34 protein-coding genes and 3 tRNA genes are annotated in these 53,511 nt (G+C 31.9%); 15 read left to right on the top strand and 22 right to left on the bottom strand.

What is annotated here, in order from left to right; all coding sequences use genetic code 11:
- Positions 1 to 756 precede the first annotated feature (756 nt).
- Positions 757 to 1,434, bottom strand: a complete 678-nt coding sequence (gene pyrF / locus HSX44_RS00610) for an orotidine-5'-phosphate decarboxylase (RefSeq protein ID WP_275601857.1) — start codon at positions 1,432 to 1,434, stop codon at positions 757 to 759.
- Between the two features lie 1,175 nt (positions 1,435 to 2,609).
- Here pyrF and HSX44_RS00615 point away from each other — a divergent pair.
- Positions 2,610 to 2,810: a hypothetical protein gene (locus HSX44_RS00615; protein ID WP_275601858.1), complete on the top strand. Its 201-nt coding sequence runs from the start codon at positions 2,610 to 2,612 to the stop codon at positions 2,808 to 2,810.
- 1,065 nt (positions 2,811 to 3,875) lie between these two features.
- Here HSX44_RS00615 and HSX44_RS00620 read toward each other — a convergent pair.
- Complete coding sequence (locus tag HSX44_RS00620) at positions 3,876 to 4,043, bottom strand: hypothetical protein (protein WP_275601859.1); 168 nt, start codon at positions 4,041 to 4,043, stop codon at positions 3,876 to 3,878.
- A gap of 188 nt (positions 4,044 to 4,231) precedes the next feature.
- Positions 4,232 to 6,772 carry a valine--tRNA ligase gene (locus tag HSX44_RS00625; protein WP_275601860.1) on the bottom strand — a complete coding sequence of 847 codons (2,541 nt, stop codon included), beginning with the start codon at positions 6,770 to 6,772 and terminating at the stop codon, positions 4,232 to 4,234.
- A 146-nt stretch (positions 6,773 to 6,918) separates the two neighbouring features.
- Here HSX44_RS00625 and HSX44_RS00630 point away from each other — a divergent pair, with 146 nt between their 5' ends.
- The 3 genes from HSX44_RS00630 (at position 6,919) to pheT (ending at position 12,531) form a co-directional block, all read left to right on the top strand.
- Positions 6,919 to 7,452 carry a hypothetical protein gene (locus HSX44_RS00630; RefSeq protein ID WP_275601861.1) on the top strand — a complete coding sequence of 178 codons (534 nt, stop codon included), beginning with the start codon at positions 6,919 to 6,921 and terminating at the stop codon, positions 7,450 to 7,452.
- A 1,452-nt stretch (positions 7,453 to 8,904) separates the two neighbouring features.
- Positions 8,905 to 10,017 carry a D-alanyl-D-alanine carboxypeptidase family protein gene (locus HSX44_RS00635; protein ID WP_275601862.1) on the top strand — a complete coding sequence of 371 codons (1,113 nt, stop codon included), beginning with the start codon at positions 8,905 to 8,907 and terminating at the stop codon, positions 10,015 to 10,017.
- A gap of 198 nt (positions 10,018 to 10,215) precedes the next feature.
- Positions 10,216 to 12,531, top strand: a complete 2,316-nt coding sequence (gene pheT / locus HSX44_RS00640) for a phenylalanine--tRNA ligase subunit beta (RefSeq protein WP_275601863.1) — start codon at positions 10,216 to 10,218, stop codon at positions 12,529 to 12,531.
- Between the two features lie 1,510 nt (positions 12,532 to 14,041).
- Here pheT and dcd read toward each other — a convergent pair.
- From dcd to HSX44_RS00655, 3 genes are all read right to left on the bottom strand, one after another.
- On the bottom strand, positions 14,042 to 14,599 hold the full coding sequence (gene dcd, locus HSX44_RS00645) for a dCTP deaminase (RefSeq protein ID WP_014869015.1): 558 nt from the start codon (positions 14,597 to 14,599) through the stop codon (positions 14,042 to 14,044).
- Positions 14,600 to 14,906: 307 nt separating this feature from the next.
- Positions 14,907 to 15,506, bottom strand: coding sequence for an RDD family protein (locus tag HSX44_RS00650; protein ID WP_275601864.1), 600 nt, complete (start codon positions 15,504 to 15,506; stop codon positions 14,907 to 14,909).
- 23 nt (positions 15,507 to 15,529) lie between these two features.
- Positions 15,530 to 15,612 (bottom strand) — tRNA-Leu (locus HSX44_RS00655).
- 121 nt (positions 15,613 to 15,733) lie between these two features.
- On the opposite strand from HSX44_RS00655, the gene HSX44_RS00660 reads away from it, so the two are divergent.
- Both HSX44_RS00660 and HSX44_RS00665 read left to right on the top strand, forming a co-directional pair.
- Positions 15,734 to 17,185, top strand: coding sequence for a replicative DNA helicase (locus HSX44_RS00660; RefSeq protein ID WP_275601865.1), 1,452 nt, complete (start codon positions 15,734 to 15,736; stop codon positions 17,183 to 17,185).
- Positions 17,186 to 17,452: 267 nt separating this feature from the next.
- Positions 17,453 to 17,590, top strand: coding sequence for a hypothetical protein (locus HSX44_RS00665; RefSeq protein ID WP_155981143.1), 138 nt, complete (start codon positions 17,453 to 17,455; stop codon positions 17,588 to 17,590).
- A 309-nt stretch (positions 17,591 to 17,899) separates the two neighbouring features.
- On the opposite strand, the gene metG is transcribed toward HSX44_RS00665, so the two are convergent.
- The gene (metG, locus tag HSX44_RS00670; RefSeq protein WP_275601866.1) at positions 17,900 to 19,450 is read right to left on the bottom strand and encodes a methionine--tRNA ligase; all 1,551 of its coding nucleotides are present in this window, start codon (positions 19,448 to 19,450) and stop codon (positions 17,900 to 17,902) included.
- 53 nt (positions 19,451 to 19,503) lie between these two features.
- The gene (gene ubiG / locus HSX44_RS00675; protein ID WP_275601867.1) at positions 19,504 to 20,670 is read right to left on the bottom strand and encodes a bifunctional 2-polyprenyl-6-hydroxyphenol methylase/3-demethylubiquinol 3-O-methyltransferase UbiG; all 1,167 of its coding nucleotides are present in this window, start codon (positions 20,668 to 20,670) and stop codon (positions 19,504 to 19,506) included.
- Positions 20,671 to 20,836: 166 nt separating this feature from the next.
- Between ubiG and dnaG the strand changes: the two genes are divergently transcribed.
- On the top strand, positions 20,837 to 22,624 hold the full coding sequence (gene dnaG / locus HSX44_RS00680; protein WP_275601868.1) for a DNA primase: 1,788 nt from the start codon (positions 20,837 to 20,839) through the stop codon (positions 22,622 to 22,624).
- Positions 22,625 to 24,397: 1,773 nt separating this feature from the next.
- The gene (locus HSX44_RS00685; RefSeq protein ID WP_275601869.1) at positions 24,398 to 24,556 is read left to right on the top strand and encodes a hypothetical protein; all 159 of its coding nucleotides are present in this window, start codon (positions 24,398 to 24,400) and stop codon (positions 24,554 to 24,556) included.
- A gap of 456 nt (positions 24,557 to 25,012) precedes the next feature.
- On the opposite strand, the gene HSX44_RS00690 is transcribed toward HSX44_RS00685, so the two are convergent.
- Together HSX44_RS00690 and ygfZ are read right to left on the bottom strand one after the other, a co-directional pair.
- The gene (locus HSX44_RS00690; RefSeq protein WP_275601870.1) at positions 25,013 to 26,371 is read right to left on the bottom strand and encodes a DNA recombination protein RmuC; all 1,359 of its coding nucleotides are present in this window, start codon (positions 26,369 to 26,371) and stop codon (positions 25,013 to 25,015) included.
- Positions 26,372 to 27,547: 1,176 nt separating this feature from the next.
- A complete protein-coding gene (gene ygfZ, locus HSX44_RS00695; RefSeq protein WP_275601871.1) occupies positions 27,548 to 28,345 on the bottom strand; it encodes a CAF17-like 4Fe-4S cluster assembly/insertion protein YgfZ in 798 nt (265 codons plus the stop codon).
- A gap of 154 nt (positions 28,346 to 28,499) precedes the next feature.
- Here ygfZ and HSX44_RS00700 point away from each other — a divergent pair, with 154 nt between their 5' ends.
- Together HSX44_RS00700 and groL are read left to right on the top strand one after the other, a co-directional pair.
- Positions 28,500 to 28,781 (top strand): co-chaperone GroES, encoded by a 282-nt coding sequence (locus HSX44_RS00700; protein ID WP_275602397.1) that lies wholly within the window; start codon positions 28,500 to 28,502, stop codon positions 28,779 to 28,781.
- A gap of 101 nt (positions 28,782 to 28,882) precedes the next feature.
- Complete coding sequence (groL, locus tag HSX44_RS00705) at positions 28,883 to 30,535, top strand: chaperonin GroEL (RefSeq protein ID WP_275601872.1); 1,653 nt, start codon at positions 28,883 to 28,885, stop codon at positions 30,533 to 30,535.
- A gap of 743 nt (positions 30,536 to 31,278) precedes the next feature.
- On the opposite strand, the gene HSX44_RS03965 is transcribed toward groL, so the two are convergent.
- From HSX44_RS03965 to HSX44_RS00725, 4 genes are all read right to left on the bottom strand, one after another.
- Positions 31,279 to 31,809 (bottom strand): hypothetical protein, encoded by a 531-nt coding sequence (locus tag HSX44_RS03965; RefSeq protein ID WP_410543444.1) that lies wholly within the window; start codon positions 31,807 to 31,809, stop codon positions 31,279 to 31,281.
- Positions 31,810 to 31,827: 18 nt separating this feature from the next.
- Positions 31,828 to 31,902: transfer RNA gene (locus tag HSX44_RS00715), tRNA-Gln, on the bottom strand.
- Between the two features lie 8 nt (positions 31,903 to 31,910).
- Entirely contained in the window at positions 31,911 to 32,228 is a 318-nt protein-coding gene (cutA, locus tag HSX44_RS00720) for a divalent-cation tolerance protein CutA (protein ID WP_275601874.1), read from the bottom strand.
- A 302-nt stretch (positions 32,229 to 32,530) separates the two neighbouring features.
- The gene (locus HSX44_RS00725) at positions 32,531 to 33,838 is read right to left on the bottom strand and encodes an actin-bundling T4SS effector WalE1 family protein (RefSeq protein ID WP_275601875.1); all 1,308 of its coding nucleotides are present in this window, start codon (positions 33,836 to 33,838) and stop codon (positions 32,531 to 32,533) included.
- A gap of 200 nt (positions 33,839 to 34,038) precedes the next feature.
- Between HSX44_RS00725 and HSX44_RS00730 the strand changes: the two genes are divergently transcribed.
- The 4 genes from HSX44_RS00730 (at position 34,039) to HSX44_RS00745 (ending at position 37,664) form a co-directional block, all read left to right on the top strand.
- A complete protein-coding gene (locus HSX44_RS00730; protein ID WP_275601876.1) occupies positions 34,039 to 34,194 on the top strand; it encodes a hypothetical protein in 156 nt (51 codons plus the stop codon).
- 78 nt (positions 34,195 to 34,272) lie between these two features.
- Positions 34,273 to 35,307 (top strand): FtsH protease activity modulator HflK, encoded by a 1,035-nt coding sequence (gene hflK, locus HSX44_RS00735; protein ID WP_275601877.1) that lies wholly within the window; start codon positions 34,273 to 34,275, stop codon positions 35,305 to 35,307.
- 2 nt (positions 35,308 to 35,309) lie between these two features.
- Positions 35,310 to 36,182, top strand: coding sequence for a protease modulator HflC (gene hflC / locus HSX44_RS00740; RefSeq protein ID WP_275601878.1), 873 nt, complete (start codon positions 35,310 to 35,312; stop codon positions 36,180 to 36,182).
- Positions 36,183 to 36,185: 3 nt separating this feature from the next.
- The gene (locus HSX44_RS00745; RefSeq protein WP_275601880.1) at positions 36,186 to 37,664 is read left to right on the top strand and encodes a DegQ family serine endoprotease; all 1,479 of its coding nucleotides are present in this window, start codon (positions 36,186 to 36,188) and stop codon (positions 37,662 to 37,664) included.
- A 1,792-nt stretch (positions 37,665 to 39,456) separates the two neighbouring features.
- Here HSX44_RS00745 and HSX44_RS00750 read toward each other — a convergent pair.
- From HSX44_RS00750 to HSX44_RS00775, 6 genes are all read right to left on the bottom strand, one after another.
- Positions 39,457 to 39,633 (bottom strand): hypothetical protein, encoded by a 177-nt coding sequence (locus tag HSX44_RS00750; RefSeq protein ID WP_275601881.1) that lies wholly within the window; start codon positions 39,631 to 39,633, stop codon positions 39,457 to 39,459.
- A 74-nt stretch (positions 39,634 to 39,707) separates the two neighbouring features.
- Positions 39,708 to 41,933 carry a hypothetical protein gene (locus tag HSX44_RS00755; RefSeq protein ID WP_275601882.1) on the bottom strand — a complete coding sequence of 742 codons (2,226 nt, stop codon included), beginning with the start codon at positions 41,931 to 41,933 and terminating at the stop codon, positions 39,708 to 39,710.
- A gap of 41 nt (positions 41,934 to 41,974) precedes the next feature.
- A complete protein-coding gene (locus tag HSX44_RS00760; RefSeq protein ID WP_275601883.1) occupies positions 41,975 to 42,169 on the bottom strand; it encodes a hypothetical protein in 195 nt (64 codons plus the stop codon).
- A gap of 1,979 nt (positions 42,170 to 44,148) precedes the next feature.
- On the bottom strand, positions 44,149 to 44,928 hold the full coding sequence (locus HSX44_RS00765; RefSeq protein ID WP_275601884.1) for an exodeoxyribonuclease III: 780 nt from the start codon (positions 44,926 to 44,928) through the stop codon (positions 44,149 to 44,151).
- Positions 44,928 to 45,635, bottom strand: a complete 708-nt coding sequence (locus HSX44_RS00770) for a uroporphyrinogen-III synthase (RefSeq protein ID WP_338063362.1) — start codon at positions 45,633 to 45,635, stop codon at positions 44,928 to 44,930. The genes HSX44_RS00765 and HSX44_RS00770 overlap by 1 nt, the downstream gene beginning before the upstream one ends.
- Before the next feature lie 1,157 nt (positions 45,636 to 46,792).
- Positions 46,793 to 46,877, bottom strand: a tRNA-Leu gene (locus HSX44_RS00775).
- Positions 46,878 to 46,939: 62 nt separating this feature from the next.
- Between HSX44_RS00775 and tldD the strand changes: the two genes are divergently transcribed.
- Positions 46,940 to 48,367, top strand: coding sequence for a metalloprotease TldD (tldD, locus tag HSX44_RS00780; protein WP_275601886.1), 1,428 nt, complete (start codon positions 46,940 to 46,942; stop codon positions 48,365 to 48,367).
- On the opposite strand, the gene HSX44_RS00785 is transcribed toward tldD, so the two are convergent.
- Positions 48,362 to 49,267 carry a hypothetical protein gene (locus HSX44_RS00785; RefSeq protein ID WP_275601887.1) on the bottom strand — a complete coding sequence of 302 codons (906 nt, stop codon included), beginning with the start codon at positions 49,265 to 49,267 and terminating at the stop codon, positions 48,362 to 48,364. The genes tldD and HSX44_RS00785 overlap by 6 nt on opposite strands.
- Before the next feature lie 80 nt (positions 49,268 to 49,347).
- Positions 49,348 to 51,921: a DNA polymerase I gene (gene polA, locus HSX44_RS00790; RefSeq protein WP_275601888.1), complete on the bottom strand. Its 2,574-nt coding sequence runs from the start codon at positions 51,919 to 51,921 to the stop codon at positions 49,348 to 49,350.
- Positions 51,922 to 53,511: the final 1,590 nt, after the last annotated feature.

Raw genomic sequence — 53,511 nt, forward strand, 5'->3', positions numbered from 1 at the left:
AGAAGTAAAGCATTTCTGAAGATGTGCTACAGAAGTTTTTAATTCTTTGTTTAAGCTTGTAACCTTCAACTGTTTGATAGCTGTAGTGTTCACAACCTCTCCATTGATGCGTTTAATGGTAAAAAACTTTATATAAGGTTTATTATTCATGTAAGGGTCTCTTAGTATTTTATCCCCCCCTTTATTCAGTGTAGGTAGCATGTTGGTAGATTGATATGTTGGTACTTTTATAAGATATCTTTAGCTTCAAGCAATAAGCTTAGGTCAAAAATGTTGGCTTATGAGATTTTAGTAGTTTAATGTTTTTTAATTTATTTCTGTTTATCGAAAGTGATTTATTTTTTGGAATGATATTCATCTAAGGAGTAATACAAACATTATTTATTTACCTTTATTGAGAATTTTGTTTGATAAACTACTTTCCACTTTCTTGTAGATATAATTAGGAAGATACTTATTACTTATGCTAAAATCTATACTATTTGCTTGTATAATTGTTCAATTATTGTAGAATCAATGCACCCTTTGCTCTTAATTTCTTTAAGTCTGCGAGATCATTTATCATTTTAAGTTACTCTTATGATACAAGCTAATTCATTAACGGAGTGAGTAACATCAGTGAGTGGCTACTCTTTAAGCAGCACTACACATGTATAATACTTAACTAAGTTCAAGGAGAAAAAACATAAAAACAATAACATTGTACAATACCTGTTTGTTCGTATTAAGCACTTTTTTAAATTTTTTCAGCCTCAATCAAGTCAATGATTTTAGTATTAATTCTATACTATTTGTAGGACTGCCACTCTTTGTGATGGGCCTACCAATTACAATATAATCAGCTCCTGAATCTATCGCTTCTTTTGGTGTTGCTGTTCTTTTTTGGTCATCATGGTTGGGATCTATGCGAATTCCTGGAGTAATAATTTTAAAGCCTTTGCCGCACTCTTTACGCACTTCCTGAGCTTCCATTGCAGAGCAGACTATTCCATGTAGACCAATTTTTTTTGCAAGCTTTGCCAATAAAATTACCTGTGATTTTGTCCTTCTTGCTATTCCAAGCTTGCTTAGATCTTTGTTACTCATGCTAGTTAATACGGTTACCCCAATCAGTTCTATTTTTGTGTCTTTCACTACGTTTAGAGCTTCCTTTAGCATTTTTGTTCCACCGCTGACATGTAATGTCAATATTTCAACACCTAAAGCTTTTATTGCTTCAACCGTTTTAGTTACAGTGTTTGGAATGTCATATAATTTCAGATCTAAAAAAATTGGTACATTACATTTCGCAACTTTTTTCACTCCAGAAGGACCATGGGCAGCGAAAAACTCTAATCCAAGTTTTATCATACCAACTTTATCGCGTAGAACATTAATCAAATATATAGCTTCATTTAAATCTTGCGTGTCTAGCGCACACACTATTGGATTCATTACATGTCTTTTTAGATAATTCTTTTGTAATTTATAAGATAATTATTGTATTTTGCAACTCTTTTACCTTAGGAAAATCATAAAACCTACAAGGTACTAGCTAGATCTAATTGAAGTTCTATATATAGTTTAATCTGCGATACTATGTAAATCATTTTAGTAGATCCAACCGGATAAACACCTTCTACTATATATTTCAGATCTTTTACATATTAAGCTTTATTTAGCAAATATTGAACAACTTCTTTTAACAAGACCTTATTTCTTGAATTACTTGTATAATATTATCTTTTTAGCATTACGTCTAGCCTTTCAACTTTTTCTTTTACTGATTCCTCTACTTGCTTAGCATATATTCTATTATCTGTTGCGCAAAACGCATCTCTTTTTTTTAATAAATTTTCTCACGTTGGCTTCTTTCAGAAAATTTATCTAAAAATGAATCTTCTGAATCTTTTTCCTTACTGCTGTAACATTTCTTTCTTCCATAGGTCTTAATAGACTGACTTTTGAGGAAATTATTTGCATCATTTGATTCTTTAAATTTCTTTTCTGTCTTTTTAGATAGATTAAAATTTTCTTAATTGAGTTTTACAACTTTACGTTGTAGTCATCTAATTCTTCTTTCTTACTAATTCTTTATTTTTTTAGTTCTTTATACTCTTAATATTGCTTATTTTACTTTTCAGTTCTGCTATGTATGCATTTTTTAGCTATTGCTACTTTCTGCTTCTTGTAACTGTTGCATAGATGCTGGATTTTATAATTCAGTAATTTTTTTATTTATCTACAGTGTAACCCTTTTATTTCTTGTTTATAAGAAGCCATTCATTATCTTTTCTATTCGTCTACCACACTCTATATAATTTTCAGCTATACAATTCGTTTTTACTTTCTAATTTTTATTTTAAAGATTCTTTTTCTTGAGAAAGATTATTCTTTTCAGCTTCAGTTGAATTGCTTTTTCATCTAATCTTCTTGCTCTCTTGATTAAATCTTACTTCTCTTGTGCTGATCAATGTAATTGAGTATTTAATTTCTTCACTTGTTCATTTATAGATTTTTTATCTTCTTTCTTTAAAGAATCATTTTATTTTCTAATTCCTTGCTTTTGTTGAGTGAATTTACTTCTCTCAACTTATATTTTCTTACTGTTATTAATTATTTTATATGAAGTGCAAGTATCATCAAGAATCAGAGGGAGAGGCACATTAGAAGCAAGCGCTAAGGATGAAGTTAATGTAAGAGGGGCTAAAAATAACTATAAGGTAAGAAGATGTATTGGCTTTTTGAAACAAGTTACTCATTACTCTTTGCTTGGAGAGAAAAATATTTATTGTATGTGTAATACTGCACTATACCGTTTTCAGTTGTAAGCCTCTTTTACTTCACGTATAGAGTATTACGGTATTCAGGTTACAATGTTTGTTGTCACCTTTCCTGAAGGCAATGAGATAGAATTTATTAATATTTCTAATTAGGACTTTTTTTTGATCTTGTTACCCTAAATTTTTCTTTATTCTCCTTTTTTGTTCCTTTTTGGAGGCTTTTACTTCATTTTATAACTTAGATACATTTCGGGAGATTTTCCAGAGAGTCTTCCTAGTTTTTGTGATGTGGATGATATGTAAGTGATCTAGTTTTAGTAATTGTTTATCAGCAAGCTTGTTTTTATCTATCCCTTTAAACTTTAGTAAAGTATTTACTATTTATCTCCAAGAAGATAAGGATGGTTTGACTCTTTTTACATTCCAGATTAATCAGATTCTTATCTGTAGATGTTTAACTTTATTATTTTCCAAAGCAGAGTTGTTTTTCTATCATTTCTAATATTCGTTACTCAAAATTTTNCTGCTGTTTACCAACTCGTTGGTATTGTTTTATAACTTTCTTATCTCTTTTTTCTTTTTGATGTAAATTATGTTTTAAATTGTTAATTTCATTACTAAGCTTTTTTCTCTTGTGATAGTTTTTCTTTCTTTTCAGATAATCTCTCTGCCTTTCATGTTTTATCACTTAAAACTTCTTGTGCTTTTTAAGTCCTCTTCTAAAGAGGAAATTTTATTCTCTTTTTCTCGGCAGCACTTTAACTTTCTAATTTTTACGCTTTTTTTCTTTTAATTAAACTTCCTTTTCTGATGTATCATCAACTTAGAGTAGAAACTATCGCGCTCATATTCTGATCTGCTTAATTTATCTCTCATCTTATGTAATTCCATATACATTTGTTTTCGTAAATTATTTTTTCCTCTTTTAATCTTCCATTTTTATCAAGTAACTCTTGCTGCTCAAGAGAAAAAATATATTTTTTTTATACTTTAACTGATCTTTTTCTTTCTTTTCTAACTCTGTATTTTCACTGTATAACTCTTTTTTATCAGAGCATCTATTAGTTTATAATTTAATCTTTTAATTTCGCCTTCTAAATTCTGCTTCTTTTGTTACAATCTATTTAATTGATTAATTTTCTCTATCTGTTCGTTTATAACTTCCTTAGCTTCTTTTCCTAAAGTTATTTTGCTACCAACCTCTACTGCTCTCTCAATCTTCATTTTCTTATTGTTGCCAACTATCTTATGTGGAAGTGAAAGTACTAAAATGGAAAGCATAGGTAAACCCAAGGCAACAAGAAAGATTATGTTAAAGGATGTAATCGATGTTAAAGTAGTAAAAACCCTGATGTAGGATATGGCGTGTTAGCCTATTATATAAATTTTCCATTGTCGTCTCCTTACACATACAAGACTAATTATAGTAGAATGAGCATGAAAGAAGTCGAGATCACTTTATATAAGAATCAATATAAATTTGCTTTTACGATAAATCTTCTATTTTCAGTTTCAAGTCCTAGTTGTATATCCTCATTCCACTGTATCACTTCAGCATTGCATACTGTTTGCAAATCGTTCTGTGCAGATCGGTTCAACTTATCCTCCTGTAAGTTAGTTTTTATCATTAATTTCTTTATCGGATGCTTTACTGATACATTGTTATCTGCTTTTATTTCTCTCACGAGGTTTAATATCTGTATGAAATTATTTCCCATTTTTTCAGAATGTTTATCATAAATAAGTTCTTTTTTGTTTGGCCAATTGCTTTGGGTATGTACGGAATTATAGCTGTACAACTGGTAGTGTATTTCTTCCGTGATGTATGGCAAAAAAGGTGCAAATAACCGCAAAATAATATTTAATGCATACGCTAAACTTTGTTTCGCGCTTAAGCTTTCCTTATTGCTAACCATATCGCCGTATGCACGTTTTTTCACCAGCTCTAAGTAATTATCACAAAAATCCTCCCAGAAAAATTTCTCTACTGCATTTAAAGCTTCGCAGTACTTGAACTGTAATAGGTTATTTGTTGCTTTTTCTATAGTTTTATATAGCTTAGACAATACCCACTTATCCATTACCTCACTGACGGAGTTTATATTCATAGCTTGATGCTTCTCCATGAATATGGAAACAAATTTACTTGCATTCCAAAGTTTTGTAACGAGGCGCTTACCGATTCTAAATATATTCTCAGAGTAGACTGTATCAGTTCCAAGTCTTGAATTTGCTGCCCAGTAACGTACTACATCAGCTCCATAGGTATCAAGTATTATATGAGGAGTGATAACATTACCTTTTGATTTGCTCATCTTTTTCTTATCATCAGCTAAACACCAGCCGCTGATCATAATATTTTTCCACGGCAGTGAATTTGCATGATAGTGTGCTTTCAAAATTGTATAAAATGCCCAAGTTCTTATTATTTCATGACTTTGACTGTGCAGATCTGCAGGAAATATCTTGTCGTATCGATGACCTGGCAAGTGAAACTCATTGTTTACTGCCAATGCATTTAACTGGGGAGTAATTGCACTTGTGGACCAGGTATCCATGACATCTTGATCTGAAAAAACCTCTTCTTTGCTATACCCTTTTGGCAAATCTTTGAGTGGATCCATTGGTAAGTCCTTTACTTCAGCTAAAATAATTTTACCTTCTTCGCCTTTACGTTTTGAATACCACACTGGGAATGGCACACCAAAATAACGCTGTCTTGAAATACACCAATCCCAATTCAATCCTTCTATCCACACTTCCATGCGTTTACGCATAGTGTTTGGATACCAATTGCATTCTTTTACTTTATCCAATATTTGAGCTTTTTGATCTAAAATCTTGATGAACCATTGATAGGTAGGCAATATCTCAAGCGGTGCACCAGATCTTTCTGCACACTTTACAGAATGAGATATATTAGTGCTTTCTGTCAAAAGTCCCTTTTCAGTTAGAATCTCAATTATTCTCTTTCTTGCTCCTTTGACATTTAGTCCATTCACTTTATTGTAGATTTCAGTATCGTACGTGATATCCTCCTTTGTCATCCAAGTAGTCCTTTCCTCTATTATTCTAGTACCTTGATATTGGGATATATTATTATGATACACTGAACCTAAATTTACTCTTCCATCCTGATCAATGATGATTTTCATCGGTAAGTTGTACTTCTGTTGCCAGTATATATCAAGTTCATCACCAAATGTACAGCACATAACAAGTCCGGTACCTTTGTCTATTTTTACCTTATCATCAGCTATTATTGGAATTTTTGCTCCTGTTATTGGTGTTATAGCTATTTTTCCAATTAAATGAGTGTAGCGTATATCCTCTGGGTGGCAGAAAACTGCAACGCATGCTAGAAGTAGCTCAGGCCGTGTTGTTGTAATCTTAATTTGCTCATTTTTCTCAGTGAAAAAAACTATTGTATTTAAGGATGACTCGAAGACTTTATTTTCTATTTCTGCTTGTGCAATTGCTGTTTTATCAACCGGATCCCAAATAATGGGTTGCATTTTTCTATATACATACCCTTTATTGTATAGATCAATAAACGACATTTGGGAAAGTGCTACAGTTTCTTTGCTGATCGTGTGATATTCTAAACTCCAGTCATAACTAATGCCCACTGATTTAAATAATTCTTTGAATTCTTGCTTTGACTTTTCAATAACTTCGCAGCACATCTCTATAAATTTTTCTCTACCAACTTCTTTTGCACTAGTCTTATAGGTTTGTTCTACCAATCTTTCAGTAGGAAGTCCATTATTGTCAAACCCAATTGGATAAAATACATCTTTTCCAAGCATACGCTGAAACCTTGAAATAAAGTCTGTATGACAATAACTGAATATATGTCCGATATGCAATTTCCCTGATATCGTTGGTGGGGGTGTATCTATAGTAAAAGTGTTATCCTTTTCACCGTTCCATTGATAAATTTGGCTTACTTCCCATAATGTATTGCATTTGGCTTCAATTTCTTTAAAACTGTATTTTTCTTCTAGCATAAATATTTTTTAGTCTTAAGCTATAAGTTAACATAGTTATGGCAGTTTTACGCTAAAATTTTGCAAGTATCTTGTGATAAGTATTACTTGACATTAACTTTTGAAGTTATTATACTGTTTTAAGTATTATTTAATTGAGGTTTATTATGCCATTAGAACAGGAAATACAGAGAGTATTAGAGGGGAAAGATATTAAAGAGAGGCAAACTACTCAAGTAGCACAAATAGTTCTAGCAGATAAAGCGATAAAAACAGCTGTTAGAAGTGAACTAAAACAAGACCAAAACCTAAAAGGTGAAGCTAGAAATGAACTATTAGGTAGAACAAAACAAAAGGTAAATGATCTTAAGCAGCTAGAAGCAAGCTTAGAAGTTCAAAAGGATACAGTTCAGCAGTCAAAGAAGAATACAGAATTAGAAGCTAAAAGTAAATTCATTAAGCAATCAAAAGCTTCGATGTATGCCGCTTCTGTTTGCTCTGGTCTCGTTGCTGGATTAGCAGTGTTTACTGCTCTTGAACGTACAGTTAGATTAGATATGTGGGTAGTGGTTAGTATAGTAGTAGCATCTACATTAGCGGTTAGTGGTGTGACATATTTCGTACTTGAACCTAGTACTCAGGCGAGTGAAACACAATCACAAAAAATAAATAAAGAGGGCTATTATAAAGTGTTATCTTAATATAGTTTTGTTAAGTTAAGCTCGAGATTATATAGTTTCTTACTTCTAAAAATGGTTTTTACTGTATTTTTGGCTCTGTAAACAACAATAAAGATGTTCTTATTTGTTTTCTCAATGGTATATTGAGCCTTGCTAGTGTTGATTAGATAAAAGATGTTACTTTTCTCAGTTCTACTCAAGATTCTATTANNNNTAGTTTAATGTTTTCTGTACTGATTCTAGTGTAATCTAGCTATAATAATTAAGGTGTAAGTTACTAAAACTACAAGGCTTTGAAAAACATGCTTAGTGCTATGTTGCGAAAGCTTATCTAAGTTAAGCTCATAATAGTGAGCAATATCAAGATCTTAAGATGGTTATTTATGCTATTGTCGGACTTGTCTTATTTTCTAATAAGAGCTGGCTTGTAAAACTAATACACATGTTGCCTTTGGTGAGATTTACTTACTATGATTAAATGGTCACTTTTTAAGTATAGTTGAAAATAACTTTGTTTTTTAAGCACATCAATGAAATTAGCGAGAAGGAGATTCCTAAAAAATAATAAGAGGTGGTGCAATTATTGGTAAAATTTATGTGTTAAATTAATACTATTGGAATAGAGAAAACATTTTGCTTATAGTCAAACTAAGAATTGATCAAGAATTTAATGAAAATTAAACTTAGTAAAGAAGAAGATAGGGAAAAAGTAGAGAAGAAGAAAAGATTGGCTACAGAAACAATGCTGAACTAATAGTATTGATGTCAACACTGTTGTTAAGTTTTACTGATCTTTCTATCAGTGGAATCAAAAAGTCGAAGGATTGAGTTGAATGGCATAGTGTGTTTGCTTTTAATTTTTATATTCCTTCATTTGTTTAACATGATCTATATTGTTAGTTATATAATATATTTAATTTTTTATATAGTGTTTTTTTTGAAGAGTTTTGCCGTCTTCTAACCGGAATTTCTTATCATTTTTCTATATGTTACTAGTAGTAGCTAACATCAGATTCCGCAATTACATGACTTATTACAGTAAAACTATGCCAATAAATGCTCTATTATATGCCATGCATGTGTGTAGTACGCAAAAGTATTATACTATTTATTATCTTATATCACTGTACTGCCAAAGTTGTATTGTCACATGAGTTTCTATCCACATGAATTATGGTGCTGTCTTAAATATTTATTTCATTACTTATTTTGTTAGCCTAACACCTCTTCTGATTGCTCAACTAAACCAGAACGTTTGTTTGTATCTCTTTCTATTTCAACTTTGTCTTTATAACATGTAGACCATCTGTGATAGGAGCACTTTTATTTATCTTTGATTCATAGTTTTTGTTGCATTTTAAAATGTTTGAGCCTATGATATTACACTACAGCATATTCCAGCAATATGTATTCAATTTTATTGAAATGTCTGCATAATTGTACTATTAATTAGTACACTATAAGCTTGAGTTTATGAACTTATTAGGTAAATTAGCAATTTTGCTGTTAGTCTTTTCATTTCCTTTTTCTTCATATTCATATCAATTTAGAACTAAAGCAAAACAAGCAGTGATTTTGGATTTAGCATCAGATTTGTTTATTTTTGAGCATAACTCTGATGAAAAAATGGCACCATCTTCAATGAGCAAATTAATGACTTTATATATAGCTTTTGCTTATTTGAAAGCCGGGATAATGAATATGGAAGATAAATTTCAAGTAAGTAGGAAGGCGTGGGAAAGGAAAGGCTCTTCTATGTTTTTAAGAGAAGGTCAGTTTGTTACAGTAAAAGAATTACTCGAAGGAATCGTAATAGTTTCAGGTAATGATGCTTGTATAACACTAGCTGAAGGCATTTCTGGATCAGAGGAGAATTTTGTGATTGAAATGAATGAGGTCGCACAAAAACTTGGTTTAAATAATAGTCACTTTGTCAACTCAAGTGGGTGGCCGGATGAAGCTCATTTTATGAGCGCAAGAGACTTAGTAGTGTTAGCAAAGAGAATTTTCATTGATTTTCCTGAGTATTATGATTTGTTTTCTGAACAATATCTAATGTACAATGATGTTTTGCAAAGAAATAAAAATCTTTTACTTTTTCATGGAATCGGGGTTGATGGGTTAAAAACTGGTTATACGAGTGCTGGTGCGTATGGAATTGTAGCATCTGCAAAACAAAATGATAGGAGAGTTTTTGTTGTCGTGAATGGGTTGAGTACTGGAAAGGAGAGGATAGAAGAAGCAAAAAGACTGATTCAATATTCTTTAGACCATTTTTATACTAAAAAAATATTCACTAAAGATGATGTAGTTGAGGAAGTAAATGTCCTGTATGGAAAAGATAGAAAAGTACCTATCACGGTTGCAAGAGACGTTATCATAACCTATAGTCGTAATTTGCATGACAAAATTAAAGTGCGCATTGAGTATAAAGATATGATACCTGCACCAATTAGAAAAGGGCAAGAAGTAGGTAAGATTTTCATAAAAATACCAGGTATCGAGCAGCAAACTATACCGCTTTATACAGTAAATGATGTACAAGAATTAAACTATATAGAAAAATTTTTTAGGATTTTATTTTAAAGCTTAAATAGTTCATTATACTGAAAGTGAGGTATGAAAATGTATAAGGCGTAAAATTTTTCCTATATAATATATGAACTACTTTTTTATTGAAAAGGTGAGAAAGACATAAGTTGTCAGAAAAAAGAATTGAGAAATCATAAGTTTTAAAACCACTTGATTTTATATTAAAATAGCTTTTTTGTTTCTTTTTACATAATGAAATTTACGTTGTCTTGGTTACTGGAATATTTAAAAACCAGTGCTGGTTTAGAAGAAATTGTTAATAAGTTAACCTGTATAGGGTTGGAAGTAGAAGATGTGATTAATAGTGCCAAGTTAGCTGAGTTTGCTATTGAAAAAGTGTCAGAAGTCGTGCCTCATATAGATACTAATAAATTAAAGTTATGTGAAATAGATGATAACAGTAAAGTTCTGCAGGTAGTTTGCAGAAGAAAAAATGTGAGAGAAGGTATGAGAACTATGCTCACACCTTTTAGTAGTCCATTGCCAGAAGATGATTTTATGGACGGATCTACAAAAATACGAGGGATGTCAGAGGTTTCTGATGATTATAAAGTAGGAGATAAATTTTTCGATTGCAACCCTGTTATTGATATAAATGTTACTCCAAATCGTGGAGATTGTCTAAGTGTTTATGGAATAGCACGTGATTTGGCAGCAACTGGAATAGGAACATTAAGGGCTTTAACTCACTTTGATGTCATTCCAGGACATGGGGATGAAATCCAAGATAAACCTCAGTTTCTAACTACTTTAATGAAAGGGAATTCTTCTATATATGTTAAGGTCACTGATGGGGAGAGCTTTATTAGTGGAATACATATTGTCAATGTAAAAAATAGAGAGAGCCCAAAATGGCTGAAAGATAGGTTGCAATCGATAGGGATGCATTCTGTTTCTACAATAGTTGATATTACTAATTATGTCATGATGTCTTTTGGTCGCCCAATACACGTATATGATGCAAAAAAGATAGAGGGAGAACTCGTGGTACGCAAAGCAAACAGTGAAGAGAAATTTACTGGTTTAAATGGTAAAGAATATTTATTAAATAAAGACATAAGTGTTATTGCTGATAGTAAAAATATTCATGCAATTGCTGGGATTATAGGTGGTAAATGCAGCGAATGTACTCTTGAAACTACTGATATCTTCTTAGAATCTGCTTGGTTTGATCCTATTTCTATCGCTAAATCTTCAAGGCAGTTGGGCATCTCTACAGACTCAAGTTACAGATTTGCACGTTCAGTTGATCATAAATTTGATGGACTAAGCTTTGCAATTCAGATGGTTTTAGATTTATGTGGTGGAGAGATGTCAAGTGTGGTATCTGCTGGTAGATTAGATAAGGTTGATACTAAAGTAAACTTTGATTATCGAGATGTAAATAAGTTTGGAGGTGTATCTGCATCACCTGATGAGATATTTAATATCTTGACAAAACTTGGATTTAGTATTGATAAGAGAACTGGAAGTAATTGGAATGTACAAGTACCAAGCTGGAGGCCAGATGTTGCCATACCTGCTGATCTAATTGAAGAAGTAGTGAGAATATATGGCTATGATAAAATAAAGGAAGAACCATTAACAAGTAATGCTACGATAGAAACCAATGTGCAAGATGACTTGCGTATTTTAATGGTGAGTAGAGGATTTCACGAAGTGCTCACTTGGTCATTTATGAGTAAATCGACAGCTGAAAAATTTGGTTACTCGAATAAGTTAGTTACTATCGATAATCCATTTAATAATAACTTCAATATAATGAGACCAAGTATTATGCCGAATTTATTGCAAATTACTGCAGATAATATTGCCCATGGGACATCTGATCTTGCGATTTTTGAGATTGGGCCAGTTTATGATAGTCTCGATTATCCTAAGCATGTTTTAAGTGAAATTAGGTCAGGAAATAATTTGCCGCGGAACCATTATAATTCCGATAGAAAGGTAGATATTTTTGATGCAAAGGCTGACCTAATAGTAGCTTTAGAATTTTTTAATGTTAATTGTGATAGTTTAACTATAGAAAAAGTAGGAAAAGAATATTACCATCCAGGAAAATCAGGCACTTTTTCTTTTGAAGGTAAAATATTGGGTTATTTTGGAGAGTTACATCCTAATGTATTAGATCTTTTTGGTATCAAGCAAAAAGTTGTAGGTTTTGAGATGGTACTAGAAAATATTAATAATATACCTATAAATAAAAAAAAATTTACTGATTATAAGTATCAAAGTGTAAAGCGCGATTTTGCATTTATTATAAATAAGGATATAGCAGCAGGTAATATAGTCAATATGATAAAAAAAAGCTCAGAGCTCATTACAGAAGTTTATATATTCGATATATACCATGGAAATAATATGGAGCCGAATAAGCTATCTATAGCATTATCAGTTACTTTTTGCTCTTCAACTCACACTTTAACCGAAGAAGAAATTCAAAAGGAATCAGGTGCTATAGTTAATTTAGTATATAAAAATACCGGGGGAGTTTTAAGGTGCAGCTAAAGTCTATTTTAGGGAGATAGTTTAGTAAAAATGGATAGGAGATTTTTTAAAGAGGATATTAGTTAGTAAAATCCATAAAAACTAACAATTACAAACTATTACTAGTAATTATTCAACCATATTCTCAAGTATTACAGCTTTTAACTTTACAATTACGAGTACAACTAAGAACAGTTACCGTATTCCACATAATTATTCTATATGGTAACAACTTTTTTTATTTAAAAAATTAAAATGTTATATTCTAACTGAATAATAAACTTCGATAAAACTTATGATAAGTTCAGGAATCTAGCATATCTTTCGGTAAATAAATTTCAAAGTATCTTTTTTAAGAACTAACAAGTAGTTAATACAAGAAGCAATTGAAAATTTAAGAGGAGGGTGGCGATAGTTAAACTTACTTACCTGATGTAGCATCGGGAATGCTGGATTAATTAGGCATAAAGAGATTAACTATGGGTAAATACTTAGTCTATTATAAAGAAATATAGTTTATTAGAAAGGTTTTTAAATCTTTCTAAAAGAATCGAATTAGAGTGGCTATTAAAAGGACGTTTTACAGTTATAACTCAATTAAAATCTTATTATTAATTAAATTAGAATATACAGTGATCATTAATGTAATAGGACATAGAAGTACATTTTTTTTGAGTATCTTTCTTGGTAGAAGAAATAATACCTAATATGATAAATCCAGTTGCTTATAGTCAGTAACTCGAGCTTTTTTAGGAAAGTATGCAGTAAACTATAATGCTAGTATAGCTTAGTATTATTATAGAGGCTTGGTAGTAAAAGTGGAATTTGAAATGTCAGAAGAAAATAGAAAGAGCCTTATCTAGAGTAAAATGGATTACTGGTGTTGGTCAAAACTATCTTGTGTTACTGAATAATAATATTAATTTAACTAATTTTAAAAAGAAATTAATAAACGCTTTTTACTTACTCTAATCATTATCTCTAATTATAGTTGCTATGATTTTAATTCCTTGTGTTACGTTAATCTAACTAGTTTTACTTGTACCATTTCTTATTTTTTAGGCTATTAGTAAAGATATATCCAACTGAAAAGCGTAAGTAAATATAGGAGATAATCAAGATCAAATGGTGAATAAAGTTGATAATGAATGGTATAAAGAGCATATTAAAAAAGAAGTTATAAACTGGAGCAATAAGACGATACGGATCAATTAAATACTAATTCATGCTAATCATTAATTAGATATGACCGCTAACTGTAAAAGTAATATCTGGAAAAATCAATGATAAGCAGGTTGTAGACTAAATTAGTATAACAAAGAATGTAAATAATATGGTATAAAGAAAATTTCGCTACTGCTATGGAGTTGTTATACGCTATGGTTGGTGGAATAGGAATAGACTTTAACTTTAAGTTAGCAAAGGAGATAGTAAACGAAACGCAAAAAAAAGTTAATGACCAAAGTGAGTTAGTGTGAGCTTTTCTTTCTGCAATGGTAATTTAGGTGAAAGCTATCACTTTTATAGTGATTTATTTTACTAGCGGTAAAGTAATACCGTACTGCTTCATATATTTTCCTTTCATGTCATCATATGATTTTTCACACTCGCTTTTGCTATTTAAAAACACAAATTGGCATGCACCTTCATTAGCATAAATTTTTGCAGGAAGTGGAGTGGTGTTGGAAAACTCTAATGTGACATAGCCTTCCCATCCAGGCTCTAGAGGAGTAACATTTACTATAATTCCACACCTTGCATAAGTTGATTTCCCAACACAAATGCCCAGTACATTTCTTGGTATACGGAAATATTCAACTGTACTTGCAAGTACAAAACTATTTGGTGGAACTATACATACATCTATTTCTTTGTCTATGAAGCTATTCTCAGGAAAATTTTTAGGGTCTATGACAGCTGAATTAACATTAGTAAAAATCTTAAATTTATTACTTACTCTTGCATCATATCCGTAAGATGATAGCCCAAAAGATATAACACCTTTACTACTTTTGTGACCTATAAAGGGTTCTATCATTCCAAAGTTTTCAGCTTTTTCTTTTATCCATTTATCCGGCATGACTGACATGATTGTTCTTTAAAGTTATGTAATACCTATTATAATATTAAATAAAATTTAAATGTAAACTATAGGCCTAGCAGCTTCTATTATTCTAGTATCTAAATAACTGCATAAATAGTATCTGAAAGTGAGCCCATGTTTTATGGTGCTTCTTTCTTCTCTGTCATTCCAGCACTTGATGTGAAGTACGGGGAAAAGAGAATAGATCTTAGTGTCAGCTAGTTGGATAACATTTATGGAAACTATGGTGTGACTTAGTAGCTCTTTGCCTGTGTAACAATTTTCTGCTGTGATAAGTGGATCTAAAACACTTCTAGCTTTTATATTTCTTAAGACTTTTATTAGTAACAACTACTGTATTTGCAATCTTGTCGTGCCAAGTTTGGCAGCGTTTGTTAAAGCTTGATAATAAAAAGCCTAGAAATAATGGTAAAGCTGATAATATCATAGAAAAAAATCTCTTTGTTGCTTGTTTTAGGGTCACCTTTTTAAAAGTCTGTGCGTCTACGACTTTGAGTCCAAGTAGTAGTTTTCCGGGTGTAGCAGCAAACCTTATCCACATGTATGTGACATAACTAAAGAGTATAATGAATTGGGCTATTTGATTTAAGATTAATAATTTAATAAATCTGCTTTGTACCACCTTTTCTTCTGTAGAAAGTGACACTTGCATTTGATGTTTTGTAGCAATTTGACTTAGTACTTTGCCATTTTCTGAGTTTATAAAGAACTGATTTAGGGTTTGGCCGCAGAGCTGTAAGAATAAGATGATAATAATTAAATCAAGCAATATTGATGTGTAGCGCTTAAGCCCCATCACATAACATATATCATTTTTATCATTTTTTGCTTTTTGAATAGTGTTTATAGGAAAAAAAATAGAGAATAAACGATTAAAAATTTTGTGTAACATAATGGTATTCCCAAATATTTGAGTGCTCCTGGCCGGACTTGAACCAGCATGCCTTTCCAGGCAACAGATTTTGAGTCTGCTGTGTCTACCATTCCACCACAGAAGCTTAAGTTTTAATGCTATAAGTAATACGGAATTAGTCAAATTTTTTTACTTTTATATCTTTCAAACGGAGATTAAATATTCTACTATAAGTAAATAGTTACTAGTTACTCTAGAAATTTAAAATGATTGAATCAGCTAATTTCGTCGATTCGGGAGATATAGACAAGGAAATATGTAAATTACCACATAACTTAGAAGCAGAGCAAATGCTTATTGGCGCAATGATTCGTGATAATAGAATTTGCGATGCGGTTGAAGATGTAATCGCAGCAGATAATCTCTATGATCCATTGCATCAAAGTATTTTTACTCAGATATCTAAAACTAGAAAACATGGTATGGTTGCTAATGAGCTGAGTCTCAAAATGTTTTTTGAGAACGATGAAGCATTTGCTAAGTGCGGTGGAGTCGAATATCTTGCAAAGCTTGCAGCAAAAGCAAGTATTGCGCTTGATATCCATAGTTTAACTAGAATAATCCATGATTCTTATTTAAGAAGGTATTTGATTAAGCTCGGACAGGAAATAATTGATGATAGTTATAGTTATGACATTGAAAACCCTGCACAAGTGCAAGTTGAACAGGCGATGACTAAGTTGTTTAACTTAGCAGTAAAAAAGCAGGGCGAGAAGACGTATGTAAAGCTTGCAAGTTCGGTTAAAAATGTAGTTGAAAGAATAAGCACGCTGAAAAATAATCCAGAAGCGCTAGGTATTACAACTGGGCTTCAAGATTTAAACCAGCTTCTTGGTGGCTTGCAGAAATCTGATCTATTAGTTCTGGCTGCAAGACCTTCTATGGGTAAGACAGCATTGGCGCTAAATATTGCACTTAATGCTTGTAAGATTTTGCAAAAAAGAGGAGATAAGCAACACTATATAGTATTTTTTTCGCTTGAAATGTCGGCAGAGCAGTTAGCTGCGAGACTGATTACTATAGATTCAGGAGTTAGCTATTATAGAGCGTTAACTGGAAGAATTAGTGATTTTGAATTACATGAATTTATCAATGCTAGTACAAAATTATCTGAACTATCTTTTATAATAGACGATACTCCTGCATTATCAATCAGTGCTCTTCGCACCAGAATACGTTTGCTATATCAATTGTATAATGTAAAAGTAGTATTTGTCGATTATCTGCAGTTAATCAGAGGAACAACAAAAAGGAGTAACGAGAACAGAGTACAAGAAATTTCAGAAGTAACTCAGGGTTTGAAAGCAATTGCAAAGGAACTAAATATTCCCGTTGTTGCACTATCGCAACTTTCACGTTCTGTTGAGCAGAGGGATGACAAAAAACCACAACTTGCTGATTTGCGTGATTCGGGAAGTATAGAACAAGATGCAGATATAGTAATGTTCCTTTATAGAGAAGAATATTATGAGCTTAGAAAACAGCCAAGTGAAGGAAGCAATAAACATCGAGAGTGGCAAGAGAAAATGGAAAAAATTAGAAACATTGCAGAGCTTATTATTGCAAAACAAAGAAACGGGCCAATTGGCAGTGTAAAGCTATATTTTGACTCTAATCGAGGTGCGTTCAAAGATTACACGGAAAGATATAGTTTATAGTCTTTAGCGGTCTTTTGTTAATACCTATCTTTACTATGATTTACTAATTTGTTAGTAAAATTGACTCTTCTTTTTATTTGTGCTAGAATTTAAGTGCTAAATAATTTTAGCGGGGTATATAATGGAGAGTATGTTTAATAAAATCAACGCACTTTATTTTGTGAGTGGTACTTTGGTTACTCTACTCTATTGATGTAAAGAATTTCCAGAAGAGAAGCTCAAATTTTTATCCTAGAGAAGCAATTGGTTAGTAAGGAGAAAGGCAATATGGAGGTTAATAATGAAGTTGTTGCTTATCTTGATAAGCTGAAACGTCAAGGGCATAGAAGAAGAAAGCAAGAAAAGACTTTGGACTGTACAGATCTCAGGAATCCATTTAAAGAAAGAAAACAGGGTGACTTTTAGAATCTATAATTTTTAGTAGTCTGTCTGGCGAAAATTTTAAAAAAGGAGATAAGATTTCTGGCTTAGAAAATTAGCCAGCTAAAAAAGAAACTAAAGTTAACGGTTATTTAAATTAAAACAGTGAGTGCAGTTAGTTGGCTTGCTCATTAAGTAGCAAAATTCATACCTTACTTACCTTATGTTTCCTATAATTATTTTACTACTTCTGTGTCAGCACCGTTTGATAATGTTGAAATCACTAAATTATCTGTTACTAATCAAGGTATAATAACAAGCTTTATTTTTTAAATAAAGTGGTAAAGAATAATACTATATATCCTCTGCTTGATTGTTAATCTTTAAAAAGACTGGTGTAGGTTTAGGTAGTGTTACGCCTGAGGTTATGCATGCGCCGCATAGGGATTTTAAATTACGTTGCTTCTTTGGAATTTGCAATTGGTCAAGTATTATCTCTGCTGATTTTGGAACGATTGGTTGCAATAAAATACCGATTATTCTAATATACTCCAGTAGTTTGTGGATTACTAAATTCATACGCTCTCTATTGGTTTTGCTCAGCGTCCAGGGTGTGCTTCTATCTATATAAGCATTAGCTTCAGATGAGATATTGGTGATCAGAAGTATGATATGGTTAAATTCATACTTTGATAGATAATTCACCACTTGATTGAGTATAGCTTTGCAATTGGGTAAACCCTCAGCATCTTTGAGTAAGTTCCGGTTGATTGTTGGTACAACCCCCGAGCATTGCTTGTGTAAAAATGAAATTGTTCTTTGCACTAAATTGCCTATGTTGTTTGTCAATTCCGAGTTTATTCGGTTAACCATATTTTTCTTATTANAATTGCCGTCTTGACCGAAGCTTATTTCTCTAAGGAGAAAATAGCGTAACTGATCAACACCAAACTCTTCAGCTAATCTGATTGGATCTATAATATTGCCAAGTGACTTGGATATTTTTTCTCCTTCGTTTAGCCACCAACCATGAACTGCGATTTGTTTTGGCAGCGGTAAATCTGCTGCAAGGAGAATTGCTGGCCAATATACAGCGTGAAAACGCAATATATCTTTACCAATTACATGAACATTGAAAGAGTTATCATTTGCCCAAAATTTTTTATATTCCTTGCTTTCAATGTTAGGGAAACCTATCGATGTGAGGTAATTAGTTAACGCATCTATCCAGACGTAGATTATATGTTTATCATTACCTGGTACTTTTATTCCCCAATTTAAACTAGTGCGAGAGATCGAAAGGTCAGTTAATCCTGATCTTGCAAATGATATCACTTCATTTTTTCTGCTCTCAGGAAAGATAAAATTTGGCTGATTTTTATATAACTCTAGTAATTTATTCTGCCAATCCGACAGACGAAAAAAGTAACTTTCTTCTTTTATCCATTGAACTTCACTACCTGTTGGTGTTTTACCATCTATCAGCTCCGATTCTTGATAAAATGCTTCATCGCGTACCGAATACCAACCTGAGTAGTAATCTAAGTATATTTGTCCTCTCTCTTCAAGTCTATTCCATAAAGCTATAACTACTTTCTTGTGACGTCTTTCCGTGGTGCGAATAAAATCGTCATATTGAAAATTTATGGATTCAGCTAGTTTTTTAAATAAGACGCTTACTTTATCTGTAAATTCTTTTGGCTGCATTCCTTTTATTTTAGCTGCTTTTTCAATTTTTTGTCCATGTTCGTCTGTGCCAGTAGTAAATTTAACGTATTTTCCAGCTAGTTTTATGAACCTTGCTGCCACGTCACACAAAAGAGAAGTATATGCATGGCCAATGTGTGGTTTATCGTTTACATAATATATTGGTGTGGTGATATAAAAATTCTCGAATTGTTTCATTATGTAATGCTTAAAGTTTAATCGTACCTGCACTAGTAATAAAAATCAATAGGTTAACCATTCGCTGAGCCACACAGTATATAATTGATGCTCACGTCTTGAGTTAAATTCCACTCACGCTTTATCACATTATATGTCATACCAGTCATACTTTGTAACGTTACGTTATTTTCTCTTAGGTGATTTGCAATTTCTGATGGTTTGAGAAATTTATTCCAATTATGTGTACCTTTTGGCAGCCAGTTTAATATGTACTCTGCACCAATTATTGCAAAACAGAAGGACTTAATGGTTCTATTTATTGTGGATATAAATATCAGCCCCTCTGGTTTTAGTAGCTCTACCGCTTTTTTTATAAAAAACTCTAAGTTATTCACATGTTCAACTACTTCCATAAGTAGAACTACATCATATTTTTTGCTATTGCTTAATTCTTCAATACTAGTGTGTATATATTCTATATTTGACCCTACTTTCTTTGTATATGATTGTGCTGCTTTTATGTTTTCTTCGCACATATCTATTCCTACAACATTAATACCAATGCGTGCCATTGACTCTGATAAAATACCACCACCGCATCCAACATCAAGAAGTGATATTTCGTTTAAGTCGCATTTTTTAAACTCTTTTATTTTCTCTATAATGTAAGATCCTCTCACGGGGTTCATCATGTGCAATAGCTTGAATTTGCCGTCCTCATTCCACCATTCACTTGCTATTTTAGCAAATTTTGACACCTCGTCTTCATTATAAGTTTGTGTGTTTTTTTTTCTACTGATATTGCTAAGCTTATCAAGACGTTTTTTATGCCTGCTTTCTTTTGAAAACTCTGTTTCGAGAAATTGTTTAACTATTTCTTTTGCTAACTCATTGTTAGTGAAACTTGCACCAAGACACAGTACATTTGCATTACCATGTTCGCGAGCCAATTTTGTAATTTCAACACTATCACATAAAGCAGCATAAATTCCTTCAAAGCGATTCGCTACAGTACTCATTCCTAACCCTGTGCCGCAAATTAATATTCCATAATCTGCTTTTCTGTTTATTATATCTTCTACAACCTTAATAGCATAATCTGGATAATCTACACTCTTTTGTTCAGCAGTGCAGCCGTGATCTGTCACTGTATAATCTAGTGTTTTCAGATAAGGTTTTATCTCTGATTTTAATTCATAACCAGCATGATCTGAGGCAATTGATATTATATTTGACATATTAAGAATAATGGCTTAAAGGTATTTGATATAAATAGTTTATTTTGTTTTTTTGTCAAGTTGTCTAGTGCTAATGATCTTTTATTAGTCTTAAAATTTGAAATAAATTTTCAGTTAAATATGTATAAGTACTATATAATTCTTATCCTACTACTAACTTAATAGAATGAATTGTATAGATATTATAAAGTCAAGGTTATTATTATCTGATATAGTAGGTAAGAAAGTTAGGTTAATAAAAAGAGGAGACAGTTTTGTTGGACTCTGTCCGTTTCATAACGAAAAAACTCCATCTTTTTTTGTGAGCAATATTAAAGGATTATATTATTGTTTTGGCTGCTCAGCTCGTGGTGATGCATTTGAGTTTATTTCACAGACTGAGGGCTTGAGCTTTAAAGAAGCATTAGAAAGACTGGCGTCAGTTACAAGTGTTGAGTTGCATAAAAACTTCAGTGCTGCTAAGTTTAAGGAAAGTGACAAACTGTTTTCAGTGCTAAGTTTAGCTGCAAATTGGTTTGTACAGAAGAGGAATCAGGGTGTTGTAGCTTATCTAAAAGAGCGTAAGATTTTACCTAAAATTATAGATAGATTTAAAATAGGTTATGCACCAAGCTCTGGTTTGAAAGAATATTTGAACTCTTTCGGTATTGAAGATAAAATTTTGACCGATATTGGTTTAGTAAATAAAAGTTTACATGATTATTTTTGTAATCGGCTGATGTTTCCTATATGCAATATCGCAGGCAAAGTTATTGGTTTTGGTGGGCGTGCATTAAGTTCTGGGCAGAAGCCAAAATATTTAAACAGTCCAAAGAGCCAGCTATTTAAGAAAAGGGAAAACTTATATGGATTGAACTTTGCTTTGAGTGAAATACTCAAAAAACAACACGTATTTGTTGTTGAAGGGTATATTGATGTGATAGCACTTCATCAAGCAGGAATTAGGAATACGGTTGCCACGCTTGGCACTGCAACTTCTATAGAGCAGATAAAAAATCTATGGAGGTTTGCTAAAGAAATTTCCATATGCATGGATGGCGATGGTGCTGGATGTAATGCTGCAATTAGAATTGCAGAATTTGCTCTATCAGTTCTTAAACCTGGATACACATTAAAGTTTGTGACTTTATCAAACAACAAAGATCCATATGATATATGTAACGAACTGAAATATAAAAAAGAAGATGTGCTTTCTGCACTTGATCATTCAACAGAACTGCATTCTGAATATCTATGGCGTCACATAGTTAATAGTAATCTCCGAGGCTATGAAAAACTTACTCCGGAAAAATATTCAATTCTTGAGCACAAGTTCATGAGATATATCAATGCTATAGGTAACAGTAGTATTAAAAGATACTATAGAGATTACTTTTATGATAAAACCAGTGAATTAAGAAGAAGCTTTAAAAAGCACATTTTTAATAGTAAAATTAGAATAGCAAAAAGTGAGTATTTTTACAATAAATCTCCAGAGCTAATTGAAGCGGAACAAAATCAGGCTATAATTCTACGTATAGCAATAGAATTTCCTAAGATCTTATATTATCCTATATTTTTTGAACAGTTTTCTCATTTTGAATTTACTAATATAAAAATGAAAATATTACAACGGCGTGTGATTAATGCTGTAAATAATGGAAGTATATTTAATAAAGAGACTTTATTACAGAGGTTTGAACAGTCTGATGATATTGAGGTTGTGAAGTCTATATTTAAAAAAACTAGTGTACTGAACAGTCAATTAAACGAGAGAAAATCAGCAGAAATTGTGTGGAATAACATAGTGCTACTGAAAGAATTGAATATATTACAAAAAGAAAAAATCAAGGCAAGGCTCAGTGGTAATTTTGACTTAGAGGGAAGGTTAATAGAGCAAATAAAGCAAATAGAAAGTAGTGTACAAGAGATGCAAATGAAATTTATTCAAAAGTTAGATAGATCACAAATGTAAAAACTGCTTGACAAGTTTTAACAACCATTTTGTGCACCATTAAGGTTATCTCTAGCTTTAAAACTTGTTTTTGATCTGTAGGTTCAATGACAAAAATGTAGTAAAAACTTAAGTATTTTTATGAATTGTATAAAATTATGGTAGCTTACATGTTTTGTAAGTTTTTTCTACATTCAGTTCTAAATTGCGCTTAAATCAGGTGAAAGAATTGTCAGCACCAGTTTTAAGGATTAGTAGGATTGAAACCAGCAATCACATAGTTTCTTTTACTTTGTAGTCTTTTGAGTTTTTGTGATTAAAGCAATATTTTAGGCTCCATTATTGGCTATTTATGATGACAGGAGGAAGATATCATTTCAACGCGTGACGTTAGAATTTAGTAAAATATTTGTAAATAAGGACATAAATATAGCAACTGTAGTACAAGATAAGTTTGCTATAAACTTAAAAACATTGTACATAACAATGTACAAAAGTCTCGCGTTTTGCTTGCTAAAGGGTTAAGAACCATTTTCACAATATTATTTTATTCTCAAGGTGTTAATTTGCTGGAGTCTAATTTAGTTGATACGCTGTAATTCAAATTTTATCAACAAAAATGGAGAAATAGTTCTGGTATATTTTCTCTTCAATGCAGTAGAATGCCCAATAAAAAGGTCTATAGAAAAACTGAGAATTTTAAAAGGTCTTTGGTCACATGCTATTAGAAAGGAGAGGAATTCATTTTAGAAAGAAATTAGAAGGATTTTAAAACTTATTGAGGCTAGATGTGTTACTGTCTTAGTTTACGAATCAATGTGAATTGAGCAACCGGTTAGCTTTGGGTAATGTGCGGGAATGAACCTCCTCTTAAAAAAGAAGGGTTTAATAGTGGTAATAGCATCAATTACAAACATCAAGTGGCGGTTAGGCTAATAATATGGTGAACGTAAGTGGAGCTTCATAAATTTTGTAAAATTAAAGAGCACAAAGGTGTGCTGATAAGCTCTGACTAAAAGGTAATGTTGATGAGTTCGATCTAGATATACGCAAATAGTAATTTTATCGGTATAGAGAAGCTATCTAACCCACTGTTATATAACACAGAAGGGCAGAGTAAGCTTGTGCTGCATATATGACAAGATAAACTCCGCAAGAAGTACTGTTGAAAGTGCAGGTAAAGAAAAATGGGAAGAACAAAAAAGATACTTACAAAGTAAGACTATAAGTGTATCTGCAGCAAAACCTAAGAAATGGAACCAACTATCATGTAAAAAAAAGTGCTAGAAAGTTGCTATGGATCTACGAATACATGTTGTTAAGGTTATTTAACAAGGAAGATGGAGTAAAGTAAGAAGTTTTACAGCATCTTCTTATACATTTCTTAAACGGCAAAAAGGCTTAGTTATTTTGGAGAATAACTGAAAACTAATTGGAATACCTATGATAAGAGTTTGGAGTATCTTAAGCGATCAGCGACTATCATTTCTATGGCTTTTTAAAGCTAAAAGATCTGCATGGGTACTAGAAGACGATCTCAAAGAGTGCTTTGGTAATATTAACTATAAATAGCTTACGAAGCATATTCTTATGAAAAGAAAGATTCTCTGCAGAGTTGGTAAAGGCTGATTTTCTAGAATCAGAAACCCTGTCTTCTGCAGCTGTGCTGGTACACACAAGGTGATGTGATCTCTTCAATACTATTAGCTAATCTTACTTTAAATGGTATTGAGAAATTAATGATAAAGTAGATTTGTTAAACTTAGCAGTAGAAAAAGTGAAGTCAGAAGTGGAATGAATTTAATCAGATATATGAATGACTTTATTATTTTGGGTGATGCATGTAGGTTACTAGAAAATGATGTTAACCAATTAGTATCATCCTTCCTTTGTCGTAAAAAAGGGTTCGATTTTCTTGATTATAATGTATGTAGAGATATAGCAAGAAATTAGTTATTGTGTCTTCGAAAGAAAATGTTAAGGAAATTTCTTTTAAAAAGAATGTTTTAATAAAAGCAAATATAGACAGTTCATAAGCTGTAGTAATTAAATAAGAGGATGAGAAAACCAATTACTGTTATGTATATGCTAAAAAACGTTTAGTAAAATCGGCGATGAAATTTGACATAGTTTATTTCATGGAAACAGAAAAGGAAAAGACATTCATGTAGAGGAGTTACATTGGATAAAGAATCAACTACTACTTTAAAGTAATAGATCATTGTTAATAGGTATTTATTACTTCTTTATGCAGAAACAAACTAAGAAAACAAGGTTTATGAATAGCTTACTCAAATTAAGCTATTTCTGATTAGACGTTCCGTTAGTGAAATTGAAGAGTTAAGAAGAGCTTTCTTAAATTCAGAAAAATAGCGGTTAAGATAATGCATAAATGACGGAGTAAGAAACCTAATCTACTTTCAGCTCTTTAGTATGTAAGGTGTGTGGTAAAAATTCGAGTTCCTTTGCAACACTTAATTCTTTATTTTTTGTGTGTATGCCAAGCTTATTAAATTTCCGAGCAACAGGGAACACTCTTGCTTCAAGCGAACCAGTAGTTTTATTATAATCATCAACAGCACTTTTTAAGCTTTTCCTTAAATTATTAAAATTTTCGCCCATTGTACAGATGCGTTCATATAAAATATGGCCCAATTCACTAATTTTTTTTGAACTCTCGGCTATCATTTCTTGTTTCCACCCATATGCTATTGTTCTTAGTAGTGCAATTAAAGTAATCGGTGTTGCAATAATCACTTTTTTTTCTATTCCAATCTCTATTAAAGTAGGATCATGCTCTAATGCTGCACTAAAAGCTCCCTCTCCTGTTAAGAAAAGCACCACAAACTCTGGCGTATTTTCAAACTGATTCCAATACTCTTTTTTGCTCAAGTAGCTTATATGTTTTTTTATTGCCAAGGAATGATTTTTTAATTTCTCTCTTTGTATTTTTAAATCATTTTGCGATATGGCATCGAGGTAAGAATCAAGCGGAACTTTAGCATCTATTATTACTTGTTTTCCAGAGGGCATCTTGATTATTAAATCAGGGCGTAATAAATTATCCTCATTTTTATCAACTATTGACGGCTGAATAAAAAAATCACAGTATTCAATCATTCCTGCCATCTCCACTACTCTTTTTAACTGTATTTCGCCCCATTTTCCCTTAATGTGAGGTTTTCTTAAAGCATTAGCAAGACTGGAAGTTTGGTTTATTAACACTCCAATTTGCTCTTTTAAGCCTTCATAAGCTCCTATCCTTTCCTTTTCTAGCTCACGTATTTCACTATCAAATTTTTCCAATCTTTCTTTTATTGGAGCTACAACTTCATTAAGTGTTGTCTTTCCTTTTTTAAAATCACTTTCTGTTTCTTTTAATTTACTGTTAATTGCTTCCTTTGCTAAGTTCAGAAAATTATTATTATTTATCTGTAAAGCATCGAGAGACAATGCCTTAAAAGTATTTGTAAGCCTTTCTTCTGCTTCTGTTAATAGCCTTATTTCTCTCTTCTTCTCCTCGCGTTCTTTTTGCAAGGTTATTTCAAGTTCTGCATTGCTTACTTTTAAATTTATTATTTCCTCATTTTTACATAGTAAAATCTGTTTTGTTTCTTGAAGCTCACACTTTAACTTATATAAGTTGTCTTCAAGATTTGCTGCATTTATTTTTTTTTCACTTAGTTCCTTGCTCTTTTTTATACTAATATAGTAAAATAATAATAAAGAGAGAAAATTTAACCCAAGAAATATAGAACTCGAAAGCATCAAAACACGAAAAAATCTTACTTATAATGCTATCTAATTTTTGTATATATAGGAAAAGAAAAAAAAGAGCATTTATACGAGGTACTGTTTATATAAAGGGCTTGCTATATGATTATAAGTTAATAGCTTAACCAAGCACCAGCAGTGTGTTTGTTTTGCTTTTAACTTGGTAGTTTTTAAACTTGATGTGTTGCCGCTTGTCAGATACTTTAGATACAGGACTTGCACCTTTAGGTACAATTGGAAGTTGAGCATATATCTTAATTTTTTTATTTNATTAAATGTAATAACTCTTTTATTTTTTTTTGGTTTATTATTACCCATAAAGTCGTTCACTGCTATCTTGCATTCAGCTGAATTTATGTTAGGTTATATAACTATTCTCTATTTCTTCTTTTGAGATTATGACTACCAGTTATATAGAGTCCTTTTTTGGTTCTCAAAATATCTAAATAAAATTCTTTTAATTATTAATTGTAGTATTATTCCTATTTTAGTTTAGAATTGTGTTTAGAATGTATTGTAGTGAGTAGTTGATGTAGCAATTTTATTTCACCATTGATAAGCTTTAAAGAACAAATTAGATTCGATAAGTTACTAAAATGGTTTTTGTAGCTTAAATTTCTAAAAAAATATGTAAAACTTCTGTGTGATTAGCAATTTACTTAGAAAACTTTTTATGCTTTTTACATACCTTATTCTTTAAATTAATAAAGAATTAACTCGATTATTAAGTATAGAGTTTGATATGTTAACTATTTTGTACTTTGAAGGGAAAATGCATGGTATAAGAAAGTAGTTTAGTTCTTTTTTTCTTTGATCATCTACGACATTAGTGATTTGGATGATACTATTCGCTTGCAAAGCTTAATGTTTATATGGTTACATGTTAACTACTGGAGTAACATCACTGGTGTTTAATTAAAGTACGATTTGGTTAAATGTAGAAAAAATTCAAAAAATAGATGGCTACTATAATTTTATGTAACCTATAAAAAATACCTTTAATTTTTTACTGAATTTTATTATTGAATTTGCAGATCAAAAATAAGTTTTGAGGTTATAAGCAGATTATGCTGATACAGTTGTTACTGAAACTTGTCGAGTAGCTTTTAGGTCTGTTTTTACAATCAGTATTATGTGCTGTCTTAGGGCTTTAGTTGTAAATCCTACATCTTAGCGCACATATATTTTAACTCCATTGGCATGCAAATTTGTATAACTTTTCCCAGTGTTAAGTAATGCAAGTCCGATCTTGTCTATAGTAGAGCGCAGCTCTCCTATTTCCTCATTACTTTCATTTATTATTTTAGTTCCAATATTCGGAAGCATATTATTCCCTTCAACAGGATAAAGTTTTCTTCTGAGTGTTTCTTGTCTACTCATTCGGTTTACAACTTCCTGACCTATATAACATCCTTTATTAAAGCTTATACCATTTATTTTATCGATTAAATATTGCAGCGGAAACGACGAATTTTGCACCATGTCTTTTGTTCCATCTGGAATAAGGTTTTGAATTCTAACTCTTTCATATTGAATAAAATCCCCAATTGGTTGTCTTATTTCATCTTTGTGTATTATTCTCATTCCTAAAGACTTGTGCCTTGGATCCTGAAAAATAATCTGCGATTCGTTACTATGTTCTATTGATTTAGTATTAAACAAAACTCCAACTTTATATAGTGCACTAACATTCTTAACTTTCACTCTTAGGTAGGTTTTAAGTAAATTTAATTTCTCAATAATTTGTTGCAGGTACGTGTTTTCACATTCCAGTAAAGTATATTTACCACATTTAGTAAGAAAAAAATCGTATAAGTACTTTCCTTGAGAATTAAGCAATAAAGAATAAATAGCTTTTTGGCTACTCAGATTATTGATATCGTTTGTTATAATACCCTGCAGGAAATTCTTTGTATCTGGCCCATATAGGACTACTACACTACGGTTTTCTAATGGTATATAACTCATGCAATTTCTGTTAATAAGTCTAAATCTTACTATACAATCCTAGATGTTTTTTGTCTTTCAACATTTTAAGAGTTCAAGCCCTTGAAATCTAATTTGCTAGTACATATATAAGCTTGTAGGTTAATTTGTTGATGAGGGAAAACAAATGTCAAGCATAAACTTAAGTGTATTAGATGATAGTGTTCTAATCAAGCCTATCAGCGAAGAGAAACAGGGTGGAATTATGCTTCCGTCAAGTGCTGAAAAGAAACCTACTAAAGGTGAAGTTATAGCAATTGGTCAAGGTTCACGTAGTTCAAGTGGTGAGCGTATGTCCTTAACTGTAAAGGTTGGTGATAAAGTGTTTTATCGTCAATGGGCTGGTACGGAGATAGAGCATAGTGATGAAAAGTTTATCGTAATGAAGGAGTCCGATATACTTGCTATCGTTAAGTAGCAGTCTTTAATTTTATTAAATTAAAATAAAGCACAATATAGTGCATTACGAGTAATTTTATTATAGTTTTCTGAGTTTTTTATTAGTAAGGGGTTATAAAGATGACTAATGTAGTAGTATCAGGTGAGCAGTTACAGCAAGCTTTTCGTGAAGTTGCAGCAGTAATAGACTCAACAGTAGCAGTAACTGCAGGACCTAGAGGAAAAACAGTAGGGATTAATAAGCCTTATGGGGCGCCAGAAATTACAAAAGATGGTTATAAGGTAATGAAGGGTATCAAGCCTGAAAAACCATTGAACGCTGCAATAACAAGTATCTTTGCTCAAAGTTGCTCTCAATGTAATGATAAAGTTGGTGATGGTACAACAACATGTTCAATACTAACTAGTGGTATGATAGTGGAGGCTTCAAAGTCAATTGCTGCTGGAAATGATCGTATCAGTATCAAGAATGGAATGCAGAAAGCAAAAGATGTAGTATTAAAAGAAGTTGCTTCAATGGCTCGTACAATTTCTTTGGAAAAGATAGATGAAGTAGCGCAAGTTGCTATAATTTCTGCGAACGGTGATAGAAGTATTGGTAGTAATATTGCTGATGCTGTTAAAAAGGTTGGAAAAGAAGGTGTGATTACTGTTGAAGAAAGTAAAGGTTCAAAAGAACTAGAGGTTGAGCTTACTACTGGTATGCAGTTTGATCGTGGCTATCTTTCTCCGTATTTTATTACAAATAATGAGAAAATGATCGTGGAGCTTGATGATCCATATCTCTTAATTACAGAGAAAAAACTTAATATTATCCAGCCTTTGCTTTCTATTCTTGAAGCTGTTGTTAAGTCTGGTAAACCTTTGCTTATCATTGCAGAAGACATTGAAGGTGAAGCATTAAGTACTTTAGTTATTAATAAGTTGCGTGGTGGTCTAAAAGTTGCTGCAGTGAAAGCTCCAGGTTTTGGTGATAGAAGAAAGGAGATGCTTGAAGATATAGCAGCTTTAACTAATGCTAAGTATGTCATAAAAGATGAACTTGGGATTAAAATGGAAGACCTAACTCTTGAAGACCTTGGCATTGCTAAAAATGTTAAAATCACTAAAGATAATACTACAATTGTCAGCGAAAATAGAGTTACTGACAGAGTAAAAGCTAGAATTGAGCAGATTAAATCTCAAATTGAGTCTTCAACTTCTGATTATGATAAAGAGAAGTTAAGAGAGCGTTTAGCAAAATTATCAGGTGGTGTTGCTGTATTAAAAGTTGGTGGAGCAACTGAATTAGAAGTTAAAGAACGTAGAGATAGGGTTGAGGATGCGTTGCACGCAACAAGAGCTGCAATTGAGGAAGGTATAGTTCCTGGTGGTGGAGTTGCACTTCTTTATGCCTCATCTGCTCTTGATAAGCTGAAAGGTGCAGATGATGAAGAGCAAATAGGTATAAATATTATCAAGAAAGTTCTCAGTGTCCCTATTAAGAGGTTAGTCAAAAATGCTGGTCTTGAGTCTGCTGTTATAATTGACTATTTAATTAAGCAGAATAATAAAGAACTTATATATAACGTTGAAGCTATGAGTTATGCTAATGCATTCGCTGCTGGTGTTATTGACCCAGCAAAAGTTGTTCGTATTGCTTTTGAAACAGCGATATCTGTTGCAAGTGTGCTGATTACTACTGAATCTATGATAGTTGATATACCAAGTAAGGATGAAAATGCTTCATCTCCTATGGGAGCAGGTGGCATGGGCAGAATGAATGACTTTTAAGTAAATGAAACTTTGGGGCAAGGAGTCTGCTTGCTCCAAGGTAATATTTTTTATTCTCTAAGGGTTAACATTTATGGAGGGTGTGCTGCTTGTTCTATTTCTTTCGCTTTATTTACTTTCTTATAATGAATAGGTAATATAGAAGTTGGTAACCTTAAGGTAGGTATTACTTATGTTGGTGTATATTAATAAGTAGTTTTATGTAGTGTTGTCTATTATAATAACTGTAATCTGAATTATCTCTTCATATGTAGAGGATAAAATTGTCTTTTTACTTGTACTCAACTGCATCTGGTAAGAAAAATTGCAAAATTTGACTTGTTTTGGTAAGGTATAATAAAGGTTATAAATGAGGGACTTGAGGGTTACGATCTCTTCCACTTCTCTCAATTACTAAGGTAACACATTAAAAATATATATCCATTGGTACCTACTCCGGAAGAGTGTATGGCTGAAGCAGAGAGGAACGTTGGAATGATACCTGATTGATTGATTTGGGAACTGTTATTCTGCATGTTAGTGTTAATCTATGCTAAAATGTAACAGATGAATTACAGCATTTAATGGTATCGTATACTGTGGGAGTTAAAGTAGCACAGTAGTAATTAATGCAATAAGCACTATAAAAAGACAAAAAGCTATTTTTTTTGATTATTAGGCTTTAGCCGAGATTTCTCTGTACACGCATGTACATTAGTTGGTTATAACCAAACTAAAAAAACAGGTAAAGGTTTCTATATATACTAATGGGATTTCCTCCTTTCACTAAGGAAGATATCGTTTAGTCTTTTGTCTATAGTTTTTTCTATATCTTCGATTAAAAGCTGCTTTATCATGGCTACTTTTTGTTTTTCTTGAGCATGACGTTCGTTATTGTAACCACAATGATCTTTTGCTTTACTATTCTTTTTGCCTTTGATCATAAATTTAAGTATCTTTTTTACCTTTTCCTTTAAAAAGAGTTTCCATCCTGTGCTTAGAAATAATTTATAAAGAAAATGCGGAGCAAGAAATGCTATCAACATCCTAAAAGAAATTCCATAATTCAGGTTTCCTCTATTGTTAGAGTACCATTTGCAATATTGAAATAAATGATAAAATGCTCTTTTAAAAGAGCCACATTTTGCAGTATACCAAAAGCCGTTGCTAAGAAACATGAGTACAATACTAGATGCATAAAGGTAGATTATAAGGAAGAATAACTTTACAGTTATGTCTTTTAGGCTGCTTAGTATGTAATTTAATAGCCTCAATTTATAGAAAAGTGGTATCACTTTACATCCTCTTCAATATGGCTGGGGTGGAAGGACTCGAACCTTCGCGTGGCGGTACCAAAAACCGCTACCTTACCACTTGGCTACACCCCAATACTTGTTTATATCAAAACATTATTAACCCAATTAGTAAAAGATTTATTTGTCTTTTCTATTGGAATTACTATAACAGCTGGCTGATCATAAGAATGCATTGCCTCAATTTTTTTTATGATTTCATCTACTTGACCGCTTCTGCTTTTCATAATTGTCACTATTTCATAACTGTTGTGAATTTCACCTTTCCATAAATATAGAGAATTTACTTCAGGAAATATGTTGACACATATAATTAACTTTTTATTTAATAATTCCTCAGAAATAGCTCTAGCTTCTTCTAGATTTGAAAAAGTTGTATAAACTAAAACTATACTATTCATTAGAAACCTACATAAACATATTTTACTATACTTTACTTAGCTTAATTCATCAAGAGAAAATAGGTAGAGCTTCTTTCAGAACCTCCATTGTAGTTTAAAAGCAATTCCCAGCCAGAAAAGCGTCTAAACTATTTACGCGAAATCACCTATTGTTCGAATTACCTGTAAAATTGAAATGTTTATCCACCAAAATACGCGAAGATGGAATGTTTTAAATTAAACTTTCGATTAGAAAAAAATAAAAGAGGATGTTACTCGTTGAGTAACATCCTTTTAGAGAAAGTAGTTAGTTCTGTTTGTCCTTATTTACCAGCTGCAACTGCTTGCATAGATGTGTGTAATTGAACGTCAGTTTTAACAGCCATATTTGTAGAAGGTTGTTGCTTTGCCAGTCTATCCAGATAACTTGTTTTTTTAAGGTCAGCTTGTTTTTTTACCTTGCAATCTGATTCGGTAGTCACGATTGATTTTGAAGAAGAACTAAGTAGATTGATTCTTCTATCAGTAGAACTACTGCTTAAGCTACGATATGAAGGACATCTTTTAAGAAGATTAGAATTGACTGTTACAAAGCTTTTAGAATCTAAACTAGAGCCAATAGTAGTACTGGCAGTTTTCATAGAACCAACATCTGATAAACTATTTTCTAATGAGCTGTCAATAGATTGTATCGAACCTTTTCTACTTCTATGCTTTTTTGCCGTTCCATTAAGCTTTTCTATAACATTAGAAAGTTTGTGTTCTATTTTGCATCCTTTAACGACTCTCTTAATTTCATCATGATGTTCAGAGAAAATTTCATAAAGATTGTTGTCACCTTGAGCTAACAAATTTTGTAATTTCTTAGAGTTTAACCCACTAACAAAATCTGCTTGCTGTCCTAATTGATTAATTAACTGATCCTTTTTGAAACCTTGCTGACCATCAATAGAATAAGCTTTTTCTAATATTTTTCCCTTCAGCTCAGAGAATATCTTTTTGGTTAAAACAGAGTTACCTACAGCTTTATCCTCAAAAACCTCCTTAATGAACATTTCCTTTATACTATTGAAATTTTTCGTTTTTTCTTCTGTTTTTAAAATAACAGTTTGACATTGGTGATCTACTGAATATGAAATTTCATCTAGATTGGATATATTTTTACCAAAATTATTCATCTTATTCCCTATTATTTTCAGTGCAGAACTAGTTTCCTCTCTTGCTGCTTGCCCTATATAACTTACAGCTTCTTTTACTGAGTCCTTAGCGCATACAGCACCATCTTTAGTTTTGTCTGCAGCATATTTGAAGCCATTTTTTATTTTTACCCTGTGTTTATGTACAGCTGTACCAAGTGTCACGAATGCTACAGTTGCAAATATCCCACTTACTATACTACTGGCAATTACTGGAGCAGCTGCAATAGCAAAACTAGTACCCACCGTTATAGCCGTACCTATTAGCAAACCAAGTATCACTTTGTTTATTACTTCTAATGACTTTACTTTCTTCTCTAAGAATTGCATCTGTTGCAATAGGTCAATTGAAGAAGGTGTAGAGCTGCTGTATTGTTGATTTTGCTGAAGTTGTGCATTAATAATACCTGGATTTGTTCTATTGTGATTCAACATTTTAAACCTCATTGTTAATGAAATACGTTTATATTGTACACTTCAATTCTTAAGTTAGTGTTAACTTACCTATAAATAGCTCTACTTAAAGTGTTTTCTGGAAGTATAAAAAAATGAAACTGAAAGCTTTTTGAGTTAAAGCGCTTATTAGGTAGCGAAAAGGGATATTTATACTTTTAGGTATCACAGTTGTAATAGCAATGATTTTATCATTTTGTTACTATACTGACCTTTACGGAAACATAGTGCATCTCAAAGATGACAACAAGGAATTTAAAATAAAGCCAGAAAATTTCATAGAGTTACCCATATCACATAGAGAAAAGGAAGTATACAATCAGTTTCTATTCAAGTGATTAACCCGTGAATAAAATAGATTTGCAATTTCCTATTAAAGGGGTAATATTAGTGTATTAATTATAGAGTCAGTTATTGTGTTTGATGAGAACAATCCTTGGAATTTAGGGAAAAAACCGATAAGGAGTAAAATCTCTAATAATGAAGATACTTTCAGTAAGGCTATGTCTGAGGTAAGGTATTTTTTTGTTAATTTAACAAGAAATGGCAGCAGAAAACCTTATTTAATTATTTTTGTTATTTTATTTTTCTACGCTTGTACTGGTTTCTATATTGTTCACCCAAGTGAAGAAGGTATAGAACTTATTTTTGGTAAATATTCTAATACGGAAACACCTGGTTTGCGTTATCACTTTCCTTACCCTATTGGGAAAGTTTTTAAAGTAAATGTTAAAGAAGTAAATCGTGAAGAAATCGGGGTAAGTAGTTCCTACGGGAGAGATGCAGATCGTGGTGAAGGTGTGATGCTTACTGGGGATGAAAATATAGTTAACGTTAATTTTGAGGTTCAATGGCGCGTTAAAGATGCTAAGGATTATTTGTTCAAAGTGCGGGACTATAAACCTGGTTTTAGTGTTAAAAATGCTGCTGAAAGTGCTATGAGAGAAATAATAGGTAAAAACACGATCTCTTTTGCACTTGGTCAAGGTAGACAAGAAATTCCTATAGATACTAAAGCTTTACTGCAACAGATTCTTGATGGGTACCAAATGGGTATAGAGATTTTATCTATTCAAATGAAAAAAATTGATCCACCAGAAAAAGTAATTAGTTCGTTCAGAGATGTACAAAGTGCTCGTGCAGATAAAGAACGTATTATAAATGAAGCATATGCTTATGGTAATGATGTTATACCTCGAGCAAAAGGTGAAGCAATAAAGATAAAGCTAGATGCGGAAGCATATGAGAACGAGATAATAAGCGAAGCAAAAGGTAATGCAAATCGTTTTTTTTCTCTTTATAAAGAATATAAGCATAATCCTTCTCTTGTTAAGAGCCGTATTTATCTTGAAACTATGGAAAGTATTTTTAATCAAGTAGATAAAATTGTTATCACTGATGATTTGAAGGGTGTGTTTTCTTATCTACCTCTTGCAAGCTTAGGGAAATAGTTATGCTTAGTAACGTTAAAATTGCTTTTGTTTTTATATTTGCTGTTTTGCTAGTCTTCTTATTTAATTCGATATTTGTAGTACAGGAAGCAGAGCAAGCAATAGTTATGCAATTGGGTAGAGTTGTAAGGGATATTAGAAAAAGTGGTTTGTATTTTAAGTTGCCATTTATAAATAATGTAGAATTTTTTGATAAGAGAGTTTTAGATTTAAGCCCAGATACAACTGCAAGAGAAGTCATAACTGCAGATCAGAAGCGCATCATAGTAGATGCTTATGCAAAATATAAAATAGTGGATCCTGTTACTTTTTACCAAACTGTGAGAAATGAGTTAGGATTAATTAGAAGATTGTATCCAATCATAGAAGCTCACTTAAGAGAAAATATAGTCAGATTTTCACTAATTAGTTTATTGAATGAAAAAAGGTCAGAAGTTATGCAATTAATCCAGCGTGGAGTTTACTCTGAAGCTGGAAAGTTTGGTATAGAAATAATAGACGTGAGAATTAAAAGAGCAGATTTACCAGAAGAGAATAGTTCTGCAATATTCCGCCGTATGCAAACTGAGAGAGAAAAAGAAGCAAAAGAAATAAGAGCAAAAGGAGAACAAATAGGGCAAGAAATTAGGTCAAAAGCTGATAAACAAAAAAGAGAAATTATTGCTAGTGCAGTAAAAGAAGCCTATGAAATAAGGGGACGTGGCTATGCTGAAGCAACCAGGATTTATAATGAGGTGTTTAAGGCCGATGAAGAGTTTTTTAACTTTTATCGTTCTATGAATGCTTATAGTAAATCGTTTACTGGAAATAACACTAAATTCGTACTTTCACCAAATAATAGTTTCTTAGATATTTTAAATAAGGGATGGAAATAGTTTATGAGAAGTAAGGTTTTATCTATATTTTTATGTTTTTTAATTTCATTCTCTTTATATGCTAGGGTATTTAACTGGAGCACAGAAAAAGCTGCAGATATCAATACTTCTATATACAATTGTAATCAAGGGCTTGCTGACCTGGTAGAAGAACTTCTCCCTGCATTTGTAAGTATTTCGAGCGAGCAGGTTATCAAGCAAGGAAATAGCAACAGAACTAGAGTTCCCTTACCAAGAAATGATTTTTTTGATGGTTTTAGAGAATTCTTTGAGTACTTTGACCAGTTTTTTATGGACAAAAGTCCTAGCATTAACAGAGAGGCAGTGCTACTTGGGTCTGGGTTTATTATAGATAAAAGTGGAATTATAGTAACTAATTACCATGTTATTAAAGATGCCCAACATATCACGGTTACTATGAACGATGATACTTATTTTAAGGCAGAGGTTTTAGGCTATGATGCAAAAACTGATCTCGCTGTACTTAAGATTAAGGCTGATAAGGACTTCTCTTTTGTAACACTCGGTAATTCTGATGAAGCAAGAGTTGGTGATATGGTTATGGCAATAGGTAACCCATTTGGCTTAGGTGGTTCTGTAAGTACAGGAATTATATCTGCAAGGTCTAGGGACATTAGCATTGGTACCATGAATGAATTTATTCAAACTGATGCTGCAATCAATAGGGGAAACTCCGGAGGACCGTTATTTGATTTAAATGGAAAGGTTATAGGTATTAATACTGCTATTTATTCTCCGTCTGAGTCTGGAGGCAATGTAGGTATAGGCTTTGCTATACCATCTAACCTAGCTATACCGGTAATTGATAAGTTAAAAAACGGTAAAAAGGTGAAACATGGTTGGCTCGGTGTACAAGTTCAGCGTATAACAGTAGAATTTGCAGAGTCCTTAGGCTTAAAAGATACAAAAGGCGCATTAGTTGCAAGTATAGTAAAAGATAGTCCTGCAGAAAAAGGTGGGATTAAAGTAGGTGATGTGTTATTAGAGTTTGATGGTAAAATAGTTGATAGAATGGCACAATTACCTCAAATAGTTTCAAGAACTGACCCTGGAAAGAAAGTGCAAATTAAATTATTAAGAAAGGGTAAAGAAGTTAATATCAAGGTTATTATTGGAGAATCTACGAATGATAACCAAGATATCAATCAAAAAGAAAATGCATCGACATCTGATTATATAACTGGTTTAACCATTTCAAATTTATCAAGAGAATTAAAGGAAGGTAATGCATCTATAAAAGGTGTAATAATTACTAGTGTGGATATTTATAAGAATCCTACATTACGTGACCTTAAAAGAGGAGATATTATTACACAAATAAATGATGCTGATATAGAAAATGTTGAAAGTTTTCAAAATCAAGTAAATTTAGCAAAAAAACAAGATAGTAAAAAAGCAATAATGCTGCTTGTTTATCGTAATGGTAATCAATTTTTTACTTTAATAAAGTTGAAAAAGTAAATTTTTTACTAAATTTACAAAATAGTGATGTCATTATTTTGCCGCTATAACACTTTAGCTTTATAAGTAAGTTAAGGTCTATATTATTTTGCTAAAATGTAATAAGTCATAAATAAATCAACTTCTTAAAATTTATTGAGCTATGCTTTTGAGACAAATAAGTGCCGGAATGTGAATATGATGATTATTAGTATATAAAAGTTGTAGCAGATATACTGAAAAAACGGCAAGTGCCATAAAGTTAGGCAAAATATATTCAATGCTTATACGTTTAATAAATAAAACCCACTAGCATAAATGTGCTATTTTCTAGAGAGAATGCAAGATTGTAACATAATTGAGGGAAATGTTGGCTACGGGCAAAGACAATGATTCCTCTGTGCTTAAGCTTTGAGTGAGATATTTAGAAAATGTGCTATAAACTGGTTCGATCAAACGTTAGTAATTAAATTCAACAAGAAAAAAAAGATGATTGTTTTCACGATGCACAGTTTTCCTTTGGTAAGAAGCAGTTGCATAATAAAAATTGGATTTTAGTATTGATCGCTGGAACGACATTATTTGCATACTTGGAANAGGGATTAGTTGCTGTAGATAAAGGAAAAAGAAAAAGTTAATATGATAAATGCTAAACTTGGAGGTACGCTTTTATTAATTGATATTAACAAACCTTTTGTTGCTTTTGAGTGAGTATAATATTAAAAAAGAGTGGCTAAATCGTTATGAAAATTTTTCTAGTGATTTCTTACATGAACTCAAAGCTGAACATTATGGGTTCAATAAAGCTATGCTAGTTACTTTGGCGTCACTCTGCCTGGATAAAGTAAGTGACCGAGTTCTTATTTGCTCAATTGCATTTATGTGGATCTTGAAGTATCCAAGTTTATAAAGAGCAAGTTTTACTCTTGGCAGCAAGATGGACACAATAGCAATTTTAATTGGGGTAAAAACAGTGGTTAACAATTAGCATAAGATCTAGCAGTAGTAAGCTGCTTAATTTTATTAAATTTTCTGCTTGTAAAGGTGGATTCTTTTGCTATAGCAAGTAATGTTTATTGGATGACTTTACATATAGCCCAGTGCCTGAAGTTTTCAGCCCTGCTTCTGGTAGATAATAATAAATTAGCTAAACAAAAAATGAACGGTAAACTTAACTAATATGTACGTGTGTTTTTAACCTTCGAGAAATCCAACTTTTCTAGGTAGGTTAAGGCTTTGATTTCAATGACTATGCAACTCTAGCATTAGTGCACTAAATGTGGAGTAGATATAGAAAATTTTTGAGATTTAGATTCTTGGTTATATTTTCTGCATAACATTAATCCATATACATAGCACTAAAGAACAGGAATTATGACCGTGGCCTGCTTACTTTATATGAAAATTTCTGAGCATTAACTAAACCTAGTAGTGAATCTCAATTACAGGAGATTCACTACTAAATTCTTGTATAATTTTTTGAATAAGTTGTAATGAATACTGTAATGCGTCAGGATAACTATGATGATTAATTGTCGTCTATATGAACCACGTTTCTTTAACATATTTAGAACGATTTTTTTATCATATTATTCTAGTTGGAAATGTGTTATTCTGTTTAGTATAAAATGGATCGATTACTACTTTTGCAGAGTACCTATCAGAACGTTTTTAGTTATAGTCTTCGGGATTATTTTTCTTAGGTAGATGATATCTTTGTTGTTGAAAAGAGAATCTGAAAAACAGCAATTAGCACCGAGGTAGGGATAAGTAGTGGATAATATGTGCCTATGCGCCTATTATTGAAATAGTACTACATGGTAGCGAGCTTACTCACTTTTTTAAGTTGATTTAATATTATAAAGTCAGTAAAAAGAATTTTACTGCAGCGGGTGATAGCTGGATAATTTTTAGAAACGATGATTAAGTCGATAGTATCGTTGTACAATGCCTGTAGCGGATAAGCAAAGTTAGCAATACCCTCCAACATCAAAGAATTTTGACTACGATTCTAGCTGGATGGAGTCGATTATAAATTAGCTGATCAAAAAAAAGTAGTGCAGCTTAACCAATATTCCAGGTACTTTGCTCTTTTTGCTTCTGCACATGTTTTTTAGCCTTCGGGAAATCTATCTTTCCTGGCGGCAGATCAAGTTTTGACTTCGGTGATTTTGTGATTTCTTTACATAGTGCACTAAGAGGAGTGCGTACAGAAAGCAACTCCTGAGATTTAAATTCTTGACTATGTTTTCTGTATAGCATTAATGATATACGTGGAACTCCAGTAATTGCAATCTTAGGAATTTTTTGCTTAAGGGGAGATAACATCTTTGTTATGAAGGATTTATCATCGGTATTTAGTGTATTGAATTTCTGTAACTCTAATGGAGTGCTGCTATTTGATGATGAATTGCTTTTTGATTCTCTTTCTTTGCTACAAAGCGAGCTAACTCTATGTTTCTTTAAAAATTCGCTTCCAGGTTCACTGTTTGCTCTGTTCTTTACATACCCTGCTTTAGAATGCTCATCGCTATTTTTATCAGAAGCTGAAGAAGAAGGGAACAGTGGTACTTTTTGATTACTGTGGGGCATAGGCTTGCATGCTGGAATATCATTACTTAGAGAATGCTCAGAATATCTCTCCCTTAAAGATCTACCACTTATCCCAGATGAATTTATATTATAACATGGCTTTCCTTTTTCTGCTTCTTGTCCTGATCTTTGATTGAGCAGCTGTTGTACCCTTGCTTGTTTGAACAATGGCTTTAGTGATTCACCCTTATCGTCAGAACTTAAATGTTTATTAGACACTTTCTTTGGTAACGCTAGATTTGAGCTACTCTCATTAGTATAATATTTCTTGTCTATATTGTTATGAGATTGACTGCTAAGCCATGCACTACTATTATCTGAATTATTTTTGCTCTTGGGATTCAATGTAGCTGGTGCATAGTGAGAATTACTCTCCAATAGCCTACTTGAACTTTCTATAATACTCGCAGGTTGTAGTGAATCTGATTTAGAAAAATAATCTCTGCTCTGGCTCAATGTTGAACTAGGTTGTATATCAGCTACCTCAGGAGTACCTAAACAGCTAACACTCTCACCGTGATATTGAGACGTAGCAATCACCTCTAAATCAGAGTTAGGAGATCCAAAATCAGCTGTAAATTCAAAATATCCAGTTCTTTCATTATATGCAATTGGAGATTGCATAATTTCAGGAAGCACTTGAGCAATTTTTTTATTAGAGATAGCGTGAACTGGGCTTTTACAATTAGTAACACTTAGTCTTGTAGTCTTGCCTCTAATATCGCTCATGAGGGTTTTGCACACTGCTGAATTAATTTCATACACATCATCACCCTTTAGGGGTTCAAGCTGACCATCATGCCTTTTTATTAAAGGTATAAGGGCAAAATAATTACCACCTTCTCTTTCCTTTTCATCCGTAAAAATATCATAATCATAACCATCAACAAATTTCCCTGCCCATTTAGAAATTAAACCACCAAGAATACCTTTGAGATTCTCAATTTTAGAATATTTTTCGCCTGGAGTTTTAAAGCTAAGTGCTATTCGCCCTTTGACATATTTTACTACATTTTCAACTACTTTATCGCTCACATTTTTAATGTATAACATATCATCTTTATAGTGATAAAAGTCAAAACTTTCGAGACTGCATTCTCTTAACCTTAAGTTAAGTTCTTGAATATACATCTTTTTAAACAATTCAAGAGTTTCTGAATCATATCCTTCCCTTTCAAAGTATTCGCCGTCAAAAGCTATACAATATAGATAATGCTTTTTCAAAGGGTTAGGTCCATAAAATGCTCCTATTTTAACAGTACCTCTTACCCATTCATGGCCTTCTTCTTCTGTTATCCCTGTTTTTACCACTAAGCGTGCAATCAATTTCAATGTCACAGCTCTATCAAGTTCATTAACTAAATGTATCTTTAAATTGCGTATTACTTCTTTATTTGTGGAATCTGCAAGCTCCATTGCTATAACGTTTTCATCTAAATATTTTTTATTAGTATTGGCACTTAAAACAAATGGAAAACAGTTTAAGTTATAATATCTACCTGCCACTACCTCTCTGCCAAGATATTGCTGTTTTATTATCTCCTTTCCTACTCTATGTAGGTATTCTGCCACATTAGTACCATGAGCAAATGAACCAACAATTTTTTTGCCTTCTACAGTTAAATTAGTATTAATCCTATCACAAAAATAATTATTTAAGTTAAACACATTAACCAGCTCTTTTACAGAATTACCCATAACCCCTCCCGTTAAAATTGTTATGAAACAACATTACTATTCTAGTATTTACTTTTACTACCACTGGCACTAGTAGAAGTGCTACTACCTAGTTGTGTGTTAGGTTTGTCACTTTCGCATTTTCGTTTTTCTAACCTATATTTGTTAATATCAACTTTTTCATACTTATCGCTTGGAATCCATGTACCATCAGGTTGAGGCCCCCAATTATCTTTTTCACCATTATTGTCATGCATGTTGCCCCTAGTAAGAACATTAGGTAATTAGTATGCTAGAAATAAATTTGAGTGTAAACATTTTTTTATATTTTCCTTTTAAAAAACTTTATTCTTTTTTTTGTACTTCTAAATTCTAGCGTCATGTACTAAAATGGTACTTTTCTTTGTTACTAAAGTAATCAACACTAGAATCTAGTTTTTTGACAATTTCATTAAAATACCTTATTAAAACATAAATCCTATAATCACAAAATCTAATTTGCTATTAACCCCTACTCTTTATGTTATCTACTTTTCGATGATGCTTCCTCTAGTGCCTTTATTAATGATACATAATTATTAACTTTTACACTTTTACATTCACCTGTTGGTTGGTAATTATTAACAGCAGTAGACTTTTCTCTTTGTGAACTTCTCTCAGCAACTTTTTCTTTAAGCTCATCAGCAAGGTCATTCATTTCGTACCTACCAGTAAACTCAGATTCTTTGCTACTAATACTACTAGTAGTACTGTGTTTATTGATAGATGTAGACCTTGTTTCAATAATATCTTCATCGAAATTTATGTTGTAACCAGTAGATATTCCTTGGCTTTTAGAATCAAACGCTATTCCACCAGCCACAAATTTTTCCTCTATAGGTTTTGATGAACACATAGCTAACTTTAGTTTTTCTTTTTTTTCTCCCTGTCTTGTTTTTTGCTTGTTATGTTTTAGTACCTTGGATTTATTCTTATTCATATCATCCTTGTGTGTAGTGGGCTTCGTAATCTTTAAAGATTTTGGTAAAAATTTTTGTTCTTCTTTGGTCAGGAGGATTGGCTTTTTCAACCATATTCCAGTGCTTGACACTGAAATAATACCATATGTGAATTGAAGCTTTTTTCTTCCATCAACTTTAATTTCTACCTTTTTGTAAGCTTTTTTAGTTGCTTCTTCTTTTGGCAATGTTTCTTCCGTTTTTTTATCTTCTTCTTTGGTTGTTTCTGTTGGAGATATAATTCCAGCTGAAAGTAGCTCTGCAACTGATGAGGTTAACCATCCAACTAGGAATATTTGAATTTTTAGTTTCAAATTTTGTAATAACTCCAAACGATCGAGCACTTTTACAAACTCTTCTGGAGATAACTCACTACTGCCTAATTTTTTCTGTAATTCTTTCATTTCTTTGTTCAATCTTTCATTGAAACTTAAGTCTTTTGAAAAAACCTTTCTGATTAATCCCTTAAGTTTGTCATGAATAAGTTTTATGATTGTAGCAACATGATTTTTTTNTNCTTTTTCCTTTATCATGCGGTAGATTTGTGGATCTGTATCTACTCCAAGCTCGCTGTCTGTGAAGTTAAAAAATCTAAAAAGTTTCTCCAGTAAAGTATCTATACTGATTATAAAATAGTTATCTTCCTCATTAGAATGTACCTTTGAACCAGATACTCCATCACTATTAGAGTCTTTTTCAAGATTTAGTTTTTTGGATAGCAGGCTGTCAACATGACTTAATGCCTGATTTTGCAATTCAATGCGTTTAGCAGCAACACGCTTCTCAATTTCTTCTGCAGCAGTTTTGAATTGGTTAGTTTTTTCTTTTGCAGATAAGTTTTCTGCTATAATTTTTCCAAGATAGATTGAACTATCGCTTGAGTTATTATTAGAAAAATTGTTTATCATGTTACCTCCCGATATAATTAAAGTATATACTTCAATTTTACAGTACTGAATATTTAATAATTATTAATCCTAAAGTTGCCAATAAACTTCTCTAAACTTGTATGCTATACATATTATACTATACACTATATAGCTTTTTAGTGCAATTTCTGCTATTTCTTCAAACTTTAGATTTTCAATGTACTTCAACACCTGCTTCACAGAATTGATTTTATGGACCTTGCTTTAACTGTCCTTTGCCCTTATTGTATAAAGTATTTAATATAAAGCTATCATAGCTTTTGATATGATGTTATACAGCCATTATGTTCCTTTCTTCAAAAGATCTTTTTACTCTATAACACATACAACTGGTGTATGATCAGATGGATTTTTCAACTTGCGCAATTTGTCATCTATATAGCATGTTTCTAACCTATCGGCAGCTTGGGGTGATAATAGCATATAATCTATTCGCATTCCTTGATTATTTCGGAATGAATTACCTTGGTAATGCCACCAAGTAAACTGCTGTAAATCTGGATTAGATATTCTAAATGCGTCTTTAAACCCAAGATTTAAAATTGCTCTCAATTTTTCACGTTCTCTTATATGGAAACACACTTTGCCATTCAATAAAATTGGGTTAAAAACGTCAATTCCATCTAGTGCAACATTATAATCACCAGCTACAATAGTTAGCTCTTCATTTTTCAATAAATTGATTATTTTTTCATATAAATTATCAAAAAACTTAAGCTTATATGCAAATGCATTAGAATCTGGGCTCTGGCCATTTGGAACGTATATACTCACTACTCTTATCTTTTGATTATTGTACTTTACTACACATTCTATATAACGTGCTTCTTGGTAACCTTCTACAATGTCAATTTTAAATTTCTCTAGTATTAGGTATTTAGATAAAACACAAACACCATTTCTCGCAACTTGCCCATAAACAGCACATTTATATCCAAGCTTTTTTATTTCTTCGTAAGGAAACTGTTTTTCTGTGCATTTTGTCTCTTGTAGCAAAATTATATCTATTTGATTATCAATTATGAAATTGCAGATTTGGTCAATTCTTTTACGTATAGAGTTCACATTCCAAGTTGCAATTTTTAACATCAGTAATTCTTATTAATTATATTAATTAAACTTTCCCTAGTAGGTAACCTCGATGTTATAATTTTTTTCCATTTGATCGACTTTAAACTATCAGCGATATTTTTACTCATAGTATATGCAATTATATTGCTTATTGTGTGAGATAAACCACTTTTTAGAACTAAAGAACAAAATACTCTCGCTGTCTGTGAAGAAAAAAAAACAACACTATTAATTTTATTACCCGATAACAAGTTTTTGCACCTGTTAGTTAAACTTTTTTTAATGATTGTCTTGTAGAGTATAACTTCTCTTACACAAAAACCTTCTTCAGATAACCTTTTTTTTAAATCGCATGATACCTCTTGTCCTCTTATATATAAGAACTTAACTGCTATTGAATAGTGATTTTTTATGAACGATATTAACCCATCAACATTACTATCTGCTGATACAATATCAGAAAATCCTAAATCCTTTGCAGTTTGCATTGTTGAATTGCCAACAGTAACGATCGGAAGATCACCTATCTTACATATTTGACTAAATGCCTTTACACTGTTCTTGCTTGTGGATATTACTACGTCAAATTTATATGCAGATATGTCAGGCTGTAAATGCTTTATTGTGAATACTGGTTCTATATATACTTTGTATCCGTGTTTTTTCAGTGCATTTCTTGTGTTTAGTGAATCTAATAAAGGCCTCGTTAATAAAATAGACTTCATTCTCATTTGCTTTACTATAGGTGAAAATAATACCTCTATAAACGAATTGCTGAATAAAAATTTTTGATCTACAGCAATGGTAAGGAGTACTAGTACTCTTACTGATTTAAAGTTTTCTAATTTTCATTACTTTTTATGAATTATTTTCAGTTTTAAGCATAAATGTTAATTCTTTTTCATCCAGAGTTGCCCTTATTCATCTTATAGCAACTTTATGTAACATCTATATTTGTTGCTGACTTTTATCCACTTTTTCATTATTAAAGATTTTAGATATAATATTATTCATCTTTCTACAGCTCCTATGTTCTATGTATCAAACTGTTTTCACTATACTTAATTACTGCATATATATCATCTATGAATTTTTGATTGTTCTTATTAAACTTAGATACTATATAATTTATATCTTTCTCAAAAAAGTTGAAGTAACTATTAGAAAGGCTATTGTATTCAACTATGTAATTTGTGTAGTTAAACTCAATTAAACTAATATTTTCTTCAGAGAACTCTGTGGAAGAGCTTATAAAAGCTATTATAATATCAACTAATTACGTTAATAAATCATTAATATAATGACTGTACTCCTATATAAATTAAACAAGTTAACTTATTAATGCACATCAGCAATTTACCTATTGTTTTTTTCTATAACTTGCTAATCGTTAATCATAAGCTCGACCAATGTTGGTTGTTATAATAACATGGCCTAAGATGGAAGAAGTAGTAGAAATGAAAGGGATGATAAAAGGTTCTAGTAAGTATAGGTGTGACTTCTTTTATTAGGAAATTAGATACTGAATGCGATATCAAAACAAATTTTTGTTAATTTTTTTGTCCAAGGCAAGAGTACTTTCTATGCTAAGCTAATTATTAAGATAATATTTCAAAAATGATCTTTTAGTAACTATATATTTAAGGCAGATGAAAGTATATTTAATGTAGTGTCAACAATACTGAAATACTGGCCTGTAGGCAAGAAAGATATATCAAAGCTGATACTTGCTGTATACTCGATAAAAGAAACAATAGATAGTACAATAGTTAAACACTTTTTTTGTAAGTAAGTATTTCCTCTTAACAAAACTTGTGAGCTTAGATACAAGTAAGTATATTATGGAGTTGATTTGTTTAAAAAACAATATAAAAGTTAAAAGTGCCCGAGAGAAGACTTGAACTTCCATAACTTTAAAAGTTACTAGCACCTGAAGCTAGCGCGTCTACCAATTTCGCCACCCGGGCTTTTTATAGTTTACTATGTTAAAATTAAATAATATACTTAAGCAATTTTTAGTTTAAAGATAATGCCAGATAATGTAAATCTAGATCAAATATTTTTTGCTCATAATAATGTCAATATTAATAATATATATAAAATAGTTAATAGTATTTTGAGCAATAGTAATTGTGGTGAGCTATTCTTAGAATTTTGCCAATCAGAGTCCTTGATTTTTGATAATAATGTACTGAAGCATATGGATTTGAATACTAGAAGGGGATTTAGTTTGAGGGTTTTTTGTGAGAGTAGTACGTCTTTTATCTGTTCTTCTGAGATTAGTGAAAGAGAAATTAGTAATGCTGCTTCCATAGTAAAAAGTTCAGTATCTTTAGATAAAACAAGTTCAACAAGCTTAAAAAANGAGACAAAAAATCTGTACCCAAGGATTAACCCCATAAATGAAATAGACCTGACCTCAAAAATGAAACTGCTCGATGAAGTTAACGAATATGTAAGGTCCAAAAATACCTTCGTGAAACAAGTGAAAATAACTCTGAGTGGAGAATGGCAAGTTGTACAAATAATAAAAAATGATCACAGATTAAGTGATATCAGGCCTCTAGTGTGTTTTAATGTGTTAGTTATTGTAGAGAAAAATGGTCGCACTGAAAGGGGTTTTGCAGGACATGGTGGGAGAGACTCTTATAGTAAATTTATTTCTGAGAAAATGTGGAAAAAAGTTGCAAATCAAGCATTAGAACAAGCATTGGTAAACCTTGAGGCAATTCCAACTCCAGCTGGAGAGATGATAGTTGTCTTGGGTCCAGGTTGGCCGGGAATATTATTACATGAAGCTGTGGGTCATGGGCTTGAAGGTGACTTTAATCGCAAGGGAGTTTCAGCATTTTCAAACTCTATTGGTAAGCAAGTAGCAGCTGGTGGTATTACAGTAGTTGATGATGGAACTCTACCTAATTTACGTGGTTCTATTAGAATAGATGATGAAGGTACTACACCTTGTTGCAATGTATTGATAGAAGATGGAATTCTTAAAGGATATATGCAAGATCATATGAATGCTAAACTTATGGGTATGAATCCAACTGGTAATGGTAGAAGGGAAAGCTATAAGGAAATTACTATGCCACGCATGACAAATACTTATATGTTGCCAGGGAAGTATACACCAGAGGAAATAATATCTAGCGTAAAAAGGGGTATATATGCAGTGAATTTCAGTGGTGGGCAAGTTGATATAACGTCAGGGAAATTTGTTTTTTCATCCTCAGAGGCTTATTTGATAGAAAATGGTAAAGTTATGCAGCCAATCAAAGGGGCAACATTGATTGGTGATGGTCCAACAGTGTTGAAAAAAGTATCTATGATTGGTAACGATTTAAAATTAGATCCAGGTGTTGGTACATGCTTAAAAGATGGGCAAAGTATACCCATTGGGGTTGGTCAACCGACACTTAAGGTTGACTCAATCACAGTAGGCGGAACTGAGTTATAAGCCATGCTGACTTTCTGTTACTTTTCGCCGTTTATTTTCTTTTTCCTGGAAGGACTGATTTTGGTTTGCCTTAACTTGCTTAGGCACAGTAGACGGCTTACTATTTTCTCTTGCTTGAGCAGATTGTTTACTTTTCTCAATTTGGGTTTCTAAAATTTTACTAATGCCCCCATTAATTTCATTACTCCACTTTTTCTTACTTGACGAATGAGGATTATATAAGGTACCTTTTTTGTCATTAAAAAAAAGGCTCTTTATTGCACCTGATATGGGCAATATAAGAAGAATACCATTGATTGTTGATGTGATTGGGCCAGTGCCAAATATTAGTACTGAAAAAGCAAAAAGAATAATAGGAAATAAAAGTTTACGTAAGAACGTTATTACCATTTCTTCATCGCTAAATGGTAGTTTATCATCTTCTTTTTTACCTTTGTCGGAAAATAGCAATCCATTCTTAAAAGAACTAAAGAAGTTCTTAGGATCTATCTTGACTCCAAATAATCGTCCAGCAAACTTTATAAGAGAGTCTTTAGCTTCTGTGTTGCATATATCAGATATGCACTCATTAACTACTTTTCCTATTTTATCCTTATTTAAATTTTTTTTATTCGCTAAATTTTTTTTCCTGATTTTCTCAAGTACAGAAAGTAAAAACTGAAGGAAATTCTCTTCACTAAGTTGTTTTATATCTTTTGGTCCGACATTTTTAAATATAGCCTGATTTTGATCTAGCATAAAAGTAAGTGTTGCCTTGTCATCTTCCTTTAACTCTTCAGATTGTACTTTATTTTTTAGCGACTCTATAAAGGTATCATAGATCACTCTATGTTTCTTTTCGAAAATTACCTCACCCTTTATTATCTGAGTAGATGACTTTGAAAGATTTGAATCCTTCATTTGCAGAGGTATCATGACTGACCTATTTGCATTTGCCTATACTTTAATTATAGTGTATCTTTTATATTAATTCAAATGGTTTATTTTTTAGAATTTATAGCGTTTAAGTCATAATTAAGAGAATTTGAGCCCCAGTTATCGCTAATTTTTATCTCCACTTCAAGCGGTACGGAAATTTTTACTGCATTTTCCATCACGTTTTTCATAAGTTTTGCTGTTTCTTGTACTTTACTGTTCTCCACCTCAACTAGTAGCTCGTCATGAACTTGGAGAATTATTTTACCTGACTTTAACTGATCATGAAGTTGAACCATTGCAAGTTTTATTATGTCAGCAGCAGTTCCTTGCACGGGTGCGTTTATTGCTGCCCTTTCTGCAAATTGCCTTAGATAAGGGATTGTGTTGTTTATATCTTTTAGAAAGCATCTTCTACCGAACAAGGTTTCTACATAGCCGTGCTGCCTTGCAGCAGATATCTTTTCTTCCATATAGATCTTTATCTCTGGATAACAGGAGAAGTAATAGTCAATATATTCAGCAGCTTCTCGAACGGTAATTTTAAACCTTCTCGCAAGGCCAAATGGACTAATGCCGTATATAATTCCAAAATTAACAGATTTTGCTTTTTGTCTTAGCTGCTTATCCACATTTGCACCTTCTTGTACTCTAAAAACCTGTCTCGCAGTGATATTGTGAATATCTTGTTTATTCGCAAAAGCTTCTTTAAATGCTGTAATATTTGCAATATGTGCCAAGAGTCTTAATTCTATTTGTGAATAATCAGCAGAAACTATCTTACATCCTTTTGGAGCAATAAATGCTTGCCTGATAAGATTTCCCTCTTNGCTCCTGATAGGAATATTCTGCAAATTAGGATTACTGGAGCTGAGCCTACCTGTTGCAGTTGTTGAGAAAATTGTATGTACTCTACCATCAAGGGGATCTACCCGCTTTACTAGTGCGTCAGTGTATGTACCCTTTAGTTTACTTAAATGTCGCCAACCTAAGATCTTACTTGCAATTTTAACTCCTTCTATTTCAAGTTCTTCTAATACTTCAGAGCTTGTGCTATACGATCCAGACTTTGACTTTTTCTTTTTACTAAGCCCCATCTTATCAAACAAAATGTCACTTAATTGTTTTGGCGAAGCAATATTAAATCTTTCTCCTGCTAAGTTATATATGTTACTCTCAAGCACAGTTAGTGATTGTTGAAATTTACCGGATAGCTCCTGTAGCTTTTGAGTATCTAGCAATATTCCATTTTTCTCCATGTTGAGTATCACTTTCACAAGTGGCNNNTTATCGAGGCGTTCGTAGATTGTAAAAAGCTTTTCTTGAAATAGTCTTTGCGTTAACTTTTTATGGATCGCTATTAAAGCTTTTGCTGAGAGAGCCTCTATATCTTCACTTAAATTATGTGCAACTATACTTGGAATGCTGTGATCGTGCTTTCCTGTGTCAAGACTATACGACATTGTCATCAAATCATCAACTGAGTATAATGCTTTCTCTATTGCAGGGAATATTTTTTTGATCTTTCTAATATTGTGTATTATTTTCAACATCCCATTTGCAAGTAAATTTGAGTTTACTATAATGAGCGAATCTTGTAGGCAGTTTTGATTTATGTAAAAAATACTGTTTTCACTGCAAGATAATGAAACTTTACTTAACACGTTTTTTTCAAAATGGCAATAGATTGCAATTTTACCCTCATATCTGCAATGCTCCAAAAATTTTTCTAATTCTTTGTTTCTATATTCTATTTTTCCTTCAATGCTAGGTTGACTATAAGGAAAAAGCTTTTCTACTTTGCCTATTAATGAATTAAATTCATATTTCTTTAAAAAAGATAATAATTTCTTCATATTTGGAGGATAGACCTTATGCTTTGCAATATCACAGTGAAGATTCACTTTTTCACATAGTGATAGAAGCTTTCTTGAAATGAATGCTTTTTCCTTATGTTCAGTGAAAATATCACGAATCCTTACTTGCTTGATGCAACTAATATTTGCCATAATATTATCTAGCGAATCAAATTCATCCAGAAGTTTAACTGCAGTTTTTGGACCTATTCCTGGAATGCCAGGAATGTTATCAGATGCATCTCCAGTTAGAGAAAATAAATCAAGAAGCCTGTTTGAATTTACGCCAAATTTTTCTATTACTTGTTTTTCATTTATGTATATATTTTTAATAGGATCAAATATTAGTATGTTGTAATTTAACAGCTGAAATAAGTCTTTATCTGATGAGACTACTACTACTTTAAAGTCTTGGCGGTTGGCATATTTTATAGCTAGTGTTGCAATTATGTCATCTGCTTCATAGCCTTCAATCTCTTCGTAGCTAAGGTTAAAAGCTTCTACTGCCTCTCTCAGTATTGCAAACTGTAGAGTTAAATCCTTAGGGGGTGTTATTCTGTTCGCTTTATACTCAGGATATGAATCGTGCCTGAAATTTTTCTTGCCAGAGTCAAATGCTATAGTTAAGTAATCTGAATATGTAATATATTTAAGAATCATATTAAGAAAACCATATACAGCCCCTACTGGGGTACCGGTTGTGGTAGTTAAATGATGTAAAACGTAATAAGCTCTGAAAAGAAAGCCGTAACCATCAATAATTGTGAAAGTTTTTTCTTGCACTCTGAGTATTCAAATGTGCCTTGATACTCTATTATTTAGATATAAAAATCAAGTCTTTGTTTTCTGCTTTTGACCATTGCAAGAGATTTTTATCTAGAACAATATTAATACATAGTTAATATTTTAAATTAAGTTGTATGCTAGCAAATTGAAAGCTTAAAATGGACAAAAAAAAGAGCTAAAAGGATCAAGTCATCTAGCTGAACTATAAAAGCAAGGCGTAAATTCAGTAAATTAAATACTCTGGCAGCTTGACTATAACAATAAATGATAGCGAAATGCTTGCAGCATCAAAATAAAGTGTTATATGGTTAAACATACTGGCTAACTTAATAACAAAAGATCACCATTAATCAAGATCGGTGATTAGTAGAAAATCACCTATTCAGGAAAACTTAAAAAAGTTAGCGTTTCTGGAATGCTAAGACTAAGAGATTTTGTTACACTGAGAAAAGATCATCTCAGATAAAGAATAGACCTAAGTAAACTTTAAAAGAGGCTGAACAGACTGCTAGTTTCGACGATCAAATTAAAGCTCTATAGAGTAGCAAAATAATTTGCAATAGAAGCTTGCTAAGCCTAATCGAGTAGAGGAAGTCATTTATACTTATAAAAGTAAAAGAGCATAAAACTAAAGAGAGAAAGCTAAATGGAGAGTTGAGAGCTTAGTAGAAAATTTTAAAATGACAAAAGCTTAGAATTTTGGATTCTACAAATGGATCTTGCGATATAAGTAACCCTAACAAATAAATATTTAAAATGAATAGATAAAATGGTACATGTGTTATATGTGTGCTAATAGCTGTGATGGTTTTTCTGAATTCAATGTCTCTAGTATGTAAGTCTCTTCAAGAAATACTAAAAAGCTAATTCTCTACATATGAAAATAAATAGATCCAGCCCTCAGATATGGGCATCAAGTTAAAGCTCTATTGCAAAGTAGTAACATAAAAGAAAAATGCGAGAAAAATCTAAAAGAGATATATTAAGTTTTAAAGAACGAAATAGGTAAAAATGGAAAGAACTTTAACTTTAAAAATGATCAATGTATTAATAGATTAAGAAAATAGAAACATGTCATTAGGTTCAATCATGGAATCTATACAAACAGTGTGACTATTGCAACAGATATCAAATTTCTGGAGAAAAGATCTAAGATTTAATGTAAAAAAACATAAAACAATGGCTACAACTAACATAAACTATTTTCGTTATCTTACAGGCAGATCGTCTAATCCTATTGTAATTATTGTGATTAACTTTATTAACTATTCTTGGGCTATTAAATTTTCTTTGTTGCTCCAGTTCTTTTATATTGTTAATAAAACTTAATTCCTTTATTGTTAGAGCTTAGTGTGACGCTACATTCTTTTTCGTTGATGTACCTGCTTGAATTCATATTTATGTAAGGAATTAACTAATTCATAATATATAATTTTTTTATCATTCTTATCTTTGCAATATAGCAATTATATCTTTTTTAGTATCATAACCTAACATTGAAAAACCTGTGATCTTATTATTTTCGTAAAGCTTACTATCTAAAAGTTTGCCTATTTCAATACCTGTACTCTTACCTTTCAGTATTCT

This window comes from Wolbachia endosymbiont of Onchocerca gibsoni, from assembly GCF_029169405.1.
In the GTDB taxonomy this organism is placed as follows: domain Bacteria; phylum Pseudomonadota; class Alphaproteobacteria; order Rickettsiales; family Anaplasmataceae; genus Wolbachia.

Bases quoted from the DNA above. Each gene is read 5' to 3' on its own strand.
- HSX44_RS00755 (WP_275601882.1), bottom strand. From the start codon at position 41,933: ATGGGTAATTCTGTAAAAGAGCTGGTTAATGTGTTTAACTTAAATAAT.
- dnaG (WP_275601868.1), top strand. From the start codon at position 20,837: ATGAATTGTATAGATATTATAAAGTCAAGGTTATTATTATCTGATATA.
- HSX44_RS00770 (WP_338063362.1), bottom strand. From the start codon at position 45,635: ATGAAGTCTATTTTATTAACGAGGCCTTTATTAGATTCACTAAACACA.
- HSX44_RS00690 (WP_275601870.1), bottom strand. From the start codon at position 26,371: ATGCTTTCGAGTTCTATATTTCTTGGGTTAAATTTTCTCTCTTTATTA.
- HSX44_RS00785 (WP_275601887.1), bottom strand. From the start codon at position 49,267: ATGAAGGATTCAAATCTTTCAAAGTCATCTACTCAGATAATAAAGGGT.
- HSX44_RS00745 (WP_275601880.1), top strand. From the start codon at position 36,186: ATGAGAAGTAAGGTTTTATCTATATTTTTATGTTTTTTAATTTCATTC.
- HSX44_RS00620 (WP_275601859.1), bottom strand. From the start codon at position 4,043: ATGCTTTCCATTTTAGTACTTTCACTTCCACATAAGATAGTTGGCAAC.
- ygfZ (WP_275601871.1), bottom strand. From the start codon at position 28,345: ATGAGTTATATACCATTAGAAAACCGTAGTGTAGTAGTCCTATATGGG.
- HSX44_RS00725 (WP_275601875.1), bottom strand. From the start codon at position 33,838: ATGTTGAATCACAATAGAACAAATCCAGGTATTATTAATGCACAACTT.
- HSX44_RS00630 (WP_275601861.1), top strand. From the start codon at position 6,919: ATGCCATTAGAACAGGAAATACAGAGAGTATTAGAGGGGAAAGATATT.
- HSX44_RS00760 (WP_275601883.1), bottom strand. From the start codon at position 42,169: ATGCATGACAATAATGGTGAAAAAGATAATTGGGGGCCTCAACCTGAT.
- HSX44_RS00660 (WP_275601865.1), top strand. From the start codon at position 15,734: ATGATTGAATCAGCTAATTTCGTCGATTCGGGAGATATAGACAAGGAA.
- HSX44_RS00635 (WP_275601862.1), top strand. From the start codon at position 8,905: ATGAACTTATTAGGTAAATTAGCAATTTTGCTGTTAGTCTTTTCATTT.
- hflC (WP_275601878.1), top strand. From the start codon at position 35,310: ATGCTTAGTAACGTTAAAATTGCTTTTGTTTTTATATTTGCTGTTTTG.
- HSX44_RS00765 (WP_275601884.1), bottom strand. From the start codon at position 44,928: ATGTTAAAAATTGCAACTTGGAATGTGAACTCTATACGTAAAAGAATT.
- HSX44_RS00730 (WP_275601876.1), top strand. From the start codon at position 34,039: ATGATTTTATCATTTTGTTACTATACTGACCTTTACGGAAACATAGTG.
- HSX44_RS00665 (WP_155981143.1), top strand. From the start codon at position 17,453: ATGGAGGTTAATAATGAAGTTGTTGCTTATCTTGATAAGCTGAAACGT.
- pyrF (WP_275601857.1), bottom strand. From the start codon at position 1,434: ATGAATCCAATAGTGTGTGCGCTAGACACGCAAGATTTAAATGAAGCT.
- HSX44_RS00685 (WP_275601869.1), top strand. From the start codon at position 24,398: ATGAATTTAATCAGATATATGAATGACTTTATTATTTTGGGTGATGCA.
- groL (WP_275601872.1), top strand. From the start codon at position 28,883: ATGACTAATGTAGTAGTATCAGGTGAGCAGTTACAGCAAGCTTTTCGT.
- ubiG (WP_275601867.1), bottom strand. From the start codon at position 20,670: ATGTCAAATATAATATCAATTGCCTCAGATCATGCTGGTTATGAATTA.
- HSX44_RS00650 (WP_275601864.1), bottom strand. From the start codon at position 15,506: ATGTTACACAAAATTTTTAATCGTTTATTCTCTATTTTTTTTCCTATA.
- HSX44_RS00625 (WP_275601860.1), bottom strand. From the start codon at position 6,772: ATGCTAGAAGAAAAATACAGTTTTAAAGAAATTGAAGCCAAATGCAAT.
- cutA (WP_275601874.1), bottom strand. From the start codon at position 32,228: ATGAATAGTATAGTTTTAGTTTATACAACTTTTTCAAATCTAGAAGAA.
- dcd (WP_014869015.1), bottom strand. From the start codon at position 14,599: ATGTCAGTCATGCCGGATAAATGGATAAAAGAAAAAGCTGAAAACTTT.
- pheT (WP_275601863.1), top strand. From the start codon at position 10,216: ATGAAATTTACGTTGTCTTGGTTACTGGAATATTTAAAAACCAGTGCT.
- HSX44_RS00750 (WP_275601881.1), bottom strand. From the start codon at position 39,633: ATGTTGGAGGGTATTGCTAACTTTGCTTATCCGCTACAGGCATTGTAC.